Here is a 53,599-nt window from a genome sequence, read left to right on the forward strand (position 1 = left end):
CGAACGCCGACCGCTGCGGCAGCCACAGGCACGGGCGGATCGATGACTTCACTGCTCAAGACTGCCTCGATCCTGCCAACGCTCAACGCAACGGAGCCAGCCGGCCGACAGATTGAACATCCGCGGATACCGATCGTCCGTCGCATCGACCTCGTCGAGCAGCACCTGCTCGCGCCGAAACGCCTCGACCTCCGCCTGCGTCGGCTCCTGCTCGTCCACCACGATCGCATCCGTACTCACTGCAATGTCAGCCATACCAGCGTTACGACGATCGACCACGAAACTGTTCCGGCCACGTTGGATAATCTTTGCAGCCGCCCCGCCCTTCCCGCGAGGGCATGCACCCAGGTCGCCGACCTGACTTCCCACAGGCCGCCGAGCAGGGGGGTCCGGCGGGTGTACAGAACCAGTCCGTGGGCCAGGCGCGTGCCGAAACGGGACTGTCCACGGCGCTTGCGCCAGCGGCGCCACCCCGTCACGGCGGCGCCATGCCTTGGCAGCCGTCCGCGCCGGGTCGACGGCCCGCGTGCAGCCGCTGCAACCCGCCACAACCGATAGGTCGGCATACTGCGACGCCCTGCCGCTCACCGACCGCACGGCCCTGCGCACGACCGCACCCTGGTACGCGACGTGGTTAACGATCCGGATCGGGACAGCTGCTGGGCTGCACGCAGCCCGTCCGAGCGGTACCCGTCGTCGACGACGCTACGCGTTGGCGGTTCTTCACCCAGCAACCTGACGGCGTACACGAACACTGCGGCGCAACGGCACCGCGGAAGCCGCCCGCGGCCAGCGCTTGCTGATCGGCCCATGGAGGGCGGGTTCTGATCAACGTCGCAACACGGACGGATCGCTCGAGGCTAGCAGCATCGCGAAGAGGTCGGCCGGTGCCTGGTCGTTCAGCACCATTCGGGGACGGTGGTTGAGTTCGTGCTCGACCGCGGCCAGGTGCTCGGGCGAGTGGGCGCTGAGGTCGGTGCCTTTGGGGAAGTAGTCGCGCAGCAGCCCGTTGGTGTTCTCGTTGGAGCCGCGTTGCCAAGGCGATCGGGAGTCGCAGAAGTAGACCGGTGCACCGAGAGACTTGGTGATCGATCGGTGCCGGGCCATCTCGGTGCCCTGGTCCCAGGTGATCGAGCGCAACAGCCCGGGCGGCAGGTCTGCCATGCGGGCGCGCAGCGCGACGTGCAGCGTATCGCCGTCGCGCAGCGGCAGGTGCAGCAGCCGCACCAGCCGTGTTGTGCGCTCGACCAGCGTGCCGATCGCGGAGCGCTGGTCTTTGCCGACGATCAGATCCCCTTCCCAGTGCCCGGCCTGGGACCGGTCTTCCGGCTGGAACGGCCGCTGGTGGATGGTGCGCATCGGCTGCTGGAAGCGGGGCCGGCGCCGCTCGACGCGTTGGTGCGCACGGCGGTGGTCGCGGCCGGTCCGTAACGGCGAGCGCCGCTGCGGCGCGAGCCGCGAGGGTCGCATCAAGACCGAGCCGGGCTGGTAAATCGCTTGGTAAATGCTTTCATGGCACAGCCACATCACCGGCTCGCCGGGGAACCGCAGCCGCAGGTGACGGCTGATCTGCTGCGGGCTCCACCGTTGGTCGAGCAGTTCACCGATGAGGTCGCGCAACGCGTGGTTGGTCTCGATGCGCCGCCGATGATGCCGGGCGCGGCGAGTGGTCGCCAACCGGTGCGCCTCGAACGGACGATAGGCGGCGCCGGTGGCGTTGCGGCGCAGCTCCCGCGAGACCGTCGAGGGTGCCCGGCCCAGCTGTTCGGCGATCTGGCGGATGCTACAGCCGGCATGACGTAGATCCGCGATCGCGATCCGCTCGTCCTGCGACAGAAACTGCGCGCTGATCTGGCGCACCGCCAACCGCTCCAGTGGCGCGACGAACCCGACCACCTCACCGTTGCGGTAGGTCTTGTAGCCGCGAGCCCAGTTGTTGCCCGTCGTGCGGCTCACGCCCACCTCCCGGGTGGCGGCCCGCACACTCCAACCCCGCTCGCGAAGCTCCATGAACCGCTGGCGTTTGGCCGACTGCGGACGCCGCCCCGGCCCCTTCTTCACACGACGTGACGACAACACGGCTCCCATGATGATCTAGGACGTGTTGCAACCGTCAATAGAAACCACCTTCGCTGTGCCGGTACTCCAAACCGGACACCACCGCCGCCTTTTGATCTTGCGTAATGCGGGCTCGGTGTGATCAAACGATCGCCAGCGCTAGGCTGCGCACCATGCGCAACCCCTTCACCCGGACCAACCTAAGCCTCCGGTTGCGCGATGCCCGCGACATGGGCTGGTTCAACCTGCTGCCAACGGCGCTCATCGCACTAGCCGCGTTGGGAGCCTGGTTGCTGCTATCGCGAGCGACCGACATGTTCAGGACCCAAGGTCCCGGAGGGATCGAAGGCACCGTATCGATCACCAACTGCGATCCGCTCGACGGACGACGCGAGGCGGGCTGGACGTGCGACGGCACATTCGTATCAAACGACGGCACGCTGCGTATCGGGCAGGTACACCTCTTTCCCTACTTCCCCGAGCGTCCAACCGGTCCGGTCCCCGCCAGAGTGACCAGCCGGACGTCGGACACCGCGGCTGCAGGATCGACTGCAGGTTGGGTGTGGGCTGTGCCCCTCGTTGGCGGTCTCGCCTTTGCCGGCCTCACCAGCTACTTTGTCTACTCCTTCTACCTACAGCCCGAGCCACCCGAGTCACCCAAGGCGCAGAAAGCCCGGCGGAGACGGGAACAGGCAAAACAGCAACACGACGGCCGGGCGAACGGTAGTCGCCGCGCGCGGCGGCGGTAGGGGCCGCAGGGAACGGTGGCCGCGAGCTAAAGCGCGCCATGTCGCCTAGAGGGAGCCAGACGAGGCTGGCGATGACACCACGCTGTCCCAGCACCGCTACTGGTCGGGTCGCCGCCCCAACCAACGTCCGCTCATCGGCAGATTCTCCTATCTGCCAACCTGGGCGCCGTCACGCCGGCACGCACCTCGCGGCTACTTGAGCGCACCTGATCAAGGGAATTGGTGGATCGGGCGCGCTTTGCTTGGCGCGCTCGTGGCCTTCGACAGTGTCGTTCAGCGGGCCCTCTTCGTCGCCCGCTTGCGGGGCGGCGTCAACAGGTCGGCGATCGCCGCGATCGCGGACGGCACCAGGCGGTAGTACGCCCAGACGCCGCGCTTCTCGCGCTCGAGCAGACCGGCCTCGGTGAGGATCCGAAGGTGATGACTCACGGTCGGCTGGGATAGACCAAGCGGCGCGGTGAGGTCACTCACGGACGCCTCGCCCGCCGGAGCGGACTGGATCAGACTGAGCAGTTGCAGCCGGGCCGGATCAGCGAATGCCTTCAGCACTCCCGCGAGCCGCTCAGCATCGGCCCGCTCAATCGGCTCGCCAGCAATCGGCGAGATAGCAGGCATAGCAGTTGTCGCAGTTCCCACGCCTTCCATCGTTCCACCAATACCATCGGTAGGCTGGTGGAACCGGGATCAGGACCCCCGATCGCGACCGCGAGGCCGGGTCTCACGTTGCACAGTTGGGCGGCGGGTCTGGGCACGGACGGCGGTGAAGCCGCAGGTCACCAGCTTGGCGGTCATTGGTCACCATGCTGACCGTGGCGAGCGCTTCGCGGCATGTCCGGAAACGTGATCAAGCGTCTGGACGATCCTCGCGCGTCATGTCTCGTCGGCACCGGGCCGGAGTTGGTCCCATTGAACGTCGAAGCAGACAAGTCCCCGTTCGGCGGCCATGTGGGCGCAGGCAGCGGATACCTCGTCGGCCATGCTGTACCGCATGGCGAAGTAGATGATCGGGCCTGATGCGTTGTCGATCAGGGGTGCGCTGGACCATGGGCTCGTGTCGTCGACATCCCGCGGATCGCCCATCTCGTACCACCGGTCCAGCAGCGCCTCGACATACGCGCTGATCGCCGGCGTGGGCGGCGAGTAGCCTCCCGCGATGTACCGGTCGTACAGCGCGGAGAACACCTCCCCGGCATCCGTATCGTCCGGGCGGTCGCCTTCCCAGACGGCGAGGTCGTACGTCATGGGCAGTGAGTATGCACCGGCTGGAGACCACGACCAGTGGCGTGCAACGCGGCACGACCGGACGGCCTCGCGACCGCCGCAGGGCTGGGCCGGGCTCGCGAGTGAGCCGTCTCGACTTCCCTACGGATCAAGCTGAGTCTTCACTCCGGTCGTGTTCAGGCGATTGGCCAGAAGGAGCACTTCGGCTCGGGTACCGATCACGCCTGGACCGGTCAGGCGGGTGTACGTGTCACTGGCCTCAGCGAGCGATGCGCCGTACCGTCGCAGCACCCGCAGGATCGCCAACCGCAGCGGGCGGCCGCTGTCCGGATCGACACGGAGCCGGCCGGCGCCGTCGCGGTCGAGCAACATCTGGCGGAACTCTTCGGGCAGCGTGTCCCGTCCACAGCTCTCGAGCTGGCTGCCGCATCCGTCACACACAGATGAGATCGACCAGGCTAACCGGTCCCCGATGACCGCCTGGCTGAGCTCACCACGCAGCAGTGCACCACATCGCGAGCATGGCTCGACCAACTCGTGCCCGTCGATCATCAGCTCGCTCACGGAGACCATCGTAGGCACCGGGCATACCCAAGGCACCCGATCAAGCACTGATTGCGGCATGTGCGGATGGCGCTCAGCCCGGTTGCGCTGCCGCGGCGCTCGCCTGCTACGCGGTAACGGTGGATCATCGATCCGACATGCCGCTGTGGCGCGGCTGGCGGCGACCGGCGGTGGGGGCAGCGTGGAGTTCACATTTCAGGACGTGATGGAACGAGCGGCAACTGTCGGCCGCGACGTGGAACTCGCCGACGTGCATGGGATCTTCCGGCACGGCGGTCCCAACCCGGGCGCGAGCCCTTCGGAACTGGCTGCGCTCAGGCAGCGCGTCGACCTCCCCCCGTCGTACGCGGAGTTTCTGACCTACTGCGATGGCTGGGTCGGACTCGACGGGCAGACGGACATGCTGCCGATCGCCGAGTTGATCGACGGGCCAGCTACCGAACAGGCTTGGGTGATCGTCGAGGCGTACGACGAGGGCAGCGGCCGGCAGTTCGGGCTGTCCCGCGACCGGTACCTCGTCATCGGTGCGGCCGAGTCGAGCCTGAGCGTCGTCCTGCTCGACCTCAAATCGGCGCCTCGGGTGTGCTGGCTGACCCAAGGGGGCGTGGGAGAGTTCCCGACCCTCGACGCCCTCATTGCGACTGCCACCGAATACCACCTGGAGACGCTTGCCGCCTTGCGAGCGGACCCATGGCTGGGCATCTCAGACTGATGACGGCAGGATGCACTGACGTCGGCATGAGTGCGCACCCTGCAGAACGCAGCGATCAGGACGCATCGTGACCGCGACGGGCGACCCAATCGACTAAAGCTTGGGTCTGAGAGGGACGCCCCTTTCGAGCCGCATGATCCGTTACGGCCAGCCGATATTTCGAGGCCGCGAATCAGATGTCTGCACGACCGTGCTCGTCGCGCGCCTGAGGCCACCCAGTGTGGTCGTGGGGTCTACGCCGGACACTGCGGCCAGAACGTGGCGAGGCCGGACGTTGCCGCGCCGGCCCAGGCGTTCGCCAACGCGTATGCCAGGGCCGCGGTGCGGTGGCCGTTGATCGAGTGACCGGGTGCGGGTATGACCGCTGCGTACAGCGGGCTGCTCGGCGGGTAGAAGCCACGCTCACGGGCGCAGATCTGTCCCGCTGTGCCGCAGCGCAGGCCAGCGGCTGCGTCGCAGTTGAGCGTGTCGTGGTCGCCGACAACGACGAGGACGGGGACCGTGATGTGCTGGCTGTAGGACGGGTCGCGGGCCAGGTTCATGGTGGCCCGTTCTCCGGTGGTGCCGGTGGCCTTGGCCCGCTCGTCCGACGCGACGGCGTCGCGGGCCGCGCCGGGCAGGTAGAAGAAGTCGCCGCCGCGGGTCCCCGGCGTGGTGGTGACGTACCCGTCCGGTGGGCGTTCGCCGGCGAATGCCGGGTCCTGGTGCGCTGGGTGCAGACCGGCGGCGATCGCCGCCTGCTGCACCGGGTTGGGCCGGTGCAGGTACCCGGTCAGGATCAGGGCGTCGACGTCGTGGTGGCCAGCCGCCTCGACCATGAAGATGGCAGAGCCGTACGAGTGCCCGACGCCGACGACACGGCGGATCCAGCCGTTCCCGTGGCGCAGCTGCTGCACCAGCTGATGGGTCACGAACGCCTCGGCGGTGACGGTCACCTGCTCCGCGGGCGGCCGGTCGCTGGCCCCGACACCGATCCGGTCCACGGTGTAGACGGCCATGCCGGCCTGTATCGCTGCCTGGGCATATGCGTGGTCGTCGCCCGGGAGGCCCCAGTACCGGTGGTCGTAGGTGAACCCGGACAGCAGGATCTGCACCGTGCCGGTCGGCCGCGACGGGCGGCACAACCATCCCGCGACCCGGTACCGTACCGTGGCGTCCGGGACCAGTGTCACGGACGTGTCGTACCGCTGGCACGCGGGTCGGGAAGCCTGCGCCGGTGCCGGCGTCAGGGCGAGGATCGCCGTCGTGAGCAGCGGCACCGCGATGAGCAGGCCGCGAAGCCGTCCCGTGAACGTGGTGCGCGGTCCGGCGTGTGCCGCCGCAATGCTTCTCATGTCATCTCCTCATGGTGTGTCGATGGCCGTCGGGCGAGGGCGAACAACGAGCGGTTCGGGGTGGGCCGGCCCGGCCGGAGCGTCTCGATGCCGATCAGGTCGGTGTCCGGAAGCCGAAGGCCGGCGAGGTCTCGCCTGGCCGGACTCGACCGGCAGCCCTGGATCGGCGACAAACGGATGCACCGGGCAGAGCTGCGCTGGTGGCGCCAACGGCGGTAGCCACAGCGCCGACCCGCCCGAACCCGCGGCGGTCGGCCGGTCCTGGGCCGGGTATCTTCGTCCCGGCGGTGCCGGGTTGCCGCCGCCTCGCGCAACGGTGCCGTTCCGCGGCGGCGAGGTGCCGCGCCTGGGCGAGGGCCGAGCGCTGAGTCCCGCCTTCCGGCGCGTCCGCAACCGATCCGAAGCGCGGGTCATGCGGCCCACCAGCCGCGGATCGGGGCCAGGCCACGGCCGAGCGGCAGGGCCTCGGCGGCGAACGCCTGGTCCTGCTCCCCGAACAGGACCACGGCTTCGCAGCCGGCCCGGGCGAGGATCCGTTTCACCGTCCGGGTGTCCTGCTCGAGGCCGTCGATCGTGGTCGCGGTGATCGTGACGAGCAGGGCGTAGCGGTACCGCACGTGCCCCTGCGCCTGCTCCCGGTCGATCTGCGCGACCGACCGTGCCTCCTGCTGCTCCCGGGCCGTGCGCACGAGCCGGAGTTTGCGTTTCGCGAGCTCGTCGCCGGCCCGGGCGACCTGTTCCCGCCGGGCGGCCAGGTTCGCCAGCGCCGCGGGGATCGGTTGGGCAACGAGGGTGACGGTGCGCCGGCCGGTGACGCGGGTGTAGAGGCCGGTGAGCCAGGTCGCGCCGACCAGGGTGCGGGGCATCTCCGCCACCCACAGGGTCCGGGAGTAGCCGGAGTCGTGCCGCAGCACGCTCCACCCGACGGTTTCCGTCGCGGCCGGGCCGGCCAGCCGCGGCGCAACCCCGGCGGCCACGCCGGGGCCGGCGCCGCGCAGGCCGAGCTCGGCCTGGTCGGCAGGGTCGAACTGGCTGCGCAGGACCGCCGCGTAGCCGCGCGGGCTGAGCCACCCGTCGGTCGGCACGCCGGCCTCGGCGACGGTCGCCTCGATCCCGGTGAGTTTGTCCAGGACCACCGCGGCGACGGCAGCGTCCCCGCCGCCCGCGTCGGCGACCTCGCCGGACATGCGGGCGGCGTCGAACACGACCGCGAGGAACGTCTCGTGCCGCTGCGCGGACGGCCCCGCCGCAGCCGTTAGCTCGGCCAGGGACTCGTAGGCGGGACTGGTGGTGTCGACCGCCCGGCCGGCGAGATACCGCTGCGCGCGGTTCCCGGTGTCGGGGACCACGCGTGTCGTCAGCGACCACCGCGCCAGGCCCAGGTCGCCGTACTCGGAGCCGAGGATGTTCAGCACCTGCGCCCAGTCGACGAGCCGCTGCTCCTGGACCTCGGTGTCGGCGAGGAGAAAGTTGGAACCGTGGCAGCGCAGCGCGGCGGTGACGGTCCGCTCCCCGGCGTGGGCGAGCAGCCCGACGTGGGTGGTGCCGTCGGCGGCGACGGCGGGCAGCCACCGGTACCCGGCGGCCGGGCCGGGCAGGTCAAGGTGACCGGCGGCACCGTTCGGGGCGAAGACCAGGCCGCGGTAGCGGTCCTGCCGAGCCGCCCGCTGGATCAGCGCGCCGGTGATCACCGGAAGCCATGCGGTGGCCCGCCGCCCGCGCAGGCGCAGCAGCCCGAGCACCCACAGCACCGCCGCCACCACGGCCAACGCGGCGGCGGTCCAGCGGGCGCCGGAGACACCCAGGTTGACCGCGGTGACAGCGCACAGCACGCCCAGGCTGACCATGACGATCTGCGACCAGGTGAACCCCATGACCGCGCCGCGGCTGGAACGGGGAGAAAACGAAAAACGCATCAGCAACTCCAAGTCGTTGCACAGGCGGGACGGAGCACAACAGCGGGCGGGACGCATCCGCCCGGCCTAGACCGGCACGATCGGCACCTCGGCCACACCGGCGGCCGCACCACCGGCACCGCCGCCGGGCGTCGCACCACCGGCACCGCCGCCAGGCGACGACGCTCCCCCACCCCCGGCGGCATGGTCCGGCGAGTCGGCCGCTGGCACGCCTCCGCCGCCGTCCGACGGCTGTGGTGCTCCGGTCGCTGGCCGCTGGTCGGCGGACGCGGCGGCCAGCAGCGGATCGGCGCCGCCACCGGTGGCTGCGCCTGTCGCAGACGATTCACCGCCGGTGATGGTGGTCGCGGCGTGGACGTCCGCCTGGGCCTGGCGGCTGCTCTGCTGCACGCCGGTCGCCTCGTCGGCGTTGGGATGCTCGCCGCTCGCCGGCCCCGCCGCGGCCGGGCCGTCCGTGGTGCTCGGGTCGCCGACCGGCGTGCCGTCCCCGGCGGTACTCACCGCATCCGCGGCCTGCCGGTCCGGCCCGTCACGCAAACCGAGGCGCTGCTGGAGATCGCCGCCGCCGGCCTGCCGGCCGCCTTGGCCGGCACCGCCACCCGGCGACGCCAGGTCGGCGAGGTTGCCCTGCATGAGCTCGGCCACCGACTGCCCGCCATCACCGGACGAGAACGAGGAGCCCGGCATACTGTCGGCCGCCTGCGCCGCGTAGGAGCCGGCCGCGGCAAGGACGCCGCGGGCGTTGATGTCCGAAAGGTACCCGTCGAAGATCGACATCAGCCGCAGCAGCACCCACGGCGTCATGACCATCATCCAGATGATCAGCAGCCCTTTAAGCGCGGTGATCAGGTCGGACTCGTAGGCGGCGCGGGTGCCGTAGATCCAGAACTCGACGGTGACGAACCGGGACGCGCCCAAGGCGTTGAGGGTCCAGAACCAGCGCCGACCCCAGTGTTTCGTCTCCGCCGACACCTGCCCGGTCATCGCGAACGCCCCCAGCAGCGCGGCGCCCTCCGCCAGTTCGCTACGGAACAGCTGGGTGATCCCGACGAGCAGCAGCCCGATGATCGACAGCCCGGCGATGAGCAACGCGACCAGGGTCGTGCCGGCGCCGGCCGACAGGGCCGACACGGCGGTGACCCACGCCGACGGGTCCCACCGCTCATGCTCGTTGTTGGTGATCAGAGCGTTCGTCGCCTCGTCCCACGCCGCGACGATCACCCACGCCAGACCGCCGGCGAAACAGATGCCCAGCAGCGCCCGGACCAGACCACCGAGGGTCGCGACCGGGCCCGGGCCGTTGACCCGCAACCCGTTGATGATCGTGGAGACGATGAAGAACAGCAGCAGGAACAGCAGCAGGATGCTGGCGGTCGAGTTGTAGGTGAAGTAGAACGCTTCGTCCGGTGGCGGTGGTGCCGTCGCGGTGAACACCAGCTTCGCGACCTCGCTCAGCAGCCAGGCCATGGTCTGCACGACCATCGTGACCAGGCCCTGGATGCCGGTGGCGACCGCGCTGTTCAGCACGTGCTGTACCTGGCACGACACATCGGTCAGGCCGCAGCCGTCGTCACGGGCACCGTCGGCGGGCGGCGTGCTCGGCGGCGCGGTGCTGCCGCCCGGGTCGCGCAGCTGCAACGACAGGGTCCGGGCCGCCGCCGCGCACCGGTCGCGTTTGGAGGTCCACCGGGTGGCGTTGGCCGTGTCGGCGGCGGCGCGCTGGACGAACAGGTCGCAGCGCACCAGTTCCGGGCTGCTCGCCGCACCGGACGCGACGTCGGACAGCACCGTCGGGGTGCCGTCGCGGAGCCGGTCGTCGAGCGTCAGCGCCACCGTCTGGCAGGCCAGCTGCTGCTCGGTCGTCAGCGCCTGCTCGCACGCCGTCATCCAGTGCGACGGGGCACCCTGCGGCGGGCTTGTCGTGTACCGGGCCAACAGGACACACCACCGCTGCACCGTCGCCGGCACGGTCCCGCCGCACCGCGGGTTGTCTACCGCCGACGGCGCCGGGACACCCGGCGTGGCCGCCGGCTGGGACGGCTGCGGTACGCCCGCCGACGGTACTGGGCTGGGTTCTGCCCCAGCCGGCCGGGACGTCATCAGCAGAACCGAGACGAGCGGCAGCAGCATCGCCACCAGCCGCCGGATGCCCGTGCGGTGCGCACCTCCTCCGGCCGCGCCAGCATGGGCGATCATGACGGGGTGCCCGGGGCCCAGCTGTCCGGGCCCAGCACACGAGCCAGCAGCTGCGGGTCCCGCGGGCTGCCGTCGCGGATCGTGCCCCACACGTCCGGCGCCGGCGCCGGCACCGGCGGCTCCAACGCTGCCAGCCGCCATCCGGCGTCGGTCAGTTCAACGGTCAGGTCGTGCACCGCCCACCCGCCCGTCAGCGCAGCAGCCGATGCGGCACCCGGCGCTCCACCACCCACACCGAGCAGCGCGAGGCCATAGGTCTGGACCGTAACCCGGGCACCGACCGTCAGCACGGTGGCGTCAGCGGCATGCTGCGCCCACACCCGCACCACCACCGTCTGGCGAACGCCCGCCGACGTCCCGGCAGCGCCGCCGGCGACGAGCCGCTCGATGAGGCTCATCGCGTCGGACGCCAGCAGGTCCGCGATGCGGCGGCGCTGGTCGTCGGCCGGGCGGTTCGCCGCGGCGCCGAGGAGCGTCTCGAGACAGGCAGCGGCATCGCCCGCGCCACGGATCGTGGCAGCGAACGGCGGCACGGCACCGGAGGTCCACGGCACGAGGACCCCGCCGGCATCCGCCGGGTCCGTGGCGGGCTGGGCATGCGGCAGCAACCACCGGTCGGCGGCCATACCGGAGCCGAACAGCAGCAGGACGGCCAGCAGCCACCGCAGCGGGCGAGACGCCCCGCCACGGCCGTCGAGCACAGGCTTGTAGTCATCCATCGCGCACCTACTGCTTCAGGAAGAAAGCGATGATCGCGACCGGCGAACCGATGATCATGGCGACGAGGCTCGCGCGCCACATCATGGACTTGCCGCGATCGGACAGGATGTGCGCACCGAACACCGGGCCGATGCCGAACGTGATCGCACCGCCGACCAGTCCGGTGAACGCCGCCACGACACCGAGGAACAACGCGCCGTTGATCAGCGAATAGAACAGATCCGACCGCGGCACCTGCTGCGGGTCCGGACCGATCCGGTCCCAGTCGAACCCGCCCGGCAGCCCTCCACCGCCACTCGGCGCCGGTGTGGGCGCCAGCACCAGCTGCGCCACCACCACCTTCACGGCCAGCCACGCGCCAACCTGAGCCGACATCAACGGCTCCACTCGTCGCCACGACGTTCCCGCGCCACCGGATCACCGCGATAATCAGCCGGCGCATCACCGGCCAGATCCGGATCCGCCGGCCACGCCCCCAGCACCGCGTCGGCGAGCTCAACGAGCGCCACCCGGACCGGTCTCCGCATCCGGCTGAGATCGACCGGCTCCGCACGGGCCAGGTGCGCATCGAACGGCACACGCACCACCCTGGCCACCGATCCGCCGAGCTGACGGACCGCCGCCCGCACGTCGCGAGCGGGCCGCGGGGTCGTGGCAACCACGACCGCGACCGTCCGCGCCGCCGCATCGTGCAGCCCCCCGGCCCGCAGCTGCGCCACCAGGCGCATCGTGTGCTGCACACTGTCCACCCCGGCGCGAGCCACCAGCACCGGGCACACACCCCCGGCCAGCAGCCGCCACACCCCGGCCACATCAGCGACCGGAGCATCGATGAGGACCAGCGGATAGCTGCCCCGCAACGCCTCGACGACCCGCAACGTCTCAACCAGCACCGTCGGGCGGCGAACCGGCATACGCACGACCTCCCCGACCGCCGTGTGCAGACCTGACGTGCCGCGCTGCATCACCGCATCCAGCGTCGCCGCATCAAGATGACCGGCCTGCAGCAGCCTCGTGTGCAGGTCCCACACCGACGCGTCGCTGTGCCGCAGCACACGGTGTTCCAGACCACCCCAGCCACGCGCTGTCGCGTCGACCGCCGCCACCGGCCGCGGCATGGCTGCCGCGACAATGGCGCCGAGCGCGGCAACGATCGTCGACCTGCCGACACCACCGTCCGCAGACGACACCACGACCGGCGGGGATCCCGGCGGGAGCGACGCCGCCCGCAGCCACACCCGGCGCAGCGACGGACCGTCCCCGAGCTCGCGCGGCACCGGCTGAGGCAGACACCTCCGGATCCGCGACCCGGTGCGCGGCAGGTCCGCTGGCACATCGGCAGGTATGCGGCCTCGACGGCCGGCCAGGAGTACCGGGCCGGCCGCACGGCAATCTGGCGGGAGTGCCCTATCGGCGGGTGTTCGCAATGGCTCCATGTTCGCCTTCCACATTGGACAGATCGCGTCGGCATGCGGCGTGGGTATGTGCATCCGGATGCCCGCTCCTGCTTCGAGGCGAGCTGCGACCGCAGCCCGCTCGCCTGCACCACTGGGGTCGATGCACCACCCGGCTTCCGAGGCTGCCAAGGTCGCGGACGCTCAGACAGTTGACCGGCGTTAGCCAGGGCACCGGCCAGCGGCATGCACGGAATGGCCGGCCGCCGTGGTGCGGCGGCCGGTCGGCGAAGCCGCTACGACCGCGCATCGCCGATCGGCATATGGCGAAGGAGCCGCGCCGGCTCCGCTGCGACGGCGCACCAGCCAGCAGCGTTCAGCCGGTGACCGGCAACCGTGTCGCGCCGGGCGACGACGGCCCTGCAGGTGGCCAGCTCGGAGGCGATTCCAGCGTCGGCGGGGCCATGCGGTCTGCCGGGGCCGTACTCGGGGTCGGCGTGCCGCCCGGCGTTGCGGTCGCGGACCCGGCCGTCGATCCCGCGGCACTGGTTGCGGAGCCGGCGCAGGTGGCGACCGCGACGTCGATTGTGGCGGCCCCGCCGCCGGGCAGCGCGGCGACGGTCACCCGCATCGCGGTGATGGTGACGGTGCCGTCGTTGTTCGCCGACCGTATGCCGTAGCTGATCTCGACATGCCGGTCGATGGACCCGGCCGCATCTGCGCTGACAGCCCACGATACGCGCCCGTGATCACAGACGGCGGTCGCGTTCGCGGCAGCGACCACACCAGACACCGAAAGTCCCGACGCGTCAGCGACGGCGTAGCCGCCGCCGGCGCGGACGGTGGCTTCGCGCAGGATCACGCTGCCGTCCGAGGTTCGGGCACCGCCCACCGCGGTTCGGGTGACGCCGTCAGCGCTCGACACCGACGGTGTGGCGCTGCTCATCGTTGCCCGAGTGACGACGATGCCGGAGGCGGCATCAGGCCGGCGTGCTGCACGCCCATCGGGTGCGGCGTAGAGGAACAGCCCACCTGCGCCCGCGGCCAGGGCGACCAGGACGACGCCGGCGGACCGTACGGCCATCATGGCTGGAGATCCCTTCAGCGACGCGGAAGATGCGGTGGCCAGGTTTAAGCTGCAGGCCGTGGCAGGCGACCGCTTCACGCCGCACGTCGCCAGACGCAGGCGGCGGCAGGCCCGCCGGGTGTGCAGGCAGCGGGAGGTCACGGGTACGGACGCTGCCGACGCGGACGCCGATGCCGTCGACGGACGGTGAGCAGGAGCATGGCCCAACGCCAAGGACCCGACGGCCACGACATGCGGTGCGGACGTTGCAGGGCCGCTCTCCAGCTGCCTTGCCGGCACCACGCGGCCGGGGTCTTGCCGCTGCCGCTGCAGCCGAATTTGGCCGGCGTATCCCATCGTCAACGGTTGCCGACGCTCCGGGCCCTTCACGGAGCACGTTCAACCCATCGGCCGGTTTGAGACCGATCCGCGCAACCTAACGCGGCGAGCCTGCGAGAGGTATCACCAGTCATCGAGCGGGTCGAGCGGCAGACCGAGCGTTTCGGGGGCGACGTCCAGTGCCAGGCTCAGCAGCCGCCGGCTGTACTGGTCGGGGATCTTTTTGCCGTTCTCCCACCGGCTGATCATGACCTTGAGGCTCTCCTGGGACGCGGCCGGTTTCGCATGCAACACCGCTACCCGGCGGATGTGATCGTTGAGCCGGTCCTGGGACCAGTGCTTCCGCTTGCGGGCCTCACGGATCAGGTGCCCGACACGACGGGCGCCTGCACCCGCCGGCTGCACCGGGCCCGGCGAGCCGGCCGCCGGCTCGGTGGTACTGGCGTCGGTACGTGCCGACGATCTCGTGCTGTCGCCGGGGACGACTGCATGAAGGTGACTCTGGAGCGTCATCAGTGGTGCCTCCGTCGCATCGGGAGAGACGCTGCGACCGTATGGCGGGTCAAGCGTCTGCGACGCCGATGGCGCGGTTACACCCGATGACACAGGACTTACACGCCACAACACAGCACGATCGTGAACCCCAGAGAGTTTCCGGGATCGGCCCGCCGCATGTTCGCGGCCAGGCCGCATCCAGAGCTGAGCTCGCCGCCTGCGCCATGTCACTGCCGTTCCCGGCACGATGCTCATCCGGCCTCCGCCGCACGCAGCGGTCGCCCCGGTTACTCACGTCGTTCCGCTTTCCCGGCCGGATCGAGTTCCTCAAATGCGGTTGGGTGGCTACTGCCCTACCAACGCCTCACTGCAGTCGTCTGAACGGCGAGATCGCCGAGTTGGGGCAGGTGATGGCCGACCATTTTGGCCGGCACCGGGAGGCTGAACGCTACCTGAGCCTGCCCGGCTTCGGTCCCGTGCTCGGTGCCCGGATCCTCGGCGAGTTCGGCGACGACCCCCACCGCTACCGCGACGGCAAAGCCCGCCGCAACTACGCCGGCACCTCACCCATCACCCGCGCCTCCGGCAGCCGCCGGGTCGTACTCGCCCGCTACGCCCGCAACAAGCGACTCGCCGATGCCGTACACCAATGGGCCTTCTGCGTTATGCGCGGCTCACCCGGCGCCCGCACCTACTACCAAACCCTGCGCCAACGCGGCACCGGCCACCAAGCCGCCCTCCGCCAGCTCAGCAACCGCCTCGTCGGCATCCTCCACGGCTGCCTCAAGACCGGCACCACCTACAACGAAGCCACCGCCTGGAGCCATCTCCAACCCGCCACTTGACAAACAAAAACATGGGATGTTTGCCGCGATCAGTGCATCCGATCAAGACGGATCCGGCCTCCGTTCCCGTAGGTCACTACCAGCGAAACGAAGCCGGAACAGTCGGGGACCACGCAGCTGGAATCGCTCCCGTCCGTGCGGATCCCAATAGATGTCCAACTGCCCGCCCAGCTCTTCTTTGGCAGACAGAGATTGCGCAAGGCGGTCGGATTCAGCCATGGCCGCCTTCTCTACCGAGGAGGGCAGTGTCAGCCTCAGCGCATACCGTCCCCTTCCTTCCCCAACGGGCCGGATTACCCATGTCCGGGAAACTCCGCCCTCATGCCTCTCATCCACTGATAGCGACACTCGGTGAGCGGGGTTCTGGCCGGCGAAATCAAGGAAACCTGCCAGATTGTCCGGGCGCACAAGAATTACGCCGACAGCATTTCGCAACGCCGGCAACCCACGATGCACAGCATGCCGCAGCCTGCCCTCGTCGCGCGATGCTGCGCCTGAACAGATGTCGTGAGTCGAGCTGCCGCCGTTCGAGATGCCCCTCGATGTAGTCCTGCACCCCGAGACCTACCTGAACGAGCGCGGCATGTCCGGCTTGGACATGGCGGTCAAGGAGCCCGAGGTGCACATCCCACACAGCCGCGACAGCATCGACGACATGCCCGCGGCGTCAACGGACACCGTGGACTCCCCGGATACCGCGGCGACCTCAGTGTTCACTGTGGGTGCTTGCTTTTGGTCATGTCCCTGAGCGGATGATCGCGCTATGTCAGTACTTGAGGCCATCTGGCACAGATCATCGTAGGGAAGCGGCATCTCGAACGCAGAGGCGTCCCGCTCGTCGACCACGTGCCTCGCCTCACATACGTCAAGTCATGTGTTGCCAGTAGTGCATGCCGTAGGTGAAGTACACGTAGGCGTAGCCGGCCGGGCCGAACATCACCGCGTTGCGCTGCGTTCGGCCGCGGTGGGCGTGGGAGGCGGGGTCCTCGCCGGTGCCGGAGTACGCCTCCACCTCGGTCACCCGTACCGTGACCGCGCCGACGGTGAGGTGGCAGCCCAGCAGGGCCCGGGCGGCCTGGTCGACCGGGCCGGCCAGCGCGTCCGCGAGGCTCATGACTTGATGAGGGCGATGCGGTGGACCAGGTCGTCGACCGCGCGCTCCACGGGCGGCATCGGGAAGCCGGGCACGAACTGGCGCATGACGACCGCGCCGTGCAGGGAGGTCCACAGGGTCGTCGCGTCGGCGAACGGGTCCTCGCTCGTCGAGCGGCCCGCGGCCACGCACTCGCGCAGGGCGTCGACCAGGACCATGAACGCCTCCAGGCGGCGCTGCCACACCTCGGGCAGCCCGGAGATGTCGTCGGCGCTGCCCATGCTCGGACGGCCGGAGCGCTGGCGGCCGAAGAGCACCTTGTACCGGGCCGGGTCCTGCATGCCGAAGCGGACGTACGCCTGGCAGCCCGCGACCAGCCGCCGCACCGGGTCGGTCACCTCCTCGGTGGCCGAGTCGAGGACCAGCAGGCGCAGGCGTTCGAAGGCGATGTCGAGCACCGCCTCCAGGATCGCGTCGCGGTCGGCGAAGTGGGTGTAGATGGAGGGTGCCGAGATCCCGGCCTCGCGGGCCACGGAGCGCAGGGTCAGCGCCTCCTCGTTGCCCTCGCGCTCCAGCAGCCGCTCGGCCGCGGCCACGATCTCGTCGCGCAGGAGGGCCCCCTCGCCACGCCGGTTGCGGGTCCGGCCAGGCCTGGCCGAACCCGCGGAGTCCGCCTTCATACGAACCATCATGCCGTCTGGAGCTCGAGCTCACGCACGGGAGCCGGGGCGGTGCGGGCGGGCCGTACCGCGAGGACGGCGATCGCCATCAGCAGCGAGATGCCGGCGGCGATGAGCGCGCCGCGGGACATCGCGTCGGTGAAGGCCTGGTCCGCGACGGCGATCACGTGCTGCGCGGCCGGGGCCGGCAGGGTCGCGGCGAAGCCGTGGGCGGTGGGCAGGTCGGTGCCGGCCGGGCCCAGGTCTGTACCGACGGAAGCACGGTAGGCGGAGGAGACCACGGTGCCGAGGACAGCGATGCCCAGCACGCCGCCCAACTCCCGGATGACGCTGTTGAGGGCGCTCGCCATCGAGGCGAACCGGGGCGGGACCGAGCCGCTGATCTGCAGGCTGGCCGGGGCCATCATCATGCCCATGCCGAGGCCGATGACCGCGGTACCGACGGCGATCTTCCAGAACTCGGTGTGCACGCCGGTGGTGGCCAGGTCGAGCAGGCCCGCGGTGGCCAGGAACAGCCCGAGGGCCAGGGTGCCGCGGGTGCCGAGCCGGCGGGTGATGAGCGGCGAGGTGGCCGAGGTCGCGGCCATCGCCACGGCGAACGGCATGGCCCCGAGGCCGGCCACGAGCGGGCTGTAGCCGTGGACCAGCTGGAGGTACTGCGAAAGCTCGAACAGCGTCCCGAAGAGCACGAAGAACACCACGGCGAGCGAGAGCGCGGCGATCGCGAAGGTGCGGTTGGTGAACAGGTCGAGCCGCACGAGCGGGGACCTGGCCTTGCGCTGCCACAGGACGAACGCGACGACGAGGACGGCCGCGGCCCCGAACTCGGCCAGCGTGGTGGCGTCGGCCCAGCCGCGCACGGGGGCCTGGATGACGGCGTCGACCGCGGCCGCGACCGCGGCGGTGGACAGCAGGGCGCCGAGCACGTCGAGGCGGCCGCCGCGCACCACCGGCACCGTGGGGACGAGCGCGAACACGGCGCCGATCGCGAACGCGACGAGCGGCACGTTGATCCAGAAGGCGCTGCTCCACGAGAAGTGCTCGAGCAGGGCGCCGCCGGTGACGGGGCCGATGAGCACGCCGATGCCGGCCGCGGCCGACCAGGCGCCGAAGGCCTTGGGCCGCTCGTGGGCCGGGAAGATCCGGGTGATGATCGCCAGCGTCGCCGGCATGACGAACGCGGCGCCGAGGCCCATCACCGCGCGCCAGGCGATGAGCTGCCCGGGCGAGTCCGACAGGGCCGCGACCGCCGAGCCGCCGCCGAAGACGACCAGGCCGCCGAGCAGGGCGTTGCGGGAGCCGAGCCGGGCCCCGAGGCTGCCGGCCAGGATCAGCGCGGAGGCGAAGACGAGGGTGTACGCGTCGGTGATCCACTGCAGGTCGGCGGTCCCGGCCCGCAGCGCGTGGGCCAGCGACGGCAGGGCGGTGTTGAGCACGGAGTTGTCGAGGGTGACGGCGACGAGCGTGAGGCTGAGCACCGCGAGAGCGGCCCAGCGACGCGGGTACTCGGACTCGGACATGGCGCAGGCTCCTTACGGACGTTTGCTAACGCCCGTAAGGTTAGATCCGTCAGCTAACGCTTGTAAAGTTAATCCACTCTGTATCGGTCGTCACAGCGTCGAGGACCTCCCGCAGCGGCTCGACGCCGATGCCGGGGCCGGTCGGCACGGCCACGTGGCCGTCCTCGAGCACGAAGGGCGCGGTGATGTCCTGGGCGTAGTACCGGTCCGACGCCGAGGTGTCCCCCGGCAGCGTGAACCCGGGCAGCGCGGCGAGCGCGACGTTCGCGGCCCGCCCGAGGCCGGTCTCCAGCATCCCGCCGGCCCACACCGCGACCCCGTTGGCCGCGCACACGTCGTGGACGCGGCGGGCCTCGAGGTACCCGCCGACCCGCCCCGGCTTGATGTTGACGATCCGGCAGGCGCCCAGCGCGATCGCGTCGGCCGCGGCCCGGGCGCTGACGATCGACTCGTCGAGGCAGATCGGGGTGCGGATCAGCGTGGCCAGCCGGGCGTGCCCGCGGATGTCGTCCTCCGGCAGCGGCTGCTCGATGAGCAGCAGGCCGAACGGGTCGAGCCGGGCCAGCCGGTCGGCATCGGTAAGCGTGTACGCGGTGTTCGCGTCGACCTGCAGCAGCACGTCGTCGCCGAAGCGCTCCCGCACGGCGCGGACCGGCTCGACGTCCCAGCCGGGCTCGATCTTGAGCTTGATCCGCAGGTAGCCGGCGTCGAGGTACATCGCCACCGCGTCGAGCAGGGCCGGGATCGAGTCCATGATGCCGACGGAGACGCCGGCCGGGACGGTCTCCTTCACCGCGCCGAGGAACGCGCCCAGCGGCAGGCCGGCCGCGCGCAGGTGCGCGTCGAGCACGGCGGTCTGCACCGCCGCCTTGGCCATGGGGTGGCCCTTGAGCGGCTCGAAGAGCGGCTCGAGCTGATACACGTGACCGTCGAAGCGGCGCAGGAGCGGGATGAGGTACCGCTTGATGAACGCCTGCGCGCCGTCGACGTACTCCGGCGAGTAGAGCGGCCCGGACAGCGCCACGCACTCGCCCCAGCCCTCGGCCTCGGCCGTGACGGCGCGCACGAGCAGCACGTCACGCTCGTGCTCGGTGCCGAACGAGGTGCGGAACGGCGCGACGAGCGGCATCGCCACCCGCCGGAGCTCGATCCCGTGCAACTTCGTCGTCGCGACGTTGGAACTGAGCCCCTGATGAGCGGCCCCAATGCCCAGTCTGGCTCGATGCGGCTTCGCGCGGACCGACCCAGACCAGGCACCGCTGCGCTCCGGCCCGCTCATGCGGCCCGCGCCAGGAGGTAGCGGCCGTCCCGGGCCACGCCGGCGATGTGGTAGCCGGCCGCGAGCCGGCCCATGAGCGCGTCGCGGACCGCGACCCGCCAGGCCAGCGCCGCCTCCCGGTCGGCCGCGCGCAGACCCTCGGCGTCGGCGGGGACGGCTACGGAAAGTACACCCGGAGCATCCGGCAGATCGTGGACCTCCGGCCGCCCGCCGGGGGTGCGGGAGACGAGCGGCACCGCGCCCTCGGCGTCCGCGACTGCCGCGGCCCCCAGCGGGCGCTCCAGCCGCCACACGACGAGCAGCCGGTCGGTCAGGTCGCCGGTGTTGATGCCGTCGGTCATCGGGCCGTAGAACTCGGGCAGGTACTCGACCGCCTCGGCGCCGAGCTTCTGCAGGTTGAAGTAGGCGTTGCGCAGGATCAAGGGGTCGTACGTCCAGTGCACCTGCCCGACCCCGCGGGCCCGCGTCCAGGCGCGCTGGTGCAGCTTGAGGGCGAAGCCGACGCCGTGCCCGTGCCCGTCGCGCTCCACGCCGGCCAGGTGCGAATGCAGGTGTACGTGGTCGCCGGTGCGGCCGAAGAACCCGACCGCCGCGCCGACGAGGACGGCGCCGCGGTAGGCGCCCGCGACGTAGTTGCCGGAGTGGACGTACGTGCGCAGCATCGACGGCGACGCGATCTCGGCCGGGTGCTCGGCCCGCCAGACCCGCTGCAGCAGCGCGGAGCACTCCGCCAGCTCGGCCGTGGCGGACAGCTCGACCACCTTGACCCCGATGCGGTCGGCCGCGGCCGCCGCGTCGCTCCAAGCCTCGGCGGCGCTCACTCCGCCCGCCCGATCGTCGCGGCCAGCGTGCTGACGAGTGCGGCCCGCTCCGGCAGGCTGGACAACTCGATCCACTCCCCCTCCGCGTGCGCGTTGCCGCCGATCGCGCCGAGCCCGTCGAGGGTCCGCACGCCGATGCCGGCGGTGAGGTTGCCGTCGGAGCCGCCACCGACCGCCTCGCCGACGGCCGCGTTTCCGGTCAGCCGGGCGGTGAGCCGCTGGGCGAGCGCGAACAGCTCGCTCGCGGCCGTCTCCGGCATCGCCGGGCGGGCCGGGCCCAGCTCGACGTCGACCCGCGCGCCCGGCAGCACCGGCTGCAGCGCACGCAGGGCGGCGTCGACCCGGCTCATTTCCTCGGGGTCGAAGGAGCGCACGTCGACGCTGATCCGGGCCACGGCCGGCACGGTGTTGCTCGTGGTGCCGGCGACGGAGTCGGTCGGCGTGACCGTGGTGCCGCGCTCGGGCTCGTTGAGCTCGACGATGCGCAGGACCTGGTGGGCCAGCTCGACGCCCGCGTTGACGCCGAGGTGCGGGGCGTTGCCGGCGTGCGATGCGCGGCCGGTGATCCGCACCGTGTAGTGCGCGATGCCCTTGCGGGCGACCTTGAGCCGGCCGTGGGAGCTGCCCTCCAGCACCAGCGCGCCGGCCGCGCCGCGGGCGGTGTCCTGGATCAGCTCGGTCGAGGTCGGCGAGCCGATCTCCTCGTCGGCGTTGACGACCACGGCCACGCCGTCGAGGTCCGGGCACGCGGCGAGGGCGTGGAAAAGTACGACCAGGCCGCCCTTCATGTCGACCACGCCGGGGCCGGTGGCCCGGTCGCCGTCGACGGAGAACGGCCAGCGGGCCAGCGTGCCGCGCGGCCACACGGTGTCGTGGTGGCCGATGAGCACGACGCGGGTCGGGCCGCCACCGAAGCGCCAGCGCAGGTGCGGCCGGTCGGCGACCACGATGCGCTCCGGGGCCGCGCCGGTGAGGCGGGTGCCGAGCGCGGCGACCACGTCGGCGCTGCGGGCCAGGGCGTCGGGGTCCGACGACGGGGACTCCACTGCGATGAGCTCGGCCAGGTCGTCTCGCATCCGCGGGGCGGCGGCCGAAAGTTCCGCCCGTAAGGTGTCCAGCGCCGTCATCCCCTCACGGTAGCGGGCCCACCGACCGGAAGCTTGGCGCGCACCGCGGCCGCCTGTGCGGGATCCAGCTCATCGAGGATGTCGAGGCTGTGCCGCCAGGCCTCGGCGGCCGCGGCCTTGTCGCCGAGATCGTGATGTGCGTCACCGAGGTGGGACAGCACGCAGGCCTGGCCCGAGCGGTCGCCGAGCTCGCGGTAGGCGCGCAGCGCGTGGCCGTAGCAGGCCACCGCCTGGCGCGGGTCGCCGAGGCGGTGGTGGGCGTAGCCGACCGCGTCCCAGGTGCCCGCCTCGCCGTGGCGATCGCCGACCTCACGGTTCTCCACCAGCGCGTCGCGGCACCGGCGCAGGGCCCGCTCGTACTCCCCCAGCTGCCCCATAATCCAGCCGGTCGCGTTCAGGGCGCGGGCCCGCCACAGCTTGTCGCCGATGCGCTCGAAGAGGGCGAGGGCCTGCTCGCTGTGGCTCAGCGCGTCGCGGTACCGCCGCTGGGCGTGCTGCAGCCAGCCCAGGTGGAAGTGCGCGCGGGCCAGCCCGGGCGCGTCGTCGAGCTGCTCGTACAGGCACAGGGCGGTCCAGAGGTACTGGTGGGCCTCGTCGAAGCGGCCGATCCGCGCGTACACCTGGCCCAGCTCGCACGAGGCCGCGCCCTGGCCCGGGCGGTCGCCGAGGCGGCGCAGGGCCCGCAGCGCCGCCTCCTGGATGGCGACCAGCTCCTGCCACTGCCCGTGCCAGTCCAGGAACGTCGTCATCGCCGCGGCGAGGCGCCAGGTGTGCTCGTCGAGGCCCAGTTCGTCGGCGAGGCGTACCGCGGCCAGGACCGACCGGTGCTCGTCGGCGAACCACGCCTGGGCCTGCTCCCGCGGCGGGGCCGGCACCGCGATCGCCGGGTGCCGGGCGGCCCGCGGCGCCGGGTCCCGGGCCGGGTCGAGCCGCAGCGCCGCGGCCTGGGCGGTGCCGAGGTAGTGCTCGAGCAGGCGGTGCACGGCGGCGGCCCGCTCCTCGTCGGGGTCGTGGGTCTCGACCAGTTCCGTGGCGTACGCGCGCAACAGATCGTGGAAGGTGTACCGCCCCGGCCGCTGCTCCACCACGAGCCCGGCCCGGTCCAGCTCGGCCAGGGCGGTGCGGGCGGCGGGGAGCGGGGCCCCGGCCAGGCTCGCCACGGCGTCGATGCCCAGGTCCGGGCCCGGCCCCAGGCTCATGCGGCGCAGCACCTCGGCGGCGGCGGGGCTCAGCGCGCGGTACGACCACGAGAGCACCGCCCGCACGTCGGAGGCCGGGTCCGCGCCGGCGATCGCGTCCAGCGTCGAGCGCCGCGCGCCCAGCTCGTCGGCGAGCGCGGACAACGGCAGCTCCGGGCGGGTCGCGGCCCGGCCCGCGACGACGACGAGCGCGAGCGGCAGCCGGGCGCAGCGGGCCACGATCCGCTCGACCGCGTCCGGCTCGGCCGCGACCCGGCGCGCCCCGAGCCGGCTCACCAGCAGGTCGCGCGCCTCGCCGTCGGTGAGCAGGTCCACGGGCACGGGCACGGCGCCCTCGATCGCCACCAGCGAGGTCAGCGGGTCGCGGCTGGTGACCACGACCAGGCAGCCGGGCGCGGCCGGCAGCAGCGGCCGGACCTGCTCGGCGTCGCGCACGTTGTCGAGCACGATCAGCACCCGCCGGCCGGCGAGCTGGCTGCGCAGCAGGGCCGAGAGCCCGGCGAGGTCGGCCGGGATCCGCTCGGCCGGCACGCCCAGGGCGTCGAGGAACCCGCGCACGGCGACGGCCGGCGGCATCGGGGTGTCGGCGGGGTCGAAGCCGCGGAGGTTGACGTACAGCTGCCCGTCGGGGAAACGGTCGGCGACCCGGTGCGCCCAGTGCACGGCGAGGGCCGATTTGCCGACGCCCGCGGTACCCGAGACAACGGCGACGAACACGGCGCTGCCGGGCGGGGTCCACTCGGCCGGCAGCAGCGCGTCGAGCCGGGCCAGCTGCCCGTCGCGCCCGGCGAAGGTCCGCACGGCCAGCGGGATCTGGGCCGGCCGGGTCCGCACCGGCTCGGGGGCGGCGACGGTCACCGGGGCCGGGGCCGGCGGCGGGTCGAGCCCCTCGTCCTGGCGCAGCATGGCCGACTCCAGCTCGCGCAGGGCCGGGCCGGGCTCGATGCCGAGGTCCTCGCGCAGGGTCCGGCGCAGGCGCTGGAAGGCGCTCAGGGCGTCGGCCTGGCGGCCCATGCGGTACAGCGCGAGCATGAGCTGCCCGTGCAGCTGCTCGTCGAACGGGTGCTCGCGGGTCAGCTGCTCGAGCTCGGGCAGGAGCTGGGCGTGCTGGCCGAGGCCCAGTCGCGCCTGCAGCAGCGCCCGCTTGCCCTGCAGCCACAGCTGTCCCAGCCGCTCGGCCTGCTCCTCCAGCCACGTCACGCCGGTCGCGTCGGCCATCGGCTGGCCGCGCCACAGGTCCAGGGCGCGCTGCAGATCCCGGGCCCGGCCGGCGTCCTCGCCGGAGCGCAGGGCGGCGCCGATGAGCCGCTCGGCCACGGCGACATCGGTGCCGTCCGGACCGAGGTCGAGCACGTACCCGGGCGGGCGGGAGCGCACGGCGCCCTTGTCCGAGAGGGTGCGGCGAAGGTACGACAGGTGACTCTGCAGCGCGTTGACGGCATTCGGGGGCGCGGCACCGTCCCAGACCAGGTCGACCAGGCGCCCGGTGCTCACCACCTCACCGGCGTGCAGACCGAGGATTGCGAGCACCGCCTTGCGGCGCAAACCCATGACCGGCCGGGGTTCGCCGCCGACCAGCACGTCGATCGGTCCGAGCAGCCGCACCCGCACGCCGAAACTCTACACCGGGCACGTTGTGGTCGGCGTCTATCTTGAAGGCATGGCGCAGCAGGCGAAGTACGACCGACGGGAGCAGTACGAGCAGATCGTCTCCGGCCTGCTGCCGGGCGAGACCATCATCGCGGTCTATGACGCGGTGGGGGTCGGCACCGGCTTCATCGGCCTCACCGACAAGCGGGTAATCATGCAGGACCGCTCGTTCGTCGGTAAGCGGGTGGCGATCACGTCAATCCCGTACGGCAAGGTGACCGCCGTCTCCGTCGTGAGCAACAAGTCGTGGGCGGGCAGCTTCTTCAGCAGCGGTACCATCGCCGTGCACGTCGGCACGCACACGTACGAAGTGGACGTTCGCGGCGTGGAGAAGACCCAGCACATCCACAACGTGATCCTGCATTACGCCGCCCGATAGACCCCCGGAGGATTCGTTGCCGATCCTGTTCCGCAAGGCGTTTCGCATCGGCCCGCTGATGCTGAACTTCACCCCGAAGGGCTTCTCCTCCTGGGGCTTGAAGATCGGCCGCTGGTCGTGGAACTCGCGCACCCGCGCCCACCGTTACGACCTGCCGGGGCCCTTCTCCTGGCGCAGCAAAGGCAAGCGGAGCTGAGTTTCCCGCTCCGCTCGTGGGCACCTTCCGTGGGCGAAGGGGCCGGGTTCGTTGATGGTGCGGCCTTCACAGACCGCACCACGTGATTCTCTTTGCCTTTTACAGCCGATAGAAGTCGGTGTAGTGGGTGGTGCACGAGGAGTAGACCGACGCATTGGCGGCGGTCGCCGGCGCGACGAGCAGCCCGGTCAGCAGGACGACGGCCACGGCGAGACGGCTCAGCATCTTCGTCATGACGCCATCGTCGTATGTAAATATCGACGTGCGGAAGATTACTTATGAACAGGTACCGCCGCGATATGTAACGACACGACCGGCAGCGCGCGCGGGTCAACGCTCCACTCCGCGGCCGTGCGGAACACGTCGTTCTCGTCGATGAGCGCGTCCTCGTCGGACACCGTGACGTCCGCGCCGTAGGCCCGGGCCCAGCGGTGCATCACCAGGCTGCGGTCGGTCGAGAAGTACTGCACCTCGGCCCCGAGCCGCATCGACAGCGCCGCGATGCCGCTCCAGCGGAACAGCCACTTCCCCGCCACCAGGCACCACTTGTCCACGACCGCGACCACCACCCGGTCGTCGGTGAAGTGCGCCAGGTCCAGCCCGGTGCGCGGCTCGACCACCCCGAGGTCGCGCAGTTCCAGCGCGTCCATCACGTGCTCCGCCTCGGCCGCCACGGCCAGCCACGCCATCTTCGGCCCGAAGCCCACTTTCGCCATGTCAGAAACATAGCGCTTGACACCCGGGTTCGTCGGTTGCATGGTTAGTTACATGAGTAATGAACCAAGCAACCTGGATCGATGATGGACGGCGGGCGGCCGATCTTCCTCCAGATCGCGGAGCAGATCGAGAACTCGGTCATCGACGGCAGCCTGCCCGAGGAGAGCCAGGTGCCCTCGACCAACGAGCTCGCCGCCTTCCACCGGATCAACCCCGCGACCGCCGCCAAGGGCGTCAACCAGCTCGTCGACGACGGAATCCTCTACAAGAAGCGAGGCATCGGCATGTTCGTCTCCCCCGGCGCGCAGGCCAAGCTCCGGCAGCGCCGGCGCGACCAGTTCGCCGAGCAGTACCTGCGACCGCTGCTCGCCGAGGCGGCGAAGCTCGGCATCGACGGCACCGAGCTCACGTCCATGATCGAGCAGCACCTGGAGAAGGGGATGCACCGATGAGCACGATCGTGCGCGCCCACGGCCTCACCAAGCACTTCCGCGGCGTGAAGGCCCTCGACGGGGTCAGCTTCGAGCTCCAGCGCAACTGCATCTACGGGCTCCTCGGCCGCAACGGCGCCGGCAAGACCACCCTCATGCAGGTCCTCACCGGCCAGCAGATCGCCACGTCGGGCACCCTCGAGGTGTTCGGCGGCCACCCCTTCGAGAACGAACGGGTCCTCGGGCAGATCGCCTTCGTGAAGGAGAGCCAGCGGTACCCGGACAACTTCCGCGTCCGCGACGCGCTCTTCGCCGCCCGGCTGCTGTTCCCGTACTGGGACGAGGCCTTCGCCCGCGCCCTCGTGCACGACTTCGGCCTGCCGGAGAAGCGCGTGGTCAAGAAGCTCTCCCGCGGCCAGCTCTCCGCGCTCGGCGTGACCCTGGGCCTGGCCGCGCGCGCTCCCCTCACCTTCTTCGACGAGCCGTACCTCGGCCTGGACGCCGTCGCCCGGCAGCTGTTCTACGACCGCCTGCTCGCCGACTACGCGGAGTTCCCGCGCACCGTCGTGCTGTCCACGCACCTGATCGACGAGGTCAGCGACCTGATCGAGCACGTACTGCTCATCGAGCGCGGCCGGGTGGTGCTCGACGAGACCGCCGACGCCCTGCGCGGGCAGGTCCTGACCCTGACCGGCCCGGCCGGCGCGGTCGACGCCCTGACCGCCAACGCCGACGAGCTGCACCGCGAGCGGCTGGGCCCGCTGACCCGCGCGACCGTGCGCGGCCGCGTGGAGCCGGGCGAGGCCCGCGCGGCGGGGGTCGAGCTCCAGCCGGTCTCCCTGCAACAGCTGGTCGTCCGCATCACCAACGCCGCCGCGAAGGAGTCCGTGTCGTGAACCGCATCCTGTCGATCGCGCGCCTGCTGACCCTGGGCCGCAACGACGCCCTGGTGTGGCCGGTCGCCATCCTCGGCTTCGCCTTCGCCGTCAACCTGCTCGTCTTCGCCAACATCCCCAGCGACGCGCTCGACTCCGACCCCGTCAGCGGCGCCCTGGCGAGCATCTACATCACCTCGCTGGCCTTCGGCGCCGTCGCGGTGAACCAGCACTTCCCGTTCGCCCTGGGCATGGGCGTGACCCGCCGCGAGTTCACCGCGGGCCTGGCACTCTTCGGCCTCGTGCAGGTCCTGGTGTACTCCACCCTGCTCGTGATCCTGCAGGCCATCGAGGACGCGACGAACGGCTGGGGCCTGCGCCTGCGCTTCTTCGGCCTCGGCTTCATCGACGAGCACTCGGTGCCGGTGCAGTTCGCCATCTACGCCGTGCCCCTGATGGCGATGACGCTGATCGGCATCGCGGCGGGCGCCCTGTACCTGCGCTGGCGCGCCAACGGCATCATGACCGCCACGACGCTGCTCCTGCTGCTGGCGGGCGGCGCGACGGCCCTGATCGGGCGGGCCGGCAAGTGGCCGGCGGTCGGACACTGGCTGACGAACACGAGCCTGGTGTCGCTGACGGCGGTCTGGCCCCTGGTCCTGGTGGCCCTGCTGGCGACGGGTTCCTGGCTCTCACTGCGCCGGGCGACCCTCTGACCCAACCGGCCGACGAAAAGTCCGACACTTCGTGATCGGACTTTTCGGACTTATACCCCGACGGGGTATTCAGGGGCGTAAGACCAGTTTCCCGGAGGTATGTCCGGACTCGCCGGACTCGTGGGCCGCCGCCGCCTCGGCCAGCGGGAACACCCGGTCGACGAGCACCCGGATCTCCCCCTCCAGCGCGTGCCCGGGCAGCACGTCCAGGCCGGCCCGGTCGGGCTCGACGAGCATGGGAACACCCTCGACGTCGACGACGGCCCGGGCGTCCTCGTCGTTGAGCGCCACGCCGGCGACCTCCCACCCGAGCGTGAACGGCGGCGCCCCGAGCCGGCCGCCGCTCGCCCGGGTCTTCCAGTCGGCGGGGTTCACGCCGATCGCCCGCGTCTCGACGAGGATCTCGGTCGGCCCGGGCACCGGCACGTCGGCCTCGACGACCCGGAGCACGTCCGGGCCGCCGAGCACGTCCTGCGTGATCTTCCGTATGCCCGAATTGTCCAAAAAAATGGGGGGTGGGCGGAGCGACCCCGAAGATCAATCGCGCGGGATAACCTGCTGACCGGACCAGTCGCGCCAGCGGTCGAGCTTGTCCGCGGCCACCGCCAGCTGGTCCGACACCGGGCCGGGGCCGGTCGAGCCCGGCGTGATCCGCGCCGCCAGCGCGCCCGGCACCGAGAAGACCTCCCGGACCGACGGCGTCAGGTGCGGGCTCACCGCCGCCAGGTCCTCGTCGCTCACCTCGTCGAGGCCGATGTCCCGGGCCGCGCAGATGACGACCAGCTTGCCGGTGATCTCGTGGGCCTCGCGGAACGGTACGTCCTGGCGGACCAGCCACTCGGCGACCTCGGTGGCCAGGGTGTAGCCGATCGGCGCCTGCGCCGCGAGGTTGTCCACGCGCACCGTCATCGTCGAGATCATGCCGGCCAGGGCCGGCAGGACCAGCTCCAGCGTGTCGACGGAGTCGAAGACGGGCTCCTTGTCCTCCTGGAGGTCCCGGTCGTACGCGAGCGCCAGCCCCTTCAGCATCGTCAGCACGCCGGTGAGGTTGCCCACGAGGCGGCCGGACTTGCCGCGGGCGAGCTCGGCGATGTCCGGGTTCTTCTTCTGCGGCATGATCGACGAGCCGGTCGCGAACGCGTCGTCGAGCTGCACCCAGCCGAAGTTCGGCGTCGTCCAGAGCACCACCTCCTCGCCGAGGCGGGACAGGTGCACGCCGGTGAGGGCGGCCACGAAGAGGAACTCGGCGACGAAGTCGCGGTCGGCCACGGCGTCGATCGAGTTCGGCGCGGCGTGGTCGAAGCCGAGCTCCTTGGCGACCTGGGTCGGGTCGAGCGGCAGCGACGAGCCGGCCAGCGCGCCGGCGCCCAGGGGGCTCACCGAGGTGCGGGTGTCCCAGTCGCGCAGCCGGTCGAGGTCGCGCAGCAGGGCCTGGACGTGGGCGAGCAGCTGGTGGCCGAAGGAGATCGGCTGGGCGGGCTGCAGGTGGGTGAAGCCGGGCGCGGGCGTGTCGATGTGCCGGGCCGCCTGCTCCATGAGGGCGTCGGCGAGCTCGACGATGCGGGCGGCGACGCCCCGGGCGTGGTCGCGCATGTACAGCCGCAGGTCGGTGGCGACCTGGTCGTTGCGCGAGCGGCCGGCCCGCAGCTTCCCGCCGAGCGTGCCGAGGCGCTCCAGCAGGCCCCGCTCGAGCGCGGTGTGCACGTCTTCGTCGTCGACCGTCGGGCGGAAGTCGCCGGCCGCGCAGGCGGACTCGAGGTCGTCGAGGGCGGCGAGCATCCGGCCGAGCTCGTCGGCGTCCAGCAGCCCGGCGCGGGCCAGGACCCGGGCGTGGGCGCGGGAGCCGGCGATGTCGTACGGGGCGAGGCGCCAGTCGAACTGCACGCTCACGGACAGGCGCGCCAGGGCCTCCGCGGGGCCACCGGCGAAGCGCCCGCCCCAGAGGCGGGTAGGAGTTTCAGAAGACACGCAGACGATCCTTCCACAAACACAAGATCAGCCGAGCTGGGCCCATTCGCTCAGCTTCGCGGCCAGCAGGTCGCCGGCGCTCGGGCGGGCGGGGTCGGGCGCCTGGCGCGCGACGACCAGGATCGTGTCGTCGCCCGCGATGGTGCCCACGATGTCGGGCAGGCCGGTGCGGTCGATCGCGCTGGCCAGGAACTGCGCGGCCCCGGGCGGGGTCCGCAGCACCACGAGGTTGCCGGAGCAGTCGACGCCGGTCAGCAGCTCGCGCAGCAGCCGGATGAGCCGCGTCGGCGCCTCCTCGGCCGGGCGCAACGCGCGCTCGCCGTCCTCGGGGATGAGGTACGCCCCGCGCACCTTCACCGCCCGCAGCTCCTCCAGGTCCCGCGACAGCGTCGCCTGGGTCACCTGGAACCCGTCCCCCGCCAGCAGCTCGGCAAGCTCGGTCTGGGAGTGCACGGCCGAGCCGCGGATGAGCGACGAGATGCGATCCAGACGAGCGGCCTTGGTCGTCGGAGCGCTCATCGTCGCTCGTTCAGGAATGTCAGCAGGGCCTTCTGCGCGTGCAGCCGGTTCTCCGCCTCGTCCCAGATCGCCGACTGCGGCCCGTCCATCACCGCCGAGGTGATCTCGTCGCCCCGATGGGCCGGCAGGCAGTGCAGCACGATCGCCTCCGGCTTGGCGTTGACGAGCAGGGCCTCGTTGATCTGGTACGGCCGGAAGGGCGTGCGCCGGTCCAGCCCGTCGCCCTCCTGGCCCATCGAGACCCACGTGTCGGTCACCACCACGTCGGCGTCCTTGGCCGCCTCGACCGCGTCGGGCACGACCTCGACCACGCCCTGGGCGCGCGCGGCGGCCAGCACGGCCGCGTCGGGCTCGAACCCGGCCGGACCCGAGAGCCGCACCCGCATCCCGGCGAGGGTGCCGGCGAGCGCGTACGAGTGCGCCATGTTGTTGGCGGTGTCCCCGAGGTACGTCAGGATGCGCCCCTGGGTCGTCCCGAAGCGCTCGCGGACCGTCTGCAGGTCGGCCAGCAGCTGGCAGGGGTGGAACCCGTCGGTCAGGGCGTTGACGACCGGCACGGTGGCCCCGGCCGCGAGCTCGCCGACCCGCACGTCGGAGTTCGAGCGGATGACGATCGCGTCGACGTAGCGGGACAGGACCTTCGCCGCGTCGCCGATCTCCTCGCCGCGCCCGAAGTGCGTCGTGGTCGCGTCGATGATGAGCGGCGTGCCGCCGAGCTGGGCGATGCCGACCTCGAACGAGACCCGGGTGCGCAGCGACGGCTTCTCGAAGATGACCGCGACCGACTTGCCGGCCAGCGGGGTGAAGCCGGTGCGGTCGGCCTTCATCGCCGCCGCCAGTTCGAGGACCTGCAGCTGCTCGGCCGCGCTGAGGTCATCATCGCGAAGGAAATGCCGGACGGTCATGACGGCTGCACCGCGGTCAGCGCCGGGCCGAGCGCGGCCACGAACGCGTCGGCCTGCTCGTCGGTGAGGATCAGCGGCGGCGCGATGCGCAGCACGTCGGGCTGGGCGGCCTGGGCCAGGAAGCCCTCGTCGCGCAGGACGGCGGCGAGCGCGCCGGCCGCCGGGCCGCGCAGCACGATGCCGAGCAGCAGGCCGGAGCCGCGCACGCCGGTGACGAGCGGGTGGCCGAGCGCCTCGACGCCGCGGCGGATCCGCTCGCCGAGCCGCTTGGTCGCGTCGAGCAGGTGCTCGGACTCGATGGTGTCGAGCACCGCCAGGGCGGCGGCGCAGCAGACCGGGTTGCCGCCGAACGTGGAGGCGTGCATGCCCGGGCCGAGCAGCGTGGCGGCCTCGTCGAAGGCGATCATCGCGCCGAGCGGCAGGCCGCCGCCGAGGCCCTTGGCGAGGGTGACGACGTCGGGGCGTACGCCCTCGGCCTGGTGGGCGAACCAGTAGCCGGTGCGCCCGATGCCCGTCTGCACCTCGTCGAGGGCGAGCAGGGCGCCGTGGGCGGCGGTGAGCTCACGGGCGGCGGTGAGATACCCGGCCGGCGGTACCACCACACCCGACTCGCCCTGGATCGGCTCCAGCAGCACCATCGCGGTCGCGTCGTCGACGGCGGCGGCGAGCGCGGCGACGTCGCCGTAGGGCACGTGGACCACGTCGCCGGGCAGCGGCAGGAACGGCTGCTGCTTGGCCGGCTGCCCGGTCAGCGCCAGGGCGCCCATGGTGCGGCCGTGGAAGCCGGCCTCGGCCGCGACGATCTTCGTGCGCCCGGTGCGCCGGGAGAGCTTGAACGCGGCCTCGTTGGCCTCGGCGCCGGAGTTGCCGAAGAACACCGCGCCGGGCCGGCCGGCCAGGGCCAGCAGGCGTTCGGCGAGGGTGACGACGGGCGGCGAGGCGAACAGGTTCGACACGTGCCCGAGGGTCGCGATCTGCTCGGAGACCGCGGCGACGACGGCCGGGTGGCCGTGGCCGAGCAGGTTGACGGCGATGCCGCCGAGGAGGTCCACATAGGACCGACCGGCCTCGTCCACGACGACCGCGCCGCGCCCGCTGACCAGACCCAGCTGCGGCGGCCCGTACGTGTTCATGACCGACTGCTCGAACCGCGAAACCAACGCCCCGGTCATTGCGCCACCACCATCGTCCCGAAACCCTCCGACGTGAACACTTCCAGCAGGAGCGAGTGTGGTACCCGCCCGTCGACGACGTGCGCGGCCGGCACCCCGCCCTTGACCGCCCGCAGGCAGGCCTCCATCTTCGGCACCATCCCGGCCTCCAGGGTGGGCAGTAGCTCCGTGAGCTCGTCGGCGGTCAGCTGCGAGATGAGCGACGACGGGTCCGGATAGTTGCGGTACAGGCCCTCGACGTCGGTGAGGACCACGAGCTTGCGCGCCTGCAGCGCGACGGCGAGCGCGCCGGCCGCGGTGTCGGCGTTGAGGTTGTGCAGCACCCCGTCGGCGTCGGGCGCGACCGTCGACACGACCGGGATGCGCCCGGCCGCGATGAGGTCGGCGACGGCCGAGATGTTGACCCGCTCGACGTCGCCGACCTGGCCGATGTCGACGGGCGCGCCGTCGATGATGGCCGGGCGGCGCACGGCGGTGAACAGCCCGGCATCCTCGCCCGACATGCCGACCGCGTGCGGGCCGTGCTCGTTGATGAGCCCGACGAGCTCGCGGCCGACCTGGCCGACGAGCACCATCCGCACCACGTCGGCGGTCTCCGGGGTGGTGACGCGCAGGCCGCCCTTGAACTCGCTGGCGATGCCCAGCCGCTTGAGCATGGCCGAGATCTGCGGGCCGCCGCCATGCACGACGACGGGCTTGAGGCCGACGTGGCGCAGGAACACCATGTCGGCGGCGAAGGCGCGCTTGAGCTCGTTGTCGACCATGGCGTTGCCGCCGTACTTGACCACTACGGTCGAGCCCGAGAACCGCTCCAGCCACGGCAGCGCCTCGATGAGCGTGTTGGCCTTGCCGAGCGCGATGCCGAGGTCCCGTCCGTTCATGCGCCTCCGCTTCGCTCCGGACGCCTGAACGTCGGGCTGAGCTTCCTGGTGAGCGGCCCCTCCGCTCCGCTCCGGACCGCTCACGCCGCCACCTCCGCTTCGCTCCGGCGCCGGCGCGACAGAACTGAGCCCATGGTGAGCGGCCCCTCCGCTCCGCTCCGGACCGCTCACGATGAGTACGCCGAGTTCTCGTGCACGTACCCCATGGAAAGGTCGTTCGTCCAGATCGTCGCGGCCTCGGGGCCGGCGTGCAGGTTCACGGTGACGGTGACCGCGCGGGCGCCGAGGTCCACCTTGGACCGGTCCTCGCCGGCGGCCCCGCCCTTGCAGATCCACACCCCGTTGATGGCCACGTCGACCTCGTCGGGCTCGAAGGCCGCGGCCGTGGTGCCGATGGCGGCGAGGATGCGGCCCCAGTTCGGGTCGTTGCCGAAGAACGCGGTCTTCACGAGGTTGTTGCGGGCGATCGAGCGGCCCACCACGACCGCGTCGGCGGCGGAGGCGGCCCCGGTGACCTCGATGGCGATCTCCTTGGTGGCGCCCTCGGCGTCGGCGATGAGCTGCCGGGCCAGGTCGGCGCAGACCGCGGTGACCGCCTCGGCCAGCTCGTGCGGGGTCGGCTCGATGCCGGAGGCGCCGCTGGCCATGAGCAGGACGGTGTCGTTGGTGGACATGCAGCCGTCGGAGTCGATCCGGTCGAAGGTGACGCCGGTCGCCAGGCGCAGCGCGGTGTCCAGGGTGGTCGCGTCGGCGACGGCGTCGGTGGTGAGCACCACGAGCATGGTGGCCAGGCCCGGCGCGAGCATGCCGGCGCCCTTGGCCATCCCGCCGACGGTGAAGCCCTGTCCACTCTGGACGGCCGTCTTCGGCACGGTGTCGGTGGTCATGATGGCCGTGGCCGCATCCGAGCCGCCGTCGCGGGACAGCGCGCGGGCGGCCGCGTCGACGCCGGCGATCAGCTTCGGCATCGGCAGGCGCTCGCCGATGAGGCCGGTGGAGCAGACGGCGACGTCGCCGGCGCCGACCGGGAAGCGCGAGGCCCGCCCGGACAGCACGGCCGCGGTGTGCTCGGCGGTGGCGTGGGTGTCCTGGAAGCCGGCCGCGCCGGTGCAGGCATTGGCGCCGCCGGAGTTGAGGATGACGGCCCGCACGATGCCGGCCTTGAGCACCTGCTGGCTCCACAGCACCGGGGCGGCCTTGATGCGGTTGCCGGTGAACACGGCGGCCGCGGTGGTGTCGGGCCCGTCGTTGACGACGAGCGCCACGTCGAGCGCCCCGGCGGCGGCCTTGATCCCGGCGGCGACTCCGGACGCCCGGAACCCCTTCGGTGCGGTCACGGTCATGACGTCACCTCCGCTTCGCTCCGGCGCCGGCCCGACGCACCGATGATTCCCTGATGAGCGGCCCCTCCGCCCAGTCTGACTCGATGATGCTTCGCGCTGACTCGATGATGCTTCGCGGGGATCGACCCGGACCGGGCGCCGCCGCGCTGCGGACCGCTCATGGCGCGATCCCGTCGACGGCGAGACCCGCGGTCTCGGGCAGGCCCAGCATGATGTTCGCGTTCTGCACGGCCTGGCCGGCCGCGCCCCGGACGAGGTTGTCGGTGGCCGAGACGACGACGATCCGGCCGCTGTCCACGTCGACGGTCGCCTGCAGGTGCGCGGAGTTGGAGCCGAAGGTCGCGCCGGTCTGCGGCCACTGCCCCTCGGGCAGCACGTGGATGAACGGCTCGCCCTCGTAGGCGGCCGCGAGCACCTCACGCGGGTCGGCCCGCTGCCGGAAACGGGCGGTCACCGTGGCCAGGATGCCCCGCGGCATCGGCGCGAGCACCGGGGTCAGCGACAGCGACCGGGCGCCGCTGGCCTGCTTGATCTCGGGGACGTGCTGGTGCGCGCCGACCTTGTACGGCGTCATCGACCCCATGATCTCGGAGGCGAGCAGGTGCTGCTTGGCCGCGCGGCCGGCGCCCGACGTGCCCGAGGAGGCGACCACGACCACGTCCTCGGGGTCGGCGACCCCGGCGGCGATCAGCGGCGCGAGGGCGAGGACGGTGGTGACCGCGTAGCAGCCGGTGTTGGCGACCCGGGTCGAGGCGGCGATCTGCTCCCGCTGGCCGGGCAGCTCGGGCAGGCCGTAGGTCCAGGTGCCGGCGTGCGCGCCGGGGTAGTACCGCTCCCAGGCCGCGGCGTCCCGGAGCCGGAAGTCGGCGCCCAGGTCGACGATCTTCACCGCCCCGGGCAGCTGCGCGGCCAGGGCGGCCGACTCGCCGTGCGGCAGGGCCAGGAAGACCAGATCGGCGTCGGCGAGCACCTCCGCCTCGGTCTTGGCCAGCACGACGTCGCGGAAGGATCGCACGTGCGGGTGAACGCTCCCGATGGTCGATCCGGCCTGCGCAAACCCGGTGGCGGCGGCGAGCTCCAGGTGCGGGTGGCCGGCGATGAGCCGCAACAGCTCACCGCCGGCGTAGCCCGAGGCCCCCGCAACGGCGACACGTATTCCCATGCGCTCGACTGTATCGCTATGCAAGCGTCTGTTTCAAGGAGGTAACTCAGGCGCCCTTGATGCTGAGGTCGTCGAGCAGGAAGGAGGTGGCCAGCTTGCTGCCCTCCACCCCGGTAAAGGTGATCTTCACGCTGCCGGTCGCGTTCACCGTGAGCGTCTTCTGCTGGTAACCGCTCGACGCGTTCACGTTGGAGTAGGTGGCCAGGGTGGTCGAGCCGGCCGTCACGGTGAGCTTGTCGTAGGCGGTGGTTCCGGTCTCGTCGGTGTCGACCCACAGCCAGAAGGTCAGCACCGCCTGCGAGCACCCCGACGGGATCGCCACCGTCTGGGACAGCGTGTCGGTGTGCGCCGAGCCGTAGCCGTCGAGCCACGCCTTCCATGATCCACCGTGCGCGGCCATTGACGTGTCGTTCGACACAACACCGGAGGTCGCGGTCCACGGGGTCGCCGTGCCGGTCTCGAAGCCGGTGTTCCCGAAGAGCTCGGTGGACGCGCAAGACCCGCCGGGGGTGGTGGGCGGTGGCGTCGAGGCGCCGGTGCCGGCCAGCCAGGCGGTGGCGTTGAGGGCCAGAGCGGCGTTGGTACCGGCGGTGTCGTTCCACCCGTCGTAGAGCGTGTTGCCGGACTGTCCGGTGCCGTCGTCGATCGGCGAGCTGTCGCCCCACACCGCGACCCGGCCCGAGCCGAACGTCGCCGTGGTGAAGAACGCGCCGGTCGTGCCGCCGGGGGTGAAGCCGCTGCGGTACACCAGGCCCTTCACCGAGGCGTTGTCCGCCGGGTGCAGGGTCTGTGTGCTGCCGTTGCGGATGATGCTGCCCGGCACCTTGCCGAACGAGCCGTTGATGACCGGGTCGGTGGTGCTGCTGATCGCGACCGGGTTCTCGGTACCGATGTTGTTCACGTCGATGCTGAAGCCGAACGGGTCGGTGTTGTCGACGCCGTTGTTGGTCAGCAGGTCGTTGCCGATGCGCACCGAGTCCCAGCCGTCGCTGTTGCGGTCGCTGGCGGTGTGGTCGACGATCAGGAAGAACCCGCCGCCGGCCTGGATGAACCGCATGATCGCGGTCTTCTCGGCCGCGCTCAGCGGGGCGTTGGGCTCCGGCATCACGAACTCGTCGAAGTTCTTGAGGTCCAGCGCGCCCGACCCGCCGTAGGTGATGGTGTTCCCGGCCGGCAGGGTCTTGAGGCTGTACTGCCCGGTGCGCTGCAGCGCCACGCCCCACGACGACAGCGCGCCCGTCCAGGACGTCTCGCTCGTCGGGTTGCCGTTCTGGCTCAGGGGGTCGGGCTGGGACGTGCTGATGATCCAGTCGGCATTCCCGGCGGTCTCGGCCTTGGTGTTGTCGAACAGGACACGGTGCACGGCGGCGGCCTCGGATTCGGCCGCCCCGGCCAGGTAGGTGACGCCCGCCGTCATGAGCGCGACGGCGAGCAGGGCCCGCTTGATCACTGCGTACCTCCGGTGGAAGGAATCGGAGGCAGTCTATGTATGACATCGCCACGCGCGGATGAACGCGCGGGTAAGGATAGGGTCGGCTACTCCGGGTCGAGGAACCGCGCGAGCTGGGAGCGGTTGCGCACGTTGAGCCGGCGGTACAGCCGCGTCAGGTTCGCCTCGACCGCCTTGATCGACAGGAAGAGCGCGCGGGCGATCTCCCGGTTGGTGGCGCCGGCCCGGACCAGCTCGACGATGCGCCGCTCGGTCTCGGACAGCCCGGCGCCGCGGCCGCCGTCGAGGCGGGCCAGGTCGGCCGCGGCGACCTCGCGCCACGGGTGGGCGTCGGCCGCGCCGTAGCGGCGGACCGCCTCGGACAGCGCCGCCCGGGCGGCCCCGCGGCGGTGGGCGCGCCGCTCGAGCCCGCCGAGGGTGTAGTAGGCGCGGGCCGTCTCCAGCGGGTACGGGTGGTCGGGCCACTCCTCGATCGCCCGGTGCAGGGCCTCGGCGCCCTCGCGGGCCTCCCCCGTCGCGGCGGTGAGCACGGCGCGGGCGCGGGCCAGGCCCAGGAAGACCACCTGGCGGTCCAGGTGCCGGGCGCGCTGCTCGACCTCGGCGAGCACCTCGGCCGCCTCGTTGCGCGCCCCGGCGCCGACGAGCGCCTCGACGAAGTCGGCGTGCCAGGGCAGGACGCCCGGGTCGAGCCGGCCGAGGCGCTGGTCGAGGGCGTACGCCTCGCGCATCGTCTCGGCCGCGGCCACCGGGTCGCCGCGCAGCAGGTGCACGAGACCGCCGGTCGCGTACGCGAGCTTGATCCAGTCCTCGTCGCCGGCGGCCAGGCACGCGGCCAGCCCCCGCTCGGCGTGGCTCGCGGCCGCCGTGGCGGTCCCGCCCGCGTACTCCACCAGCGCCGCGACCAGGTACCCGGGCCCGGGCGTGGACTCGACGTCGACGTAGAGCCGCACGCAGTCCCGCCCGGCGGTCAGCGCGTCGGCGCAGCGGCCGGCCCGCCAGTAGATGCCGGCCACCGACACCAGCACCGCCGCGAGGTCACGCACGGTGCCGGCCCGCTCCACCGCGATCCGCAGCGCCTCGATCCGCCGCACGGCCTCGGCCGTCTCGCCCTTGAACAGCCGGCTCATCGCGGCCACCTGCCGGGCCGCGACCGTCGCCGGGGTCAGCGACAGGCCCCGGGCGAGCTTGCCGGCCCGCTCCAGGTACTCGTCGCCCTCGGTGCCGAGCAGGATGTTGCCCCGCCAGCTGAGCACCTCGACCAGCCGCTCCATGTCGCCGCACAGCTCGGCGGCCTCCTCGGCCCGCTTGAGCTCGGCCAGCGCGGCCTCGCCGTCGCCGTCCCAGTAGGCCTTGATCCCCTTGTACAGCCGCACGTGGGCGAGCAGGTCCGGGGTGTCGACCGCCTCGACGAACGCGGCGTCGAGCAGCGGGCCGGAGTTGGAGTGGTCCTCACCCGACATCTCCACCAGCAGCAGCCGCGCCCCGACCCGGGTCCGGCGGTCGGCCGCGTCGCGCAGCGCGGCCGCGGCGTGGCGGCGGGCGTCGACCGGCGAGCCGGCCGAGTACGCGTACTGGGCCGCGCTCAACCGGCGCACCGCGGCCACGCCCGGCGTGTCCCGGGGCGTGCGGTCGGCGGCCAGGGCGGCCAGGTCCGCGGCCATCGCGGGCGCGCCCCGCAGCCGGGCCGCCGAGGCGGCGTCGGCCAGGCACTCGGCCAGGCCCTCGTCCGGCTCCGGGCGGGCGGCGGCCAGGTGCCGGGCCCGGTCGACCGGGTCCGTGACGGTGTCGGCGAGCCGTTCGTGGGTCTCCCGGCGGGCGGCGACCGTCGCGTCGGCGTAGACCATCTCCCGTAGCAGCGGGTGCGAGAACCGGATGGCGCCGTCGGGCTCTACGTGGAGTACACCCGAGGCGATCCCGGCCTCGACGTGCGCCTCGCTGAGCCCGCAGGCCCCGAGCAGGGCCAGGCTCGGGCGGGCCGCGGCCGCGATGACCAGCAGCGCGGGCCAGTCCTCGGCGGGCAGCGAGGCCAGCCGGGCCGCCAGCAGCTCCCGGAGCCGGTCGGGCACCGGCAGCGGGTCGGTGACCGGGAACGAGCTGCTGCCGATGGCCCGGCCGAGCTCCACCGCGTAGAGCGGATTGCCGGCGCTGGCCTCGTAGATGCGCTGGACGTGCGCGCGCCCGGCCTCGGCGCCGAAGCGGGCCCGCAGCAGGTCGGCGACGTCGCTCTGGGGCAGCGGCGGGACGGGCAGGGTGACGCTCGGCGGCGGGCACAGGTCGAGCCGGGTCGGCGCGCCGCCGTCGGGCACCCGCTCGGCCGCGAGCACCTTCACCGGCACCTCACCCAGGCGGCGGGAGACGAACCGCAGCACCCCGGCGCTGGGCTCGTCGATCCACTGCACGTCGTCGAGGATGAGCAGCACCGGCCGGTCGGCCGCCAGGGCGCGGAAGAGCTCGAGCACCGCCAGGCGCACGGCCAGCTGGTCGTGCGGGGTCGCGGGCAGGGCGCTGCGCAGCAGGGCGCCGTCCAGCGCCGCGCGCAGATGGGCCGGGAGCAGCTCCGAGGCGTCCGGGGCGCCGTCGAAGAGGTCGACCAGGGCGAGGTAGGGCAGGTCGGCCTCGGCCTCGGCGGCGGCCGCGCGCAGCACCAGCGCCTCGAGCTCGGCTGCCGCCAGCGCGTCCAGGATGGTGGACTTGCCGATGCCGGCCGGCCCGCAGAGCACGACGCTGCCCCCCGCCGCCAGCCGCTCCCGGGCATGGCTCAGGAGATCGGCCCGGCCGATGGGCGCCGACGAGGTGCTCACCACGACGCCGAGTCTCTAACGAACGCCCGTTCGTCGCAACGGCCGGGGAACAAGGCGAGACGCCGAGGTGACGCCCGATCGACCGGTGATCACCGCAGCCGGGCGCAGGGCAGCACAGCCTCCCAGCCGAGCACGGGCCACTGGGCGATGTGCACGCCGGTCCGCGCGAGACCCGGCCGGACAAGGCATTCCGCGCGCGCGGACCGCACGGCGGCCCCCCAGCGCGGGCCGCCGTCGCGCGGGCTCGCCGGGCGCAGGTTCGCGGCCAGCACCACGGCGACAAGTGTCGCGAACACGACAAGTCGCGTTGACCTATGTACGCAACCCAGCGCCCGTACCGATCGTTGGGCGCCGGCCGCGAGGCAGACCCCGGCGGCGACGTCGGGCCGGCCGATCAGCACCAGATAGCGGTCCTCGCCGAACCCGTGCGCGGCCAGCTGCACGGCCCCGGCGAGCGCGGTCGGCCCGGCAGTGAGCAGGTTCGCGCGCCGCCACAACAGCATCCAGAGGCCCGCGTACACGAGCGGGAACTGCAGCTGGGCGAGCGCGTTGGGCACGAACCCCGTCGGCAGCGCCGCGGCGACCACGATCACGGCGGCCGGGAGGCGGTCGAGCCTCGACCGGACCGCGCCGTGGACGGCGAGCCCGAGCAGGCTGGTGATCGCGGCGTCGAGCACCGCGTTCAGGGCGGCCGCCCACTCGACCGGCGACCACCGCGACGGCGGGCCACGCCCACCGCCGCCGGGACCCTTCCCGCACGACCTGCGCGGCGGTCTCGCGTTCCTCGACGAGCGTCACACCCACACCAACGAAAAAGGCCCCGCCAAGCGGCGGGGCCCTCTCCGGGAAGCCTTTACAGGCGGCCTTCCTTGACGGCCTCGGTCACCCACGGGATGACCTCGTCGAGCATCTCGTCGAGGGAGGTCGTCGCCTCGAAGCCGAGCACCTCGCGAGCCTTGGTGCAGTCCGGCACGCGCTTCTGCACGTCGTACTCGTACGGGTCGTCGGAGACCACGCTCAGCGGCTCGTCCGTGCCCTTGATCTTGCGCCAGATCACGTCGGCCAGCTGCAGGACCGTGGTCGACTCGGCGGTGGAGATGTTGAAGTCCTCGTTGAGCGCGTTGTCGGACTCCATCGCGGTGATGATGCCCTTGGCCAGGTCGCCGCCGTAGGTGTAGTGGCGCACCTGCTCCCCGGTGCCCAGGATGTGCAGCGGGTTCTGGCCCTTGACGATCTTCTGCACCAGGTCGGGCACGACGTGCGACATGGCCAGCTTCACGTTGCCGGACAGCACCTCGACCTCGCCCAGCGCGCGGCCCTCGCCGACACCGACGCAGTTGAACGGCCGCACGATCGTGTAGGGCAGCTTGTACTGGTCCCAGGCCGCCTTCGCGTAGTACTCCACGGCGAGCTTCTGGAACCCGTACGACGAGAGCGGCGGCGGGATCTTGCGCTCGTCGCCCTCCTTCGACGGCCAGTGCGTCGTGGACTCGAAGACCATCGACGACGACAGGTACGTCATCTTCTTCAGCGTGCCGCTCTGGTGCGCCTTGATCGCTGCGTCGCAGGACGAGGCCATGATCCGCTCGTTGGCCGCGAGCAGGTCGTAGGCGTAGGCGTGGAAGTACGAGATGCCACCGATGAGCGCCGCGCCGGCGATGAAGTGATCGCAGCCGTCGAGCAGGTCGGTGACCAGGTCGACGTCGCGCGCGTCGCCCTCGACGAAGCGGTAGTCCGGGTGCGAGTCGTAGCTGCGGGTGACCGGACCGTACTTCGAGTAGTTGTCGAGGCCGACGACCTGGTAGCCGCGGGCGAGCAGCTCCTCGACGACATATCCACCGATGAAGCCGGCCGAGCCGGTGACCAGGACCTTTGCCACAAATACTCCTTCTAGCTCTGGGTTGCGGACGAGCTCTCGCGGGCGGCCTGCGCGTCGTCGCGCGCGGCCGTGGAAGCCGGGCGCTTGGCCAGCTTCTCGACGGTCAGTCTGGGGCCGAAGGCGAACCAGTACCACTTGAGGTAGCTCGGCAGGAAACGCCCCACGTCGAAGCGGGACTCGCCGAGCTGCCGGTCGAGCCAGATCGTCGGGATCTCCGCGACGGGCAGGCCCAGCCGGGTCGCCTTCGCGGTCAGCTCGATGCCGATCTCGAAGCCGGTCTTGGACTCGATGCCGACCTGGCGGACGAACGGGGTCGAGTATGCCTTGAAGCTGTTGGTGGCGTCCCGGGTGCCGACGCGCGCGAACCAGTGCAGGCTGCGCCCGGCGTTGCGGGACAGGAACCGCTTGAACCGCGGCCCGCCGACCTGCTGCCCGCCCGGCATGTAGCGCGAGGCGGCCGCGACCACGACCCCGCGGTCCACGAGCCGCGCGAGGTCCTCGATCTGGCGCGGGTCGTCGGAGCCGTCGGCCATGGTGACCACGGCCACGGGGGCGCGGGCGACGTCGATGCCGAAACGGATCGCGTAGGCCGGGCCGCGGCCGTAGGTGTTGAGCACCGGCCGGACCCGCGGGTCGCGCTCCTGCACCTGCAGCGCGAACGGCACGGTGGTGTCCTCGGGCATGTCGTGCACGACGAGGACCTCCGCGGGCATCATCACCTCGCGGAGGATCCGGTCCAGGCAGCGGACGATGGCCTCGCCCTCGTTGTAGACCGGAATGACCACAGAAATCTGTGGCGGCAAGCTCATATACGCACGCCCTTGTTCGTCACGCCCCACATGTCCGCAACCGGGACATCGGTCTGCAGGTCACGGTACTCCGGGTGAGGAGCGGCGATGATGAGCAGGTCGGCGCGGCCGAGGACCTCGTCGAGCGGGACGAACCGGTCGTCCTTGACGTACGGGTCGCTGCAGAGCGTCTCCTTGGCGCGCAGCATGACGACCTTGCGCAGCTTGTAGGCGAGCGACTCGCGGATGTCGTCGCTGCCGCCCTTGAAGGCCATGCCGAGGATGCCGACTGTCATCTCCGACAGGTCGAAGCGCTCCTGGAGCTTGGACACGACGTACAGCGGCAGGCCCTCGTTGATGAGCATCGCGCTGTGGCCGAGCACGAAGTTGTTGTTGTTGAACGCCGCGAGCTGCATGGTGTCCTTGAGCAGGCAAGGCCCGGCCGCGAAGCCGGCGCCGGGCATGTCGGCGGCGCGCGGGTACTGGAAGCGGATCGCGTGCCGGATGCGCTCGAAGTCCAGGCCGAAGTCGTTGGACATCATCCAGAACTGGTTCGCGGCGGCGAACTTGATGTACCGCCACGTGTTCGTGAAGAGCTTGGCGAGCTCCGCCTCCTCCGGCTCCAGGACCACGATCTGGCCGGCCAGGTTGCGGAAGAGCTTCTCGGCGCGCTGGGTCGCCTCGGGGGTGCGCGCGGCGACGATCTGCGGCAGCTCGAACAGCTCGGTCATCGCCTTGCCCTCGGCGATGCGCTCGGGGCAGAACGCGACGTCGGCGTTGACCCCGAGCTTCTTGATCAGCTTCTCGGTGAGCGCGGTGACCCCGGGGTGCACGGTGCTGCGCAGCACGATGAGCTGGCCGTCGCGCAGGTACTCCGCGCAGCGCTCGATCGCCTTCGGCACCGCCGCGATGTTGGGGTTGAGGTGCTCGTCGACCGGCGTGCCCACGATCACGACGAGGTGCTCGGCCGTGGCCACGGTGCTCGGGTCGGTCGATGCCGTGAGCCGGCCCTCGGCGACCGCCTTGGCCAGCGGCTCGGCGGCGCCCTCCTCGTCGAAGGGGAGCGTGCCCGTGTTGACCACGGCGACCGCGGCCTCGTTGATGTCGTACAGGGTGACCTGCAGACCGCGGGACGCGAGCGCGATGCCGAGCGGGAGACCGACCCGGCCGCAACCGCCGATCACCACGACGTCGGTGGTGAAACCCCCCGATGCACTGACGTCTGACACGCGCTGCCCCTTCAGGATTGTCGGCTCGGCGCCGTGACCGTACCATCCTGCCGGTCACGGCTCCGAACCGTCGATGCGTTCCGTCACGCTCCGCGCAGGACGGCCCCGAACCGGTCGGCGGCCACGGCGACCGCGGCGTCGCGGGCGGCCAGGGCCTCCTCGCCGGTGAGCGTGCGGTCCGGCGCGCGGAACGTCAGCTTGTAGGCCAGGGACTTGCGGCCCTCACCCAGCTGCGCCCCGGCGTACACGTCGAAGAGCCGCACCGACTCCAGCAGCGGCCCCGCGCCCTCGGCCAGCGCCGCCCCGACCGCGCCGGCCGGGGTGGCCGCGTCGACCACGACCGCCACGTCGATCAGCGCCGTGGGGAAGCTCGACAGCCGGGGCGCGATCCACACGCCCGGGATCGGCAGCGCGTCGAGGTCGATCTCCATGGCGACGGTACGACGGGGCAGGTCCAGGTCCGCGCAGACGGCCGGGTGCAGCTCACCCGCGTGCCCGACGACGGTGTCGCCGACGAGCAGCGCCGCGCAGCGCCCCGGGTGCCACGGCGCCTCGGCCGCGGCCCGCACGGTCAGCTCGACGCCGGCCGCGGCCGCCGCGACCTTCGCGGACTCGACCGCGTCGGCCCAGTCGGCCGGGCGGCCGCCGCCCCACCAGCCGGCCGGGTCGGCCTCGCCGGCGATGACGGTCGCCACGTGCCACGGCTGGCGCGGCAGGAGCGCCTCGACGGCCGCGAACTCGTCCGCGCTGGGCGGCCCGTCGACGCCGTGCGCGGGCGCGACGGCGAGCGGCCCGTCGGGCAGGAAGACCGGCCCGATCTCGAACAGCGCGGTGTCGCGCAGACCGCGCCCGAGGTTACGGCGCAGCGCGGCCAGCAGCGGCGGGAGCAGCGTGGTGCGCAGGCCCGGCTCCTCGTCGGAGATCGGGTTGCGCAGCAGCAGGGCGTTGCGGCGCTCGTCGCCGGCCGGGATGCGCATCGCGTCGAGAGCCGCCTCGCCGACGAACGGCCAGCACAGCGCCTCCACGTAGCCGGCGTCGGCCAGGGCCCGCCCGACCGTGCGCCGGCGCCGCTGGGTCGCGGTGAGCCCGCGCCCGGGCGGCGCGATCGGCAGGACGCTCGGGATCCGGTCGTACCCGTCGAGGCGCAGCACCTCCTCGGCGAGGTCGGCCGGGTCGTTGAGGTCGTGCCGCCAGCTCGGCGGGGTGACGGCGAGCGCGTCGCCGTCCACGACCACCTGGGTGCCGATCATCGCGAGGATCTCCAGCACCCGCTCCGGCGTGTAGTCGACGCCGGCCAGCTGCGAGGGGCGCTGGACGGTCATCGTGACCGGCGCGGGCGGCACGACCGCGTAGACGTCGGTGACGCCGGTGGAGACGGTGCCGCCGCCGTGCTCGGCCAGCAGCTCCGCCGCCCGGGCGCAGGCCGCCGCGGTGATCTGCGGGTCGACGCCGCGCTCGTAGCGCTTGCCGGCCTCGCTGGGCAGCTTGTGCCGGCGGATGGTGCGCGCGACCGAGCGCGGGTCCCAGTGCGCGGCCTCGAGCAGCACGTCGACGGTCGCGGGCGAGACCTCGGTGGTGGTGCCGCCCATGACGGCCGCGAGCGAGACGACGCCCGTGCCGTCGGCGATGACGATGTCCTCGGGGTCGAGCGCGCGGCTGACGCCGTCGAGCGTGGTCAGCTTCTCCCCCGGCTGCGCGCGCCGCACGACCAGCGGGCCGGTCAGCTGCCCGAGGTCCCAGGCGTGCATCGGCTGGCCCATCTCGATCATCACGTAGTTGGTGATGTCGACCGGCAGCGAGATGGACCGGATGCCGGCCGTGGCCAGGCGCGTCCTGATCCACTGCGGGGTGGCCGCGGCCGGGTCGACGCCGCGCACGGCGACGGCGGTGAACCGGTCGCAGGCCACGCTGTCGAGGACCTCGATCGGGTACGCCTCGCCGCCGTCGCCCTCCAGCGGGACGACCGCCGCGACCGGGTCGCGGTAGGCGCCGCCGAGGGAGTGCGACAGCTCGCGGGCGATGCCGCGCACGGAGAAGCAGTACCCGCGGTCGGGGGTGATGTTGATCTCGACCACGACGTCGTCGAGCCCGACGAGCGGGCGGCCCTCGTCGCCCGGCTTCGCCGAGTCGGGGGTCAGCACGATGATCCCGTCGTGGTCGTCGCTGACCCCGAGCTCCTGGCCGGAGCAGATCATGCCGTTGGAGACGTGCCCGTAGGTCTTGCGCGCGGAGATGGTGAAGCCGCCGGGCAGCACGGCGCCGGGCAGCGCCACGACGACGAGGTCGCCCTCGGCGAAGTTGCGGGCGCCGCAGATGATCCCCTGGGGCTGCTCGTTGCCGACGTCGACCAGGCAGTACCGGATGGGCTTCTTCAGCCCCGTGAGCTCCTCGATCGACTCGACCCGCCCGACCACCAGCGGCCCGGTGACACTGGCGCCGGCGTCGGTCAGCTCCTCGACCTCCAGGCCGACCTTGACCAGGGCCTTCTCCAGCCCGTCGCCGTCGAGGCCGATCGGCAGGTCGACGTGCTCGCGCAGCCAGGAAAGCGAAACGCGCACCTCAGGCCTCCCATCCGAACGCCCGCGCGTACCGCACGTCGCCCTCCACCATGTCGCGCATGTCGGCGGCCTCGTTGCGGAACATCAGCGCCCGCTCGATGCCCATGCCGAACGCGAAGCCGGAGTACTCCTCCGGGTCGATACCGCAGGCGCGCAGCACCCGCGGGTTCACCATGCCGCAGCCGCCCCACTCGACCCAGCGCGGGCCGTCGCGGTGCTGCGGGAACCACAGGTCGATCTCGGCGCCCGGCTCCACGAACGGGAAGTAGGACGGGCGCAGCCGCGTGCGGGCCTGGTCGCCGAAGAGGCCCTTGACGAAGTTGTCCAGGGTGCCCTTGAGGTGGCCCATCGTGATGCCCTTGTCCACGACCAGGCCCTCGACCTGGTGGAAGACCGGGGTGTGGGTCGCGTCGAGCTCGTCCGTGCGGTAGGTGCGGCCCGGGCAGACGATGTAGATCGGCGGCTTGCGGCTGGTCATCGTCCGCGCCTGCACCGGCGAGGTGTGCGTGCGCAGCACCACGCGCGAGTCGTCGTCCTCGTGCGGGGCGCCGGCCTTCACGAAGAAGGTGTCCATCATCGAGCGCGCCGGGTGGTCCGGGTGCATGTTGAGGGCGTCGAAGTTGTACCACTCCCACTCGACCTCGGGCCCCTCGGCGACCTCGTAGCCCATGCTCACGAACAGGTCCCCGACCCGCTCCATGATCTTGGTCAGCGGGTGCTGGGCGCCGGTCGGGCGGCGGGCGGCCGGCAGCGTGACGTCAACGGCCTCCTCGACGAGCACCCGCTCCTCGCGCTCGGCGGTGAGCGCCACGAGCCGGGCGTCGAACGCGCCCTGGATGGCGACGCGGGCGAGGTTGACGCGCTTGCCGGCGTCGGCCTTGGCGGCCGGGGGCAGCGAGCCGATCTCGCGGCGGGCCAGGGAGATCGGGGCGCGGTCGCCGAGGTGCTGGTGCTTCAGCGCGGCGAGCGCGTCGAGGTCGCCCGCTCCGGCGAACGCCTTGTCGGCCGCGGCGACCGCGTCGTCGAGCGCGCCCTGGTCGAGCAGAGCGGCCTGTTTCGGATCGTACGGATCATTGCGGTACGTCATCGGACTCTTCCCACGGGAGATTGGCCTCGGACAGTGTAGTGAGGTCCGCCCGCCGGTCGTGGGAAGGTGTCAGGAGCTCGTGCGTCCCGTCCGCCCACCGTCTCCGGCGGGCCAGATAAACAGGCGCATCTCGGCTACTCCCTCATCGCTTTGGCGGAACTGTACAAGCATACCGCCGCGGCCGCAGCCAGATTCAGGCTCTCGGCGCCGCCGTAGAGGGGCACCCGGACCCGCCGGTCGGCCGCCAGCTCGCGGGGCAGGCCGTGCGCCTCGGAGCCGAACAGCCAGGCGGTCGGCTTCCCGAGCGTGTCGAGATCGAACAGGTCGGTGTCGCCGTAGCCGTCGGCGGCGAGCACCTGGATGCCGGCATTTCGCAACGCATCCACGGTGGCGCCGGCGTCGCGGGCCCGGACGACGTCGACGTGGAACAGGCTGCCGGCCGAGGAGCGCACGGCCTTGCCGTTGTACGGGTCGACGGAGTCGCCGGCGAAGACGACGGCCCGGGCGCCGGCCGCGTCGGCGGTGCGCAGGACGGTGCCGGCGTTGCCGGGATCGCGGATGTCGACGCACACGGCCACGAGCCGCGGGCGGGCGGCGAGGGCGGCGTCGAGCGGGATGTCGCGCTGCCGGCAGACGGCCACGAGGCCCTGCGGCTGCACGGTGTCGGCGAGCGCCTCCAGGGCGGCGTCGTCGACGAGCGAGTGCTCGGCGGTCAGCTCCGGGTAGCGGGCGACGGCCTCGGCGGTGGCGAACAGCTCGGCGACGGCCCCGGCCTTGAGCGCCTCGCGGACCGCCTGCGGGCCCTCGGCCAGGAATCGGCCGGACTCGTCGCGGTCCCGGCGGCGGTGCAGGCGCCGGGCGGCAACGACCCGGGGCGTTCGAACGGTGAACACCCCGGGTCGCGGTCGATCGTGCTCAGGCGGCGGCAACGGCCGTCTTCGCCACCTGGACCAGGCCGCTGAAGGCCTTCTCGTCGCTGACGGCGAGCTCGGCGAGGATCTTGCGGTCCACCTCGACGCCGGCCAGGCGCAGGCCCTGGATCAGGCGGTTGTACGTCAGGCCGTTCGCGCGGGCCGCGGCGTTGATCCGGGTGATCCACAGCTGGCGGAAGTCACCCTTGCGGTCGCGACGGTCGCGGTAGGCGTACTGCATCGAGTGCAGCACCTGCTCCTTGGCCTTGCGGTACAGCCGCGAGCGCTGCCCGCGGTAGCCGCTGGCGGTCTCCAGGACGGTGCGGCGCTTCTTCTGGGCGTTCACTGCCCGCTTTACGCGTGCCACGGTTCTAACTCCTCATGCAAGACCGGCCGCGGGGGCGTGCCCCGGCGCGGGCCGGTCGAAAGTCAAGAAAGGTCGGGGGGAGAACGCCGCTGGGTTATCGGCCGAGGAGCTTGTTGACGCGGCGGGTCTCCGATGCACCGAGCTCGACGTTGCCGCTCAGGCGACGGGTCCGCTTGCTCGGCTTGACCTCGAGGAGGTGGCGCTTGCCGGCCGGCTCGCTGAGGATCTTGCCGCGACCGGTGATCTTCACGCGCTTCTTCATCCCGGAGTGCGGTTTGAACTTCGGCATGCTGATGTTGCCCTTCAGTAGCTCCGGCGCGCAGCCGGGCTCCGCGCAGTGCGGAACCGCCCGCACGACGCGGTGGTGGACATGGTGTTGCTCCGCCCCGGGCCGCTGGTGCGGCCCGGGCGTTATGGCCGCCCCGGTCATGGTGACGATCGGGGCGCCGGTGCGGCCTGGTGTCAGGCCGTTCGGATCAAGCCTGGTCGGCGGTGACCGGCTCGGGCAGCCCGGCGACCAGGTCTGGTTCGCCCTCCGCGCCCGTGCCGCCGTCCGCCTTGCCCTCGCGACGCTCGGTCGCGGCGGCCTTCACATTGCGGTGCGGCGCCAAGACCATGATCATGTTGCGGCCGTCCTGCTTCGGCGCGGCCTCGACGAAGCCCAGCTCCGAGATCTCCTCCGAGAGCTTGCGCAGCAGCCGGAAACCAAGCTCCGGGCGGCTCTGCTCGCGGCCACGGAACATGATCGTTACCTTGACCTTGTCGCCCGCCTTGAGGAACCGCACCACGTGACCCTTTTTGGTCTCGTAGTCGTGCGGATCGATCTTCGGGCGGAGCTTCATCTCCTTGATGACGGTCTGCTGCTGGTTACGCCGGGCTTCCCGGGCCTTGAGCGCGCTCTCGTACTTGAACTTGCCGAAGTCCATGAGCTTGCAGACGGGCGGGCGTGCCATGGGCGCAACTTCGACCAGGTCCAGGTCCACGTCGGCGGCCAGCTGGAGTGCGCGCTCGAGCGGGACGATGCCCACCTGCTCACCCTCCGGGCCGACCAGCCGGACCTCACGTGCCCGGATCTGCTCGTTGACGCGTGGCTCGACGCTGATGTGGCCTCCTCGATAGGTACTTCACTCATACGGTCGACGCATCCTGCAAAGCAACGCCAAAAACCCCCGCCGCGCATGCGCAGGCGAGGGCCGTTCGACCGCTACGACCAGTATAGGCCGCTGCGGTCGGACCGGACCCGGCTGCCGTGTGTCAGCTGCGCGGGTGGGGGCTCGAGGCCCCGCTTCGAACATCCCGGTTGGGACGGGATGCGGTCGACGGAAGCTACTCTACCACGAATGGATCCGCCGGCGCCTGGCCGATCAGGCCTCGGCCGACGAGGCCTGTGACGTTTGAGTCAAGGAGGCGGTGTGGAGGGCGCGGAGGCGCCGGGCGGCCTTGACGGCGTAGTCCTTGTCGGCCATCTGCACCGCCATGACGGCCACCCGCTCGTCGTCGTGCAGGTCGAGGGTGAGCCAGGGCGCACCGCGGCCGAAGGTCACCCCGCGGACGACCTCCCAGGGCAGGTCGTAGGAGCCGATGATGTTGCGCACCCGGACCCCGTGCTCGTCGGCCCGGACCCGGGGGCGGGTCATGAGCAGGATGCCGGCGGCCGCGCACAGGCCCAGGCCGATCATGGCCGCCTGGTCGCCGCGCTGGAAGTAGCCGGGCCCGTCGCCGGTCTTGCCGTGCAGGCCGAAGGCGATGAGCGTGAAGACGATGACGACGACCAGTGCCAGGACGTAGGCGATGATCCGCGCCCGCTGCGGACGGGCGACGACGGGGGCCGTGACCGGGCTCTGCTCGCTGCTCACGGCCCCCAGTCTGCCACTACAGGCGGCAGGCGTGGATTCCGGTCACCAGGATGGCGCGGGCGCCGACCTCGTACAGCTCGTCCATGATCCGGTGCACCTCGGCCTGGGGCACCATGGCCTGCACGGCGACCCAGCCCTCGCGGTGCAGCGGGGAGATGGTGGGCGACTCGATGCCCGGGGTGAGCGCGACGGCCGCGTCCAGGGAGTCGGCCCGCACGTCGTAGGCGAGCATCACGTACTCCCGGGCGACGAGGACGCCCTGGAGGCGGCGCAGCAGCTGCGGTACACCCGCCGGAAGCTCCTCCCCCGCACGCCGGATGAGCAGCGCCGAGGATTTCAGGATCGGCTCCCCGAGCGTGTCGAGGCCGGCCTGGCGCAGCGTCTTGCCCGTCTCGACCACGTCGGCGATGACGTCGGCGACGCCAAGGCGGATGGCGTTCTCCACGGCGCCGTCGAGCCGGATGACCTCGGCCCGCACGCCGTGCTCGGCGAAGTAGCGCTCCATCACGCCGGGGTAGGCGGTGGCGACCCGCAGGCCCTCCAGGTCGGACGGGGCGGAGCCCTTCACCGAGCCGGGGACGGCGGCGAAGCGGAACGTGGCGCGGCCGAAGTTGAGGTCGAGCACCTCCACGGCCGGGCTGCCCGCGTCGATGAGCAGGTCACGGCCGGTGATGCCGAGGTCGAGGTCGCCGGAGCCGACGTAGGTGGCGATGTCGCGCGGGCGCAGGTAGAAGAACTCGACGCCGTTGGCCTCGTCGCGGCAGAGCAGGTCCTTGGGGTCGGAGCGCTGGCGGTAGCCGGCCTCCTGGAGCATCTGGGTGGCGGGAGCGGCGAGCGTGCCCTTGTTGGGCACGGCGATACGGAGGAGCATTTGCTGGTCTCCAGACGGGTGGGTTGTCGGCGGGTACGGGAAGAACGGGACCGAACTACAGATGTCGGTAGACGTCTTCCAGCGACAGCCCGGTCGCCAGCATCAGGCACTGCACCTGGTACAGCAGCTGCGAAAGCTCCTCCGCGGTGCGCTCCCGGCCCTCATGCTCGGCCGCCATCCAGCTCTCGGCGGCCTCCTCGACGACCTTCTTGCCGATGAAATGCACGCCCTTCTCCAGCGCCGCCACGGTGCCGGATCCCGGGGTGCCGGCCGCCGCCTTGGCGCTCAGCTCGGCGAACAGCTCGTCGAAGGTCTTCACGGGCAGGGATTCTCGCAGGCCTGAGCCCCCGAACGGAATCCGATTGATGACAGGCGTGTCGCCGATCACCCCACCGAGAATTCATGATCGTCGACCCACTGCACGCTGCCGTCCTTCTCGGAGCGCAGGAAAGCCTCCACCGTGTACCGCCCCGAGGGCAGCGTCACCTGCACGCGCGCCTCGCCCAGGGCCGGGGCGCCCGCGCTCAGCTGCACGACCCGCTCGTCGACGATGGCCCCGCCGGCGTCGCGGACGCGCAGGTCGACCGTGCCCTCGGGGACCACCCCGGCGAGGTACACCGTGAAGGTCTTGCCCACCACCGCGCCCTGGTCGGGCTCGATCACCCAGACCGGCGCCTGGAGCTCGGCGAGGGTGCCCTGGTGCAGCGTCCCGCTCGTGTCGACGGCGCCCCACAGGCGGGCCACCGGCGCGCCGTCGACGAGCACCCGCACCCCGTCGGCGTGGCGCATCGAGGTGTACGTCGCGGCGGCCAGCACGGTGTAGACGAGCTGCTGGACGGCGAGCGGCGGGTCGGCCGGGGCGGTGCCGACGCCGCCGAGGTCGACGGTGACCCGGCTCCCGTCGATGGTGACGCCGTGCACCTCGACGGTGTCCGGCCACAGGCTGCGGTAGTCGGGGTCCTTGGCCCGGCCCTGCAGCGAGAGCAGGACGGCGGCCCGGATGCGGGCCTGGTCGCCGTCGGCGGTGGCGGGGAGGAACTCGCGGTACAGGCGGCCGTTGCGGGTGAAGTAGGCCGGCAGGTTGACGCTCCCCGGCGGGGCCGGCGCGGGCGTGGACGGCGCGGTGCTGGGGGCCGGCGCCTCGGCCGTGCCGGAGATGCGCGCCGCCGGCGGGAAGGTCCGGTGCTCGCCGCGGGTGGTCTCGACCGCGACGACGCCGGCGGCGATGGCGGTCGCGACGGCCGCGACCGCGCCGACCATGGCCCACAGGCCGAAGCCCCGGGCGGCCGCGGTGCGCTGCCGGATGCGGGGCAGGGCGTCCGGGGCCGGCTCGACCTCGGCGGCGCGGGCCCGCAGCGCCTCACGGAGCCGCTCCTCGGGTGACTGACCGGGCCTCACGCCGGCACCTCCGCAAGCTCCGGCACCAGCACGACAAAACTGTGCCCCTGGCGAGCGGCCCCTCCGCTGCGCTCCGGACCACGCGCCGGCACCTCCGCAAGCTCCGGCACCAGCACGACAAAACTGTGCCTCTGGTGAGCGGCCCCTCCGCTGCGCTCCGCG

At 72.0% G+C, this 53,599-nt stretch carries 53 protein-coding genes and 2 pseudogenes; 9 read left to right on the forward strand and 46 right to left on the reverse strand.

Going from position 1 to position 53,599, the window contains the following annotated elements:
- Positions 1-48 precede the first annotated feature (48 nt).
- Together AB0B76_RS16745 and AB0B76_RS16750 are read right to left on the reverse strand one after the other, a co-directional pair.
- Positions 49-222 (reverse strand): hypothetical protein, encoded by a 174-nt coding sequence (locus tag AB0B76_RS16745; protein ID WP_360375495.1) that lies wholly within the window; start codon positions 220-222, stop codon positions 49-51.
- 606 nt (positions 223-828) lie between these two features.
- Positions 829-2,088: an IS30 family transposase gene (locus AB0B76_RS16750; RefSeq protein ID WP_360375497.1), complete on the reverse strand. Its 1,260-nt coding sequence runs from the start codon at positions 2,086-2,088 to the stop codon at positions 829-831.
- Between the two features lie 143 nt (positions 2,089-2,231).
- On the opposite strand from AB0B76_RS16750, the gene AB0B76_RS16755 reads away from it, so the two are divergent.
- Positions 2,232-2,807, forward strand: coding sequence for a hypothetical protein (locus AB0B76_RS16755; protein WP_360375499.1), 576 nt, complete (start codon positions 2,232-2,234; stop codon positions 2,805-2,807).
- A 273-nt stretch (positions 2,808-3,080) separates the two neighbouring features.
- Here the strand turns inward: AB0B76_RS16755 and AB0B76_RS16760 are convergent, their stop codons facing one another.
- The 3 genes from AB0B76_RS16760 to AB0B76_RS16770 all read right to left on the reverse strand — a co-directional run bounded on the left by AB0B76_RS16760 (position 3,081) and on the right by AB0B76_RS16770 (position 4,592).
- Entirely contained in the window at positions 3,081-3,452 is a 372-nt protein-coding gene (locus tag AB0B76_RS16760) for a metalloregulator ArsR/SmtB family transcription factor (RefSeq protein WP_360375501.1), read from the reverse strand.
- Between the two features lie 225 nt (positions 3,453-3,677).
- On the reverse strand, positions 3,678-4,049 hold the full coding sequence (locus tag AB0B76_RS16765) for a hypothetical protein (RefSeq protein ID WP_360375503.1): 372 nt from the start codon (positions 4,047-4,049) through the stop codon (positions 3,678-3,680).
- Between the two features lie 120 nt (positions 4,050-4,169).
- A complete protein-coding gene (locus tag AB0B76_RS16770; RefSeq protein ID WP_360375505.1) occupies positions 4,170-4,592 on the reverse strand; it encodes a hypothetical protein in 423 nt (140 codons plus the stop codon).
- 181 nt (positions 4,593-4,773) lie between these two features.
- Between AB0B76_RS16770 and AB0B76_RS16775 the strand changes: the two genes are divergently transcribed.
- Entirely contained in the window at positions 4,774-5,304 is a 531-nt protein-coding gene (locus tag AB0B76_RS16775) for an SMI1/KNR4 family protein (RefSeq protein WP_360375507.1), read from the forward strand.
- 233 nt (positions 5,305-5,537) lie between these two features.
- Here AB0B76_RS16775 and AB0B76_RS16780 read toward each other — a convergent pair whose 3' ends face one another.
- The 8 genes from AB0B76_RS16780 to AB0B76_RS16815 form a co-directional block, all read right to left on the reverse strand.
- Positions 5,538-6,638 carry an alpha/beta hydrolase gene (locus tag AB0B76_RS16780; protein ID WP_360375509.1) on the reverse strand — a complete coding sequence of 367 codons (1,101 nt, stop codon included), beginning with the start codon at positions 6,636-6,638 and terminating at the stop codon, positions 5,538-5,540.
- A 410-nt stretch (positions 6,639-7,048) separates the two neighbouring features.
- Complete coding sequence (locus AB0B76_RS16785; protein ID WP_360375511.1) at positions 7,049-8,611, reverse strand: SCO6880 family protein; 1,563 nt, start codon at positions 8,609-8,611, stop codon at positions 7,049-7,051.
- 9 nt (positions 8,612-8,620) lie between these two features.
- Positions 8,621-10,750 carry a hypothetical protein gene (locus AB0B76_RS16790; RefSeq protein ID WP_360375513.1) on the reverse strand — a complete coding sequence of 710 codons (2,130 nt, stop codon included), beginning with the start codon at positions 10,748-10,750 and terminating at the stop codon, positions 8,621-8,623.
- Complete coding sequence (locus tag AB0B76_RS16795; protein ID WP_360375515.1) at positions 10,747-11,469, reverse strand: hypothetical protein; 723 nt, start codon at positions 11,467-11,469, stop codon at positions 10,747-10,749. The genes AB0B76_RS16790 and AB0B76_RS16795 overlap by 4 nt, the downstream gene beginning before the upstream one ends.
- 7 nt (positions 11,470-11,476) lie before the next feature.
- The gene (locus AB0B76_RS16800) at positions 11,477-11,845 is read right to left on the reverse strand and encodes a hypothetical protein (protein ID WP_360375517.1); all 369 of its coding nucleotides are present in this window, start codon (positions 11,843-11,845) and stop codon (positions 11,477-11,479) included.
- Positions 11,845-12,747, reverse strand: a complete 903-nt coding sequence (locus tag AB0B76_RS16805; RefSeq protein WP_360375519.1) for a hypothetical protein — start codon at positions 12,745-12,747, stop codon at positions 11,845-11,847. Before AB0B76_RS16805 ends, AB0B76_RS16800 begins: the two co-directional genes overlap by 1 nt.
- 493 nt (positions 12,748-13,240) lie before the next feature.
- On the reverse strand, positions 13,241-13,951 hold the full coding sequence (locus AB0B76_RS16810; protein WP_360375521.1) for a hypothetical protein: 711 nt from the start codon (positions 13,949-13,951) through the stop codon (positions 13,241-13,243).
- Positions 13,952-14,392: 441 nt separating this feature from the next.
- Positions 14,393-14,674, reverse strand: a complete 282-nt coding sequence (locus tag AB0B76_RS16815) for a helix-turn-helix transcriptional regulator (protein WP_360375523.1) — start codon at positions 14,672-14,674, stop codon at positions 14,393-14,395.
- A gap of 497 nt (positions 14,675-15,171) precedes the next feature.
- On the opposite strand from AB0B76_RS16815, the gene AB0B76_RS16820 reads away from it, so the two are divergent.
- Positions 15,172-15,609, forward strand: coding sequence for a transposase (locus tag AB0B76_RS16820; RefSeq protein ID WP_360376053.1), 438 nt, complete (start codon positions 15,172-15,174; stop codon positions 15,607-15,609).
- 351 nt (positions 15,610-15,960) lie between these two features.
- Entirely contained in the window at positions 15,961-16,107 is a 147-nt protein-coding gene (locus AB0B76_RS16825) for a hypothetical protein (RefSeq protein ID WP_360375525.1), read from the forward strand.
- Positions 16,108-16,492: 385 nt separating this feature from the next.
- On the opposite strand, the pseudogene AB0B76_RS16830 reads toward AB0B76_RS16825, so the two are convergent.
- The 7 genes and pseudogenes from AB0B76_RS16830 to AB0B76_RS16860 all read right to left on the reverse strand — a co-directional run.
- A pseudogene (locus AB0B76_RS16830) lies at positions 16,493-16,723 on the reverse strand (DNA-3-methyladenine glycosylase); the annotation flags it as partial.
- A complete protein-coding gene (locus tag AB0B76_RS16835; RefSeq protein WP_360375527.1) occupies positions 16,720-17,382 on the reverse strand; it encodes a TetR/AcrR family transcriptional regulator in 663 nt (220 codons plus the stop codon). The pseudogene AB0B76_RS16830 and the gene AB0B76_RS16835, both read right to left, overlap by 4 nt.
- 8 nt (positions 17,383-17,390) lie before the next feature.
- On the reverse strand, positions 17,391-18,902 hold the full coding sequence (locus AB0B76_RS16840; RefSeq protein ID WP_360375529.1) for an MFS transporter: 1,512 nt from the start codon (positions 18,900-18,902) through the stop codon (positions 17,391-17,393).
- A gap of 49 nt (positions 18,903-18,951) precedes the next feature.
- A complete protein-coding gene (gene menC, locus AB0B76_RS16845) occupies positions 18,952-20,031 on the reverse strand; it encodes an o-succinylbenzoate synthase (protein WP_360376055.1) in 1,080 nt (359 codons plus the stop codon).
- 146 nt (positions 20,032-20,177) lie between these two features.
- Positions 20,178-21,002 carry a GNAT family N-acetyltransferase gene (locus AB0B76_RS16850; RefSeq protein WP_360375531.1) on the reverse strand — a complete coding sequence of 275 codons (825 nt, stop codon included), beginning with the start codon at positions 21,000-21,002 and terminating at the stop codon, positions 20,178-20,180.
- On the reverse strand, positions 20,999-22,129 hold the full coding sequence (locus AB0B76_RS16855; protein ID WP_360375533.1) for a M20 family metallopeptidase: 1,131 nt from the start codon (positions 22,127-22,129) through the stop codon (positions 20,999-21,001). Before AB0B76_RS16855 ends, AB0B76_RS16850 begins: the two co-directional genes overlap by 4 nt.
- Entirely contained in the window at positions 22,126-24,939 is a 2,814-nt protein-coding gene (locus AB0B76_RS16860; protein WP_360375535.1) for a BTAD domain-containing putative transcriptional regulator, read from the reverse strand. The genes AB0B76_RS16855 and AB0B76_RS16860 overlap by 4 nt, the downstream gene beginning before the upstream one ends.
- Before the next feature lie 49 nt (positions 24,940-24,988).
- Between AB0B76_RS16860 and AB0B76_RS16865 the strand changes: the two genes are divergently transcribed.
- Complete coding sequence (locus AB0B76_RS16865) at positions 24,989-25,357, forward strand: PH domain-containing protein (protein WP_360375537.1); 369 nt, start codon at positions 24,989-24,991, stop codon at positions 25,355-25,357.
- A 16-nt stretch (positions 25,358-25,373) separates the two neighbouring features.
- Positions 25,374-25,553, forward strand: coding sequence for a DUF4236 domain-containing protein (locus AB0B76_RS16870; RefSeq protein WP_360375539.1), 180 nt, complete (start codon positions 25,374-25,376; stop codon positions 25,551-25,553).
- A gap of 99 nt (positions 25,554-25,652) precedes the next feature.
- Here AB0B76_RS16870 and AB0B76_RS16875 read toward each other — a convergent pair whose 3' ends face one another.
- Both AB0B76_RS16875 and AB0B76_RS16880 read right to left on the reverse strand, forming a co-directional pair.
- The gene (locus tag AB0B76_RS16875) at positions 25,653-25,787 is read right to left on the reverse strand and encodes a hypothetical protein (RefSeq protein ID WP_360375541.1); all 135 of its coding nucleotides are present in this window, start codon (positions 25,785-25,787) and stop codon (positions 25,653-25,655) included.
- A 38-nt stretch (positions 25,788-25,825) separates the two neighbouring features.
- Entirely contained in the window at positions 25,826-26,269 is a 444-nt protein-coding gene (locus AB0B76_RS16880) for a hypothetical protein (protein WP_360375543.1), read from the reverse strand.
- Between the two features lie 81 nt (positions 26,270-26,350).
- Between AB0B76_RS16880 and AB0B76_RS16885 the strand changes: the two genes are divergently transcribed.
- The 3 genes from AB0B76_RS16885 to AB0B76_RS16895 are packed head-to-tail and all read left to right on the forward strand — an operon-like array spanning position 26,351 to position 28,292.
- A complete protein-coding gene (locus AB0B76_RS16885) occupies positions 26,351-26,722 on the forward strand; it encodes a GntR family transcriptional regulator (protein ID WP_360375545.1) in 372 nt (123 codons plus the stop codon).
- Positions 26,719-27,597: an ABC transporter ATP-binding protein gene (locus AB0B76_RS16890; protein ID WP_360375547.1), complete on the forward strand. Its 879-nt coding sequence runs from the start codon at positions 26,719-26,721 to the stop codon at positions 27,595-27,597. Before AB0B76_RS16885 ends, AB0B76_RS16890 begins: the two co-directional genes overlap by 4 nt.
- Positions 27,594-28,292 carry a hypothetical protein gene (locus tag AB0B76_RS16895; protein WP_360375549.1) on the forward strand — a complete coding sequence of 233 codons (699 nt, stop codon included), beginning with the start codon at positions 27,594-27,596 and terminating at the stop codon, positions 28,290-28,292. The genes AB0B76_RS16890 and AB0B76_RS16895 overlap by 4 nt, the downstream gene beginning before the upstream one ends.
- A 69-nt stretch (positions 28,293-28,361) precedes the next feature.
- On the opposite strand, the gene AB0B76_RS16900 is transcribed toward AB0B76_RS16895, so the two are convergent.
- From AB0B76_RS16900 to AB0B76_RS17015, 24 genes and pseudogenes are all read right to left on the reverse strand, one after another.
- Positions 28,362-28,796: a zinc-binding dehydrogenase gene (locus tag AB0B76_RS16900; protein ID WP_360375551.1), complete on the reverse strand. Its 435-nt coding sequence runs from the start codon at positions 28,794-28,796 to the stop codon at positions 28,362-28,364.
- Between the two features lie 33 nt (positions 28,797-28,829).
- A complete protein-coding gene (gene argH, locus AB0B76_RS16905; protein WP_360375553.1) occupies positions 28,830-30,260 on the reverse strand; it encodes an argininosuccinate lyase in 1,431 nt (476 codons plus the stop codon).
- 27 nt (positions 30,261-30,287) lie between these two features.
- Positions 30,288-30,779, reverse strand: coding sequence for an arginine repressor (gene argR / locus AB0B76_RS16910; protein WP_360375555.1), 492 nt, complete (start codon positions 30,777-30,779; stop codon positions 30,288-30,290).
- Positions 30,776-31,684, reverse strand: a complete 909-nt coding sequence (gene argF / locus AB0B76_RS16915) for an ornithine carbamoyltransferase (RefSeq protein WP_360375557.1) — start codon at positions 31,682-31,684, stop codon at positions 30,776-30,778. Before argF ends, argR begins: the two co-directional genes overlap by 4 nt.
- Positions 31,684-32,856, reverse strand: a pseudogene (locus tag AB0B76_RS16920) (acetylornithine transaminase); the annotation flags it as partial. The pseudogene AB0B76_RS16920 and the gene argF, both read right to left, overlap by 1 nt.
- Positions 32,853-33,737 carry an acetylglutamate kinase gene (gene argB, locus AB0B76_RS16925; RefSeq protein ID WP_360375559.1) on the reverse strand — a complete coding sequence of 295 codons (885 nt, stop codon included), beginning with the start codon at positions 33,735-33,737 and terminating at the stop codon, positions 32,853-32,855. The gene argB and the pseudogene AB0B76_RS16920, both read right to left, overlap by 4 nt.
- 167 nt (positions 33,738-33,904) lie before the next feature.
- Complete coding sequence (gene argJ, locus AB0B76_RS16930; RefSeq protein ID WP_360375561.1) at positions 33,905-35,080, reverse strand: bifunctional glutamate N-acetyltransferase/amino-acid acetyltransferase ArgJ; 1,176 nt, start codon at positions 35,078-35,080, stop codon at positions 33,905-33,907.
- A 157-nt stretch (positions 35,081-35,237) separates the two neighbouring features.
- The gene (gene argC, locus AB0B76_RS16935) at positions 35,238-36,242 is read right to left on the reverse strand and encodes an N-acetyl-gamma-glutamyl-phosphate reductase (protein ID WP_360375563.1); all 1,005 of its coding nucleotides are present in this window, start codon (positions 36,240-36,242) and stop codon (positions 35,238-35,240) included.
- Between the two features lie 46 nt (positions 36,243-36,288).
- Positions 36,289-37,692 carry a hydrolase gene (locus AB0B76_RS16940; protein WP_360375565.1) on the reverse strand — a complete coding sequence of 468 codons (1,404 nt, stop codon included), beginning with the start codon at positions 37,690-37,692 and terminating at the stop codon, positions 36,289-36,291.
- Positions 37,693-37,778: 86 nt separating this feature from the next.
- Complete coding sequence (locus AB0B76_RS16945; RefSeq protein WP_360375567.1) at positions 37,779-40,496, reverse strand: AAA family ATPase; 2,718 nt, start codon at positions 40,494-40,496, stop codon at positions 37,779-37,781.
- Positions 40,497-40,582: 86 nt separating this feature from the next.
- A complete protein-coding gene (locus AB0B76_RS16950; RefSeq protein WP_360375569.1) occupies positions 40,583-41,170 on the reverse strand; it encodes a hypothetical protein in 588 nt (195 codons plus the stop codon).
- Positions 41,171-41,346: 176 nt separating this feature from the next.
- Positions 41,347-42,372, reverse strand: a complete 1,026-nt coding sequence (locus tag AB0B76_RS16955) for an NAD-dependent epimerase/dehydratase family protein (RefSeq protein ID WP_360375570.1) — start codon at positions 42,370-42,372, stop codon at positions 41,347-41,349.
- 11 nt (positions 42,373-42,383) lie between these two features.
- Complete coding sequence (locus AB0B76_RS16960) at positions 42,384-43,181, reverse strand: glycosyltransferase family 2 protein (RefSeq protein WP_360375572.1); 798 nt, start codon at positions 43,179-43,181, stop codon at positions 42,384-42,386.
- Positions 43,178-44,389, reverse strand: a complete 1,212-nt coding sequence (locus AB0B76_RS16965; protein ID WP_360375574.1) for a nucleotide sugar dehydrogenase — start codon at positions 44,387-44,389, stop codon at positions 43,178-43,180. Before AB0B76_RS16965 ends, AB0B76_RS16960 begins: the two co-directional genes overlap by 4 nt.
- An 83-nt stretch (positions 44,390-44,472) precedes the next feature.
- Complete coding sequence (gene pheT / locus AB0B76_RS16970; protein ID WP_360375576.1) at positions 44,473-46,947, reverse strand: phenylalanine--tRNA ligase subunit beta; 2,475 nt, start codon at positions 46,945-46,947, stop codon at positions 44,473-44,475.
- Position 46,948: 1 nt separating this feature from the next.
- Positions 46,949-48,034 carry a phenylalanine--tRNA ligase subunit alpha gene (pheS, locus tag AB0B76_RS16975; protein WP_360375578.1) on the reverse strand — a complete coding sequence of 362 codons (1,086 nt, stop codon included), beginning with the start codon at positions 48,032-48,034 and terminating at the stop codon, positions 46,949-46,951.
- Positions 48,035-48,168: 134 nt separating this feature from the next.
- On the reverse strand, positions 48,169-48,927 hold the full coding sequence (locus AB0B76_RS16980; RefSeq protein ID WP_360375580.1) for an RNA methyltransferase: 759 nt from the start codon (positions 48,925-48,927) through the stop codon (positions 48,169-48,171).
- Between the two features lie 22 nt (positions 48,928-48,949).
- Positions 48,950-49,312 (reverse strand): 50S ribosomal protein L20, encoded by a 363-nt coding sequence (rplT, locus tag AB0B76_RS16985; RefSeq protein ID WP_360375582.1) that lies wholly within the window; start codon positions 49,310-49,312, stop codon positions 48,950-48,952.
- Positions 49,313-49,406: 94 nt separating this feature from the next.
- The gene (gene rpmI, locus AB0B76_RS16990) at positions 49,407-49,601 is read right to left on the reverse strand and encodes a 50S ribosomal protein L35 (RefSeq protein WP_350612823.1); all 195 of its coding nucleotides are present in this window, start codon (positions 49,599-49,601) and stop codon (positions 49,407-49,409) included.
- Between the two features lie 187 nt (positions 49,602-49,788).
- Entirely contained in the window at positions 49,789-50,415 is a 627-nt protein-coding gene (gene infC / locus AB0B76_RS16995) for a translation initiation factor IF-3 (protein WP_360376057.1), read from the reverse strand.
- A 261-nt stretch (positions 50,416-50,676) separates the two neighbouring features.
- Positions 50,677-51,168: a PH domain-containing protein gene (locus AB0B76_RS17000; protein WP_360375584.1), complete on the reverse strand. Its 492-nt coding sequence runs from the start codon at positions 51,166-51,168 to the stop codon at positions 50,677-50,679.
- Positions 51,169-51,184: 16 nt separating this feature from the next.
- Complete coding sequence (gene hisG, locus AB0B76_RS17005) at positions 51,185-52,039, reverse strand: ATP phosphoribosyltransferase (RefSeq protein WP_360375586.1); 855 nt, start codon at positions 52,037-52,039, stop codon at positions 51,185-51,187.
- A 55-nt stretch (positions 52,040-52,094) separates the two neighbouring features.
- The gene (locus tag AB0B76_RS17010) at positions 52,095-52,364 is read right to left on the reverse strand and encodes a phosphoribosyl-ATP diphosphatase (RefSeq protein WP_345131942.1); all 270 of its coding nucleotides are present in this window, start codon (positions 52,362-52,364) and stop codon (positions 52,095-52,097) included.
- A 59-nt stretch (positions 52,365-52,423) separates the two neighbouring features.
- Positions 52,424-53,437, reverse strand: a complete 1,014-nt coding sequence (locus AB0B76_RS17015) for a Gmad2 immunoglobulin-like domain-containing protein (RefSeq protein ID WP_360375588.1) — start codon at positions 53,435-53,437, stop codon at positions 52,424-52,426.
- Positions 53,438-53,599 lie beyond the last annotated feature (162 nt).

The organism is Dactylosporangium sp. NPDC049140 (assembly GCF_040648435.1).

What these genes read in the sequence shown, in the direction of transcription:
- pheS (WP_360375578.1), bottom strand. Translation starts at nt 48,034, where the DNA reads ATGACGTACCGCAATGATCCGTACGATCCGAAACAGGCCGCTCTGCTC.
- AB0B76_RS16790 (WP_360375513.1), bottom strand. Translation starts at nt 10,750, where the DNA reads ATGATCGCCCATGCTGGCGCGGCCGGAGGAGGTGCGCACCGCACGGGC.
- AB0B76_RS16840 (WP_360375529.1), bottom strand. Translation starts at nt 18,902, where the DNA reads ATGTCCGAGTCCGAGTACCCGCGTCGCTGGGCCGCTCTCGCGGTGCTC.
- AB0B76_RS16780 (WP_360375509.1), bottom strand. Translation starts at nt 6,638, where the DNA reads ATGAGAAGCATTGCGGCGGCACACGCCGGACCGCGCACCACGTTCACG.
- AB0B76_RS16755 (WP_360375499.1), top strand. Translation starts at nt 2,232, where the DNA reads ATGCGCAACCCCTTCACCCGGACCAACCTAAGCCTCCGGTTGCGCGAT.
- argB (WP_360375559.1), bottom strand. Translation starts at nt 33,737, where the DNA reads ATGAACGGACGGGACCTCGGCATCGCGCTCGGCAAGGCCAACACGCTC.
- argC (WP_360375563.1), bottom strand. Translation starts at nt 36,242, where the DNA reads ATGGGAATACGTGTCGCCGTTGCGGGGGCCTCGGGCTACGCCGGCGGT.
- AB0B76_RS16795 (WP_360375515.1), bottom strand. Translation starts at nt 11,469, where the DNA reads ATGGATGACTACAAGCCTGTGCTCGACGGCCGTGGCGGGGCGTCTCGC.
- AB0B76_RS16885 (WP_360375545.1), top strand. Translation starts at nt 26,351, where the DNA reads ATGATGGACGGCGGGCGGCCGATCTTCCTCCAGATCGCGGAGCAGATC.
- AB0B76_RS16785 (WP_360375511.1), bottom strand. Translation starts at nt 8,611, where the DNA reads ATGCGTCCCGCCCGCTGTTGTGCTCCGTCCCGCCTGTGCAACGACTTG.
- AB0B76_RS16750 (WP_360375497.1), bottom strand. Translation starts at nt 2,088, where the DNA reads ATGGGAGCCGTGTTGTCGTCACGTCGTGTGAAGAAGGGGCCGGGGCGG.
- AB0B76_RS16835 (WP_360375527.1), bottom strand. Translation starts at nt 17,382, where the DNA reads ATGAAGGCGGACTCCGCGGGTTCGGCCAGGCCTGGCCGGACCCGCAAC.
- AB0B76_RS16765 (WP_360375503.1), bottom strand. Translation starts at nt 4,049, where the DNA reads ATGACGTACGACCTCGCCGTCTGGGAAGGCGACCGCCCGGACGATACG.
- argR (WP_360375555.1), bottom strand. Translation starts at nt 30,779, where the DNA reads ATGAGCGCTCCGACGACCAAGGCCGCTCGTCTGGATCGCATCTCGTCG.
- AB0B76_RS16890 (WP_360375547.1), top strand. Translation starts at nt 26,719, where the DNA reads ATGAGCACGATCGTGCGCGCCCACGGCCTCACCAAGCACTTCCGCGGC.
- AB0B76_RS16880 (WP_360375543.1), bottom strand. Translation starts at nt 26,269, where the DNA reads ATGGCGAAAGTGGGCTTCGGGCCGAAGATGGCGTGGCTGGCCGTGGCG.
- argJ (WP_360375561.1), bottom strand. Translation starts at nt 35,080, where the DNA reads ATGACCGTGACCGCACCGAAGGGGTTCCGGGCGTCCGGAGTCGCCGCC.
- AB0B76_RS16810 (WP_360375521.1), bottom strand. Translation starts at nt 13,951, where the DNA reads ATGATGGCCGTACGGTCCGCCGGCGTCGTCCTGGTCGCCCTGGCCGCG.
- AB0B76_RS16865 (WP_360375537.1), top strand. Translation starts at nt 24,989, where the DNA reads ATGGCGCAGCAGGCGAAGTACGACCGACGGGAGCAGTACGAGCAGATC.
- AB0B76_RS16875 (WP_360375541.1), bottom strand. Translation starts at nt 25,787, where the DNA reads ATGACGAAGATGCTGAGCCGTCTCGCCGTGGCCGTCGTCCTGCTGACC.
- AB0B76_RS16855 (WP_360375533.1), bottom strand. Translation starts at nt 22,129, where the DNA reads ATGACGGCGCTGGACACCTTACGGGCGGAACTTTCGGCCGCCGCCCCG.
- AB0B76_RS16760 (WP_360375501.1), bottom strand. Translation starts at nt 3,452, where the DNA reads ATGGAAGGCGTGGGAACTGCGACAACTGCTATGCCTGCTATCTCGCCG.
- AB0B76_RS16800 (WP_360375517.1), bottom strand. Translation starts at nt 11,845, where the DNA reads ATGTCGGCTCAGGTTGGCGCGTGGCTGGCCGTGAAGGTGGTGGTGGCG.
- rpmI (WP_350612823.1), bottom strand. Translation starts at nt 49,601, where the DNA reads ATGCCGAAGTTCAAACCGCACTCCGGGATGAAGAAGCGCGTGAAGATC.
- AB0B76_RS16960 (WP_360375572.1), bottom strand. Translation starts at nt 43,181, where the DNA reads ATGAGCTTGCCGCCACAGATTTCTGTGGTCATTCCGGTCTACAACGAG.
- menC (WP_360376055.1), bottom strand. Translation starts at nt 20,031, where the DNA reads ATGCCGCTCGTCGCGCCGTTCCGCACCTCGTTCGGCACCGAGCACGAG.
- argF (WP_360375557.1), bottom strand. Translation starts at nt 31,684, where the DNA reads ATGACCGTCCGGCATTTCCTTCGCGATGATGACCTCAGCGCGGCCGAG.
- hisG (WP_360375586.1), bottom strand. Translation starts at nt 52,039, where the DNA reads ATGCTCCTCCGTATCGCCGTGCCCAACAAGGGCACGCTCGCCGCTCCC.